Origin of the sequence: Serratia sp. YC16 (genome assembly GCF_009707615.1) — a bacterium.
Classification (GTDB): domain Bacteria; phylum Pseudomonadota; class Gammaproteobacteria; order Enterobacterales; family Enterobacteriaceae; genus Serratia; species Serratia surfactantfaciens.
The window spans coordinates 1-57671 of sequence record NZ_WLYN01000007.1 but is presented as its reverse complement, the minus strand read 5'-3'; the positions used below and the strand labels follow the sequence as shown (position 1 = coordinate 57671).

At 61.0% G+C, this 57671-nt stretch carries 52 protein-coding genes (1 of these 52 running past the window's edge); 11 read left to right on the top strand and 41 right to left on the bottom strand.

All coding sequences use genetic code 11. From position 1 onward, the window contains the following. The 6 genes from hscB to trmJ form a co-directional block, all read right to left on the bottom strand. Positions 1-212, bottom strand: partial view of a co-chaperone HscB gene (gene hscB, locus GKN89_RS18490; protein ID WP_063919894.1) — the 5' end (the start) only. 310 nt of this gene lie to the left of the window's left edge; 212 of the gene's 522 nt are visible here — the first part of the coding sequence; the start codon lies at positions 210-212; its stop codon lies beyond the left edge, outside the window. A 62-nt stretch (positions 213-274) separates the two neighbouring features. Beyond that, a complete protein-coding gene (iscA, locus tag GKN89_RS18485; protein WP_004941410.1) occupies positions 275-598 on the bottom strand; it encodes an iron-sulfur cluster assembly protein IscA in 324 nt (107 codons plus the stop codon). A gap of 54 nt (positions 599-652) precedes the next feature. Further along, entirely contained in the window at positions 653-1039 is a 387-nt protein-coding gene (iscU, locus tag GKN89_RS18480; protein ID WP_004941408.1) for a Fe-S cluster assembly scaffold IscU, read from the bottom strand. Between the two features lie 24 nt (positions 1040-1063). Next, complete coding sequence (gene iscS, locus GKN89_RS18475; protein ID WP_042785213.1) at positions 1064-2278, bottom strand: cysteine desulfurase; 1215 nt, start codon at positions 2276-2278, stop codon at positions 1064-1066. A gap of 54 nt (positions 2279-2332) precedes the next feature. Then, positions 2333-2827 (bottom strand): Fe-S cluster assembly transcriptional regulator IscR, encoded by a 495-nt coding sequence (iscR, locus tag GKN89_RS18470; RefSeq protein WP_025159551.1) that lies wholly within the window; start codon positions 2825-2827, stop codon positions 2333-2335. A gap of 193 nt (positions 2828-3020) precedes the next feature. Next, positions 3021-3755, bottom strand: coding sequence for a tRNA (cytosine(32)/uridine(32)-2'-O)-methyltransferase TrmJ (gene trmJ / locus GKN89_RS18465; protein WP_019452346.1), 735 nt, complete (start codon positions 3753-3755; stop codon positions 3021-3023). A 119-nt stretch (positions 3756-3874) separates the two neighbouring features. Here trmJ and suhB point away from each other — a divergent pair, with 119 nt between their 5' ends. Then, positions 3875-4678, top strand: a complete 804-nt coding sequence (gene suhB / locus GKN89_RS18460; protein WP_004941400.1) for an inositol-1-monophosphatase — start codon at positions 3875-3877, stop codon at positions 4676-4678. A 56-nt stretch (positions 4679-4734) separates the two neighbouring features. Here the strand turns inward: suhB and GKN89_RS18455 are convergent, their stop codons facing one another. Next, positions 4735-5757, bottom strand: a complete 1023-nt coding sequence (locus tag GKN89_RS18455; protein WP_154747519.1) for a nickel/cobalt transporter — start codon at positions 5755-5757, stop codon at positions 4735-4737. After that, positions 5748-6383, bottom strand: coding sequence for a DUF1007 family protein (locus GKN89_RS18450; protein ID WP_063919896.1), 636 nt, complete (start codon positions 6381-6383; stop codon positions 5748-5750). The genes GKN89_RS18455 and GKN89_RS18450 overlap by 10 nt, the downstream gene beginning before the upstream one ends. Before the next feature lie 181 nt (positions 6384-6564). Between GKN89_RS18450 and csiE the strand changes: the two genes are divergently transcribed. After that, a complete protein-coding gene (gene csiE / locus GKN89_RS18445) occupies positions 6565-7830 on the top strand; it encodes a stationary phase inducible protein CsiE (RefSeq protein ID WP_154747518.1) in 1266 nt (421 codons plus the stop codon). 6 nt (positions 7831-7836) lie between these two features. Here the strand turns inward: csiE and GKN89_RS18440 are convergent, their stop codons facing one another. Together GKN89_RS18440 and glyA are read right to left on the bottom strand one after the other, a co-directional pair. Then, a complete protein-coding gene (locus tag GKN89_RS18440; protein WP_019452342.1) occupies positions 7837-8982 on the bottom strand; it encodes a 3-phenylpropionate MFS transporter in 1146 nt (381 codons plus the stop codon). Positions 8983-9138: 156 nt separating this feature from the next. Then, the gene (gene glyA, locus GKN89_RS18435) at positions 9139-10392 is read right to left on the bottom strand and encodes a serine hydroxymethyltransferase (protein WP_004941389.1); all 1254 of its coding nucleotides are present in this window, start codon (positions 10390-10392) and stop codon (positions 9139-9141) included. A gap of 357 nt (positions 10393-10749) precedes the next feature. On the opposite strand from glyA, the gene hmpA reads away from it, so the two are divergent. After that, positions 10750-11940, top strand: a complete 1191-nt coding sequence (gene hmpA, locus GKN89_RS18430; RefSeq protein ID WP_154747517.1) for an NO-inducible flavohemoprotein — start codon at positions 10750-10752, stop codon at positions 11938-11940. A 37-nt stretch (positions 11941-11977) separates the two neighbouring features. Here the strand turns inward: hmpA and GKN89_RS18425 are convergent, their stop codons facing one another. The 15 genes from GKN89_RS18425 to purL form a co-directional block, all read right to left on the bottom strand. After that, positions 11978-13162 carry a cytochrome c gene (locus GKN89_RS18425; protein ID WP_154747516.1) on the bottom strand — a complete coding sequence of 395 codons (1185 nt, stop codon included), beginning with the start codon at positions 13160-13162 and terminating at the stop codon, positions 11978-11980. Then, the gene (locus GKN89_RS18420; protein ID WP_154747515.1) at positions 13159-15069 is read right to left on the bottom strand and encodes an FAD/NAD(P)-binding protein; all 1911 of its coding nucleotides are present in this window, start codon (positions 15067-15069) and stop codon (positions 13159-13161) included. Before GKN89_RS18420 ends, GKN89_RS18425 begins: the two co-directional genes overlap by 4 nt. An 85-nt stretch (positions 15070-15154) precedes the next feature. After that, positions 15155-16579, bottom strand: coding sequence for an aminobutyraldehyde dehydrogenase (patD, locus tag GKN89_RS18415; protein ID WP_015378788.1), 1425 nt, complete (start codon positions 16577-16579; stop codon positions 15155-15157). Between the two features lie 35 nt (positions 16580-16614). Continuing rightward, a complete protein-coding gene (locus GKN89_RS18410; RefSeq protein WP_154747514.1) occupies positions 16615-17421 on the bottom strand; it encodes an ABC transporter permease in 807 nt (268 codons plus the stop codon). Beyond that, on the bottom strand, positions 17411-18355 hold the full coding sequence (locus tag GKN89_RS18405; RefSeq protein ID WP_019452337.1) for an ABC transporter permease: 945 nt from the start codon (positions 18353-18355) through the stop codon (positions 17411-17413). Before GKN89_RS18405 ends, GKN89_RS18410 begins: the two co-directional genes overlap by 11 nt. A 1-nt stretch (position 18356) precedes the next feature. Then, the gene (locus GKN89_RS18400) at positions 18357-19385 is read right to left on the bottom strand and encodes an ABC transporter ATP-binding protein (RefSeq protein WP_019452336.1); all 1029 of its coding nucleotides are present in this window, start codon (positions 19383-19385) and stop codon (positions 18357-18359) included. A 53-nt stretch (positions 19386-19438) separates the two neighbouring features. Next, positions 19439-20593 (bottom strand): putative ABC transporter substrate-binding protein YdcS, encoded by a 1155-nt coding sequence (ydcS, locus tag GKN89_RS18395; RefSeq protein ID WP_019452335.1) that lies wholly within the window; start codon positions 20591-20593, stop codon positions 19439-19441. Positions 20594-20665: 72 nt separating this feature from the next. Beyond that, positions 20666-22129 (bottom strand): gamma-aminobutyraldehyde dehydrogenase, encoded by a 1464-nt coding sequence (locus GKN89_RS18390; protein ID WP_154747513.1) that lies wholly within the window; start codon positions 22127-22129, stop codon positions 20666-20668. 115 nt (positions 22130-22244) lie between these two features. Next, positions 22245-23168, bottom strand: a complete 924-nt coding sequence (locus GKN89_RS18385; protein ID WP_019452333.1) for a LysR substrate-binding domain-containing protein — start codon at positions 23166-23168, stop codon at positions 22245-22247. 216 nt (positions 23169-23384) lie between these two features. Next, positions 23385-23723 (bottom strand): nitrogen regulatory protein P-II, encoded by a 339-nt coding sequence (gene glnB / locus GKN89_RS18380; protein WP_004847623.1) that lies wholly within the window; start codon positions 23721-23723, stop codon positions 23385-23387. 11 nt (positions 23724-23734) lie between these two features. Continuing rightward, a complete protein-coding gene (locus GKN89_RS18375) occupies positions 23735-25357 on the bottom strand; it encodes an NAD+ synthase (RefSeq protein ID WP_019452332.1) in 1623 nt (540 codons plus the stop codon). Between the two features lie 130 nt (positions 25358-25487). After that, positions 25488-26825, bottom strand: a complete 1338-nt coding sequence (gene glrR, locus GKN89_RS18370; protein ID WP_019452331.1) for a two-component system response regulator GlrR — start codon at positions 26823-26825, stop codon at positions 25488-25490. Further along, on the bottom strand, positions 26822-27694 hold the full coding sequence (qseG, locus tag GKN89_RS18365) for a two-component system QseEF-associated lipoprotein QseG (protein WP_019452330.1): 873 nt from the start codon (positions 27692-27694) through the stop codon (positions 26822-26824). Before qseG ends, glrR begins: the two co-directional genes overlap by 4 nt. 3 nt (positions 27695-27697) lie before the next feature. Further along, the gene (locus GKN89_RS18360; RefSeq protein ID WP_154747512.1) at positions 27698-29134 is read right to left on the bottom strand and encodes a HAMP domain-containing sensor histidine kinase; all 1437 of its coding nucleotides are present in this window, start codon (positions 29132-29134) and stop codon (positions 27698-27700) included. 887 nt (positions 29135-30021) lie between these two features. Further along, positions 30022-33912, bottom strand: a complete 3891-nt coding sequence (gene purL / locus GKN89_RS18355) for a phosphoribosylformylglycinamidine synthase (protein ID WP_154747511.1) — start codon at positions 33910-33912, stop codon at positions 30022-30024. 277 nt (positions 33913-34189) lie between these two features. Between purL and mltF the strand changes: the two genes are divergently transcribed. Further along, complete coding sequence (mltF, locus tag GKN89_RS18350; RefSeq protein ID WP_019452327.1) at positions 34190-35650, top strand: membrane-bound lytic murein transglycosylase MltF; 1461 nt, start codon at positions 34190-34192, stop codon at positions 35648-35650. On the opposite strand, the gene tadA is transcribed toward mltF, so the two are convergent. Next, positions 35651-36157 carry a tRNA adenosine(34) deaminase TadA gene (tadA, locus tag GKN89_RS18345; protein WP_019452326.1) on the bottom strand — a complete coding sequence of 169 codons (507 nt, stop codon included), beginning with the start codon at positions 36155-36157 and terminating at the stop codon, positions 35651-35653. Positions 36158-36274: 117 nt separating this feature from the next. Here tadA and GKN89_RS18340 point away from each other — a divergent pair, with 117 nt between their 5' ends. Next, positions 36275-37327: a DUF2157 domain-containing protein gene (locus GKN89_RS18340; RefSeq protein WP_019452325.1), complete on the top strand. Its 1053-nt coding sequence runs from the start codon at positions 36275-36277 to the stop codon at positions 37325-37327. A 48-nt stretch (positions 37328-37375) separates the two neighbouring features. On the opposite strand, the gene yfhb is transcribed toward GKN89_RS18340, so the two are convergent. Genes yfhb through murQ form a run of 3 tightly spaced genes read right to left on the bottom strand, consistent with a single transcriptional unit; the run spans position 37376 to position 40315 of the window. After that, a complete protein-coding gene (yfhb, locus tag GKN89_RS18335; protein WP_154747510.1) occupies positions 37376-38032 on the bottom strand; it encodes a phosphatidylglycerophosphatase C in 657 nt (218 codons plus the stop codon). A gap of 3 nt (positions 38033-38035) precedes the next feature. Beyond that, positions 38036-39403 carry a PTS transporter subunit EIIC gene (locus tag GKN89_RS18330; RefSeq protein WP_063919903.1) on the bottom strand — a complete coding sequence of 456 codons (1368 nt, stop codon included), beginning with the start codon at positions 39401-39403 and terminating at the stop codon, positions 38036-38038. Between the two features lie 18 nt (positions 39404-39421). Further along, a complete protein-coding gene (murQ, locus tag GKN89_RS18325) occupies positions 39422-40315 on the bottom strand; it encodes an N-acetylmuramic acid 6-phosphate etherase (RefSeq protein ID WP_154747509.1) in 894 nt (297 codons plus the stop codon). Positions 40316-40482: 167 nt separating this feature from the next. On the opposite strand from murQ, the gene GKN89_RS18320 reads away from it, so the two are divergent. From GKN89_RS18320 to GKN89_RS18310, 3 genes are all read left to right on the top strand, one after another. Continuing rightward, a complete protein-coding gene (locus GKN89_RS18320; RefSeq protein WP_063919905.1) occupies positions 40483-41331 on the top strand; it encodes a MurR/RpiR family transcriptional regulator in 849 nt (282 codons plus the stop codon). Between the two features lie 143 nt (positions 41332-41474). Beyond that, positions 41475-43019 (top strand): phosphoethanolamine transferase, encoded by a 1545-nt coding sequence (locus GKN89_RS18315; RefSeq protein WP_195934021.1) that lies wholly within the window; start codon positions 41475-41477, stop codon positions 43017-43019. A 91-nt stretch (positions 43020-43110) separates the two neighbouring features. Continuing rightward, complete coding sequence (locus tag GKN89_RS18310) at positions 43111-43371, top strand: YfhL family 4Fe-4S dicluster ferredoxin (protein ID WP_063919906.1); 261 nt, start codon at positions 43111-43113, stop codon at positions 43369-43371. 46 nt (positions 43372-43417) lie between these two features. Here the strand turns inward: GKN89_RS18310 and acpS are convergent, their stop codons facing one another. The 7 genes from acpS to lepA form a co-directional block, all read right to left on the bottom strand. Next, positions 43418-43798 carry a holo-ACP synthase gene (gene acpS / locus GKN89_RS18305; protein ID WP_019452319.1) on the bottom strand — a complete coding sequence of 127 codons (381 nt, stop codon included), beginning with the start codon at positions 43796-43798 and terminating at the stop codon, positions 43418-43420. Next, positions 43798-44529 (bottom strand): pyridoxine 5'-phosphate synthase, encoded by a 732-nt coding sequence (gene pdxJ, locus GKN89_RS18300; protein WP_154747508.1) that lies wholly within the window; start codon positions 44527-44529, stop codon positions 43798-43800. The genes acpS and pdxJ overlap by 1 nt, the downstream gene beginning before the upstream one ends. 71 nt (positions 44530-44600) lie before the next feature. Then, entirely contained in the window at positions 44601-45332 is a 732-nt protein-coding gene (gene recO, locus GKN89_RS18295; RefSeq protein WP_019452317.1) for a DNA repair protein RecO, read from the bottom strand. 6 nt (positions 45333-45338) lie between these two features. Further along, positions 45339-46247, bottom strand: a complete 909-nt coding sequence (era, locus tag GKN89_RS18290) for a GTPase Era (RefSeq protein ID WP_004929162.1) — start codon at positions 46245-46247, stop codon at positions 45339-45341. Continuing rightward, positions 46244-46924 (bottom strand): ribonuclease III, encoded by a 681-nt coding sequence (rnc, locus tag GKN89_RS18285; protein WP_004929158.1) that lies wholly within the window; start codon positions 46922-46924, stop codon positions 46244-46246. The genes era and rnc overlap by 4 nt, the downstream gene beginning before the upstream one ends. A 236-nt stretch (positions 46925-47160) precedes the next feature. Beyond that, positions 47161-48138, bottom strand: a complete 978-nt coding sequence (lepB, locus tag GKN89_RS18280) for a signal peptidase I (RefSeq protein WP_063919908.1) — start codon at positions 48136-48138, stop codon at positions 47161-47163. 32 nt (positions 48139-48170) lie between these two features. Continuing rightward, a complete protein-coding gene (gene lepA, locus GKN89_RS18275; RefSeq protein WP_019452315.1) occupies positions 48171-49970 on the bottom strand; it encodes a translation elongation factor 4 in 1800 nt (599 codons plus the stop codon). Positions 49971-50489: 519 nt separating this feature from the next. Here lepA and GKN89_RS18270 point away from each other — a divergent pair. Next, the gene (locus GKN89_RS18270; protein WP_154747507.1) at positions 50490-51326 is read left to right on the top strand and encodes a hypothetical protein; all 837 of its coding nucleotides are present in this window, start codon (positions 50490-50492) and stop codon (positions 51324-51326) included. Here GKN89_RS18270 and rseC read toward each other — a convergent pair. From rseC to rpoE, 4 genes are read right to left on the bottom strand one after another with little or no spacing between them, the layout of a single operon-like run. Then, positions 51323-51799 (bottom strand): SoxR-reducing system protein RseC, encoded by a 477-nt coding sequence (gene rseC, locus GKN89_RS18265; RefSeq protein WP_019452313.1) that lies wholly within the window; start codon positions 51797-51799, stop codon positions 51323-51325. The genes GKN89_RS18270 and rseC overlap by 4 nt on opposite strands. Continuing rightward, positions 51799-52755 carry a sigma-E factor regulatory protein RseB gene (rseB, locus tag GKN89_RS18260; protein WP_019452312.1) on the bottom strand — a complete coding sequence of 319 codons (957 nt, stop codon included), beginning with the start codon at positions 52753-52755 and terminating at the stop codon, positions 51799-51801. Before rseB ends, rseC begins: the two co-directional genes overlap by 1 nt. Further along, on the bottom strand, positions 52755-53408 hold the full coding sequence (gene rseA / locus GKN89_RS18255; protein WP_019452311.1) for an anti-sigma-E factor RseA: 654 nt from the start codon (positions 53406-53408) through the stop codon (positions 52755-52757). The genes rseB and rseA overlap by 1 nt, the downstream gene beginning before the upstream one ends. Positions 53409-53438: 30 nt before the next feature. Beyond that, positions 53439-54014, bottom strand: coding sequence for an RNA polymerase sigma factor RpoE (rpoE, locus tag GKN89_RS18250; RefSeq protein ID WP_004929136.1), 576 nt, complete (start codon positions 54012-54014; stop codon positions 53439-53441). A 214-nt stretch (positions 54015-54228) separates the two neighbouring features. Between rpoE and nadB the strand changes: the two genes are divergently transcribed. Beyond that, complete coding sequence (gene nadB, locus GKN89_RS18245) at positions 54229-55830, top strand: L-aspartate oxidase (RefSeq protein WP_019452310.1); 1602 nt, start codon at positions 54229-54231, stop codon at positions 55828-55830. Positions 55831-55868: 38 nt separating this feature from the next. On the opposite strand, the gene GKN89_RS18240 is transcribed toward nadB, so the two are convergent. Beyond that, positions 55869-56648 carry a tRNA1(Val) (adenine(37)-N6)-methyltransferase gene (locus GKN89_RS18240; RefSeq protein WP_154747506.1) on the bottom strand — a complete coding sequence of 260 codons (780 nt, stop codon included), beginning with the start codon at positions 56646-56648 and terminating at the stop codon, positions 55869-55871. Positions 56649-56747: 99 nt separating this feature from the next. On the opposite strand from GKN89_RS18240, the gene srmB reads away from it, so the two are divergent. Beyond that, positions 56748-57671: ATP-dependent RNA helicase SrmB (srmB, locus tag GKN89_RS18235; RefSeq protein WP_154747505.1), on the top strand; the 924-nt coding region annotated here is incomplete at its 3' end.

Below are 57671 nucleotides of genomic sequence, written 5' to 3'. Positions count from 1 at the left end.
ATATACTCCGCGCGTTTTAACGGGTGCTTCAGCGCCTGGTAGGCTTCGTTGATGGTCGCCGCCTGCTGCAACGCCATCAGGCGTTCGCGCTCCGGCTGGTTGGCGAAACGATCGGGGTGGAATTGGCGCTGCAGATCCTGGAAGCGGGACGCAAGCAGGCTGCCGTCCACGGTATAGCGAACTGGCAGCCCGAATAAAGTAAAGTAATCCATAGCGTGCTCTGGGCGTTAGCGGATGAAGTTCCCCCGCCGAGGCGGGGGAGCACGATGGACTGTCAGACGTTGAAACTCTCGCCGCAGCCGCATTCGCTTGAGACGTTCGGGTTGTTGAACTTGAAGCCTTCGTTCAGGCCTTCCTTAACGAAATCAAGCTCGGTGCCGTCAAGGTAGACCAGGCTCTTGCCGTCGATGATCACCTTGATGCCTTTGTCTTCAAACACGATGTCGTCATCGTTGGCTTCGTCAACAAATTCCAGCACGTACGCCATCCCGGAGCAGCCGGAAGTTCGCACTCCCAGACGCAGGCCGAGACCTTTGCCGCGGTTCGTCAAAAACGCCTGAACACGCTGCGCAGCGCTGTCGCTCATGGTAATAGACATCACAACCTCACACTTCACATCAAAGCCCGGCGCGGCCGGGCCGACTCAGACAAATTACTTGGCGCTATGCTTGCTCTTATAGTCGGCAATCGCTGCTTTGATGGCGTCTTCAGCCAGGATCGAGCAGTGAATTTTGACCGGCGGCAATTCCAGCTCTTCGGCGATCTGGGTGTTTTTGATCGCTTCAGCCTGATCCAACGACTTGCCTTTCATCCATTCGGTCACCAGCGAGCTGGAGGCGATGGCGGAACCGCAGCCGTAAGTTTTAAAGCGCGCGTCTTCGATGATGCCTTCATCGTTAACCTTGATCTGCAGCTTCATGACGTCGCCGCAAGCCGGCGCCCCTACCATGCCGCTGCCGACGGTAGGATCTTCGTTGTCGAAAGAACCCACGTTGCGCGGGTTTTCATAATGATCGATTACTTTTTCGCTGTAAGCCATGACCTTGCTCCTGAAACCTGAGAATTAATGATGCGCCCATTCGATGCTGTTGATATCCACGCCCTGCTTGAACATCTCCCACAGCGGGGACAGATCGCGCAGACGGCCGATGGATTTACGCACCAGTTGAATGGTGTAGTCGATCTCTTCTTCCGTGGTGAAACGCCCCAGGGAGAAACGGATCGAGCTGTGCGCCAATTCATCGCTCATGCCCAGCGCGCGCAGCACGTAGGACGGCTCGAGGCTGGCGGAGGTACAGGCTGAACCGGAAGAAACGGCCAGGTCTTTCAGCGCCATGATCAGCGACTCGCCTTCAACATAGTTGAAGCTGACGTTCAGGATGTTCGGTGCGCCGTGCTCCAGATCGCCGTTCAGATACACTTCTTCCATATCTTTCACGCCGTTCCACAGACGATCGCGCAGGGTGCGCAGACGTGCCATCTCTTCGGTCATCTCTTCTTTGGCGATGCGGTAAGCTTCGCCCATGCCGACGATCTGGTGAACAGGCAGGGTGCCGGAACGCATGCCGCGCTCGTGACCACCGCCGTGCACCTGCGCTTCGATGCGGATACGCGGCTTGCGGCGCACGTACAGCGCGCCGATGCCTTTCGGGCCATAGATTTTGTGGCCGGAGAACGACATCAGGTCGACTTTCAGCTTGCTCAGATCGATAGGCAGTTTGCCCACGCTCTGGGTAGCGTCAACGTGGTAGATGATACCGCGCACGCGGCACATTTCGCCGATCGCTTCGATGTCCTGCACCACGCCGATCTCGTTGTTGACGTGCATGATGGAGACCAGGATGGTGTCATCGCGCATCGCCGCTTCGAGATCCTGCAGGCTGATGATGCCGTTGCTCTGCGGCGCCAGGTAGGTCACTTCGAACCCTTCGCGCTCCAGCTGACGGCAGGTGTCCAGCACGGCTTTGTGTTCGGTTTTGCTGGTGATGATGTGCTTGCCTTTTTTCTGGTAGAAATTGGCAGCGCCTTTGATCGCCAGGTTGTCGGATTCGGTCGCCCCGGAGGTGAAGACGATTTCGCGCGGGTCTGCGCCCACCAGTTCGGCGATTTGGTTACGGGCGATGTCTACCGCCTCTTCCGCCTGCCAACCGAAACGGTGGGAACGGGAAGCCGGGTTGCCGAAAGTGCCGTCCAGGGTCAAAAACTGCATCATCTTCTCAGCAACGCGCGGGTCGACCGGCGTCGTTGCTGAGTAATCCAGATAAATCGGTAATTTCATTGCTCTTGTGCTCCGTACATCACTTCCAAAAACTAAAATAATTTCGCCAGCTGCTTATGCGCGCAGATTAACGTTGATAGTTTCTTGCGGACGACCGTTGGCCGTGCGGCGCGTATCGTTGTTTTGACGATCTGCCACCATCAGCACTTCCTGGTTGTTGACCAGTTCAGCCAGCGTAATGTTGTTCAGGAACCCGCTGATGCGCTCGCTCAGATCGCGCCACAGGGCGTGGGTCAAGCAGCGATCGCCGCCCTGGCAGCCTTCTTTGCCCTGGCAACGGGTTGCATCTACCGATTCATCGACAGCAGTGATGACAGCGCCAACGGCGATCTCACCCGCGTCTTTACCCAGCAGATAACCACCGCCCGGACCGCGCACGCTGGCCACCAGGCCATTCTTGCGCAGACGGGAGAATAATTGTTCCAGATAAGAGAGCGAAATACCCTGGCGTTCGGAAATGTCCGCCAGTGGCACCGGCCCTTCCTGGGAATGCAGCGCTACGTCGAGCATAGCGGTTACGGCATAACGGCCTTTGGATGTCAGTCTCATAGCTCAATGGTTACCTGTTGGTCAAATATGGCCGAAAGTCTGACATTCCTGAGTAAATCAGTCAACTATTTAACCTAGTAATTAACTCAAGTATTAGCACGTTTTGTACTTAGCAAGAACAAAGGTATATAAAATACATGTTATAACCTTTGGATAACTAATACTATTGTCGCCCACCGTTACGCCGCATCAATTAATTACCTTGATGTTTGTCCTGTTTCTCGATCGACGTCAGCATGCCGCGCAGGATATTTAGCTCCTGCCCTTCCGGGCGCGCGCGGGTGAACAGCCGACGCAGGCGGTTCATCACCTGGCCCGGATGGGACGGGCGAATAAAGCCGGTGCGCTGCAGCGTCTGCTCCAGGTGCTGATAGAAGCGCTCGAGGTCATCCACCAGCGGATACGGCGTCTCTTCCAGCTGCGGCGCGCCCGCCTGTTGGCGATCGAGGTAAGCCACGCGCACTTCGTACGCCAGGATCTGCACCGCCATCGCCAGGTTCAGCGAGCTGTAGTCCGGGTTGGCCGGAATGGCGACGTGGTAGTGGCACTTCTGCAATTCATCGTTGGTCAGCCCGACGCGTTCACGGCCGAACACCAGCGCCACCGGCGCGTGCTCGCCTTCGTGCACCGAACGCACGCCGCATTCACGCGGCTCCAGCATCGGCCACGGCAAGGTGCGGGAGCGCGCGCTGGTACCCACCACCAGGCTGCAGCCGGCGATGGCGTCATCGAGGGTATCGACGATAGTGGCGTTGCCGATCACGTCGCTGGCACCGGCGGCCAGGGCGATGGCCTGAGAATCGGGTTTGATCAGCGGATTAACCAGATAAAGGTTGGTTAAACCCATGGTTTTCATGGCTCTGGCGGTCGAGCCCATGTTGCCGGTATGTGAAGTCTCTACCAGAACAATGCGGATATTGTGCAGCATACAAACTCTGAGCGTGGCGGAAAATCGCAGCATCTTAACACAGCCGTAGGCAATTTGCCGAACAGCTGCTATACTTCGCGCCGTTTCCTGTTCTTTAACATCCTAGTTGGAAGATACCCATGCATCCGATGCTGACTATCGCCGTGCGCGCTGCGCGCAAGGCCGGTAACCTGATTGCCAAAAACTACGAAACCCCTGACGCTGTAGAAGCGAGCCAGAAAGGGACCAACGACTTCGTCACCAACGTCGATCGCGATGCAGAGCATCTGATCATCGACGTCATCCGCAAGTCTTATCCGCAACACAGCATCGTGAGCGAAGAGCGCGGCGAACTGATCGGCGAAGATCGCGATGTGCAATGGGTGATCGATCCACTGGATGGCACTGCAAACTTCATCAAACGCTTCCCTCATTTCTCCGTTTCCATCGCCGTACGCATCAAAGGCCGTACTGAAGTGGCCGTGGTTTACGATCCGATGCGCAACGAACTGTTCACCGCCACTCGCGGCCAGGGCGCACAGCTCAACGGTTACCGCCTGCGCGGCACCAACGCCAAAGATCTGGATGGCACCATCCTGGCGACCGGCTTCCCGTTCAAAGTCAAACAGCACGCTACGCCTTACATCAACATCGTCGGCAAACTGTTCACCCAGTGTGCGGACTTCCGCCGCACCGGTTCCGCCGCGCTGGATCTGGCCTATGTGGCCGCCGGCCGCGTAGACGGTTTCTTCGAAATCGGCCTGAAGCCGTGGGACTTCGCTGCGGGCGAGCTGCTGGTGCGTGAAGCCGGCGGCCTGGTGACCGACTTCGTCGGCGGCCACAACCACTTCAGCTCCGGCAACGTGGTAGCGGGCAACCCGCGCGTGGTGAAAGCCATGTTGGCCACCATGCGTGAAGAACTGAGCGAAGCGCTGAAGCGTTAATCGCCAGAAGCGAATCGAAAAAAAGCGCTGCCGATGCAGCGCTTTTTTTATGCCCGTTAGCGAGAGAAGGGGCGGATGCCGCCGCCGAATTCCGGCTGCGCGCTGACGTACAGCAGCAGCCCAGCGGCCAGCAGGATCAGGCCACCGGCCAGCGCCAGCGAGCCCCAGGCTACCGCGCTCCAGGCGGCGGGCGCGCGCGAACGGCTGAGGCGCACCGCCAGCCGGCGGCTGTAATGCACCAGCAGCGCCAGCATGGAAATGGTCAAGGATGTGCCGAATGCCATCGCCAGCGCGGAAAGCACGCCCCAGCCGAACACGCCGATCACCTTGGAGAACAGCAGTACCAAAATCGCCCCCGAGCAGGGGCGCATGCCCATCGCCAGCACGATGGCGGTTCGGGTGCGCCAGTCGCTCCCCGCCTGTAGCTCGCTGTCGCTCGGCAGATGCCGGTGCCCGCAGCCGCAGTCGGCGCTGTGCACATGATCCGCCGCCAGCGGCGTCAGGCTGTTGATGCGCAGCGCCGGCGCCGGGCGCATCGCTTTGATCGCCGCAAACAGACGTTTCAGCGCGCGCCAACTCAGCAGCGCGCCAAGCAGCATCACCAGAATAAAACTGCCCTTCTCCAGCCAAAAGCTGCTTTGGTGCAGCTGGCGCGAAGAGAGCTGCAACACCACCAACATCAACGTCACCAGCGCGATCGCCACCAGCCCCTGCACCAGTGACGCGGCGAAGGTCAGCTTCAGGCTGCTTTTCAGCCGCGCCGGGTGGGTGGCCAGATAGGTGGCGATCACCACTTTACCGTGGCCGGGCCCAAGCGCATGCAAAACGCCATAACCGAGGCTGAACAGCATCAGCGCCAGCCCGGCCTGCTGCGGCGCGGCCTTCACCTGCTGCAACAGCCCCGCCATCTGTTGATGCAGCGCTTTTTGCCATACCACGCTCTGCATCAGCAGCTGCGGCCAGTAGTGCCACGCCAGCAGCGCGGCGGCCATCAGCGCCAGCGTGAACGGCAGCAGCGGCCACAGGCCAAAGGCCCAGTGGCGTCGGCTTGTCGTCGGCGGAGAGAAATTTAGCGACATTGCAGCGTCACCCGCTGGGCAAACTGTTGCCCCAGCGCCAGGTCTTCGCCGGGCGAGTCGTTCTTGTCGAGCGACAGCGCATAGGCCTGCAGCGACGCATTCGGCTTCGGCGTCATCAGCTTGTAACTGCACTGCTGCGCCATCTCCGGCGGCAGATGCAGCGCATTTTGGTCTTTATAGGTCATATCCACGAAATAAGTCGGATCGTAAGTAGAAAGTTGAAACGGCTTGCCCGCCAACGGCTGCGGCTCGGCCAACGGCATCACGAACTCCAACACCGCCTGGTTGCCCTGGCGCGACAGGTGATATTCGCTGGGCAAGTTCAGGTATTTCACCGGCTTGCCGTCACGATAAAGATCGGTGAAATAGTGCTGCCCCAGCACGTTGGCCATCACTTCCGCCGCCAGCTTTTTCCACACTTCCGAATCGCTCTTGGCGTTTTTCGCATCGTAGAGCAGATCCGCCGAGGTGATTTCATCCATCACCCACACCATTTTCAGGCCGACCAGCCGCTGGTCTTTGGCGACGAAGGTGGTGTTCATGTCGATAAAGCTGTGCGGATGAGCGGCCGCTCCAGCGCTGAACACGGCGCCGAGGGCAGCCAAAAGACGACGTAACTTCATCATTATCCTGTCTTACCTGCATTTGTTATAACGTAACACAAATAACTACCGAACGGTCTGCCGCTCCCGGCAATATTTGTGACGAAAGTTGTAAGCCGAAGTAAAAGCCGCGCTGTCATCCTGACGTTACAAAGCCTTTTGCTATGCTTAGGCATAATCGCAACCTTATATGCCGGAAGGTGATATGAGCCTGGACACCTCTCCCGTGCCTGAGCTCTCCGGACAACAACGGCGCTGTCATCTGCTGCTGATGCTGTACACGCCGGAGCCCGAGTTACAGCTGGAGACCTTAAGCCGAATCAATGGCGTCGCCCCCCCGATAACCCGGCAAGATATAGCCGAGGTGGCCAGTGAAATCCAGCGTTTCCACCATCTGGAGATCGCCGTCGATCCCGACCATGGCTACCAACTGCGGGGCAGCGCGCTCGACCAACGCCTGTGCCTGATCCATTGGCTGCGGCGGGCCCTGCGCTGCAGCCCGCAGTTCGTCGAAAGCGACTTCGCCCCGCGCCTGCGGCTGGCGCTGGCGGCCGATGCCGGGTCGGCGTCGCAGCTGGCTCAAGCGATAGACGCCTGCGAGCCGCTGCTCAACCGCCACTTCGACGCGCGCGACCGCCAATTTCTGCAGCATTACCTGCTCTACTGCGCCTGGCAAAACCGCCTGCAGCGCCATCCGCGTTTCGACGCCGTTCAACGCGACTGGCTGCGGCAAAAGCCGGAGCAGCAAGCCGCCGCCTGGCTACATCAGGCCTGCAACCGGCTGTTTAACCAGCCGCCGCACGCGGACGAGCGCGATTTTCTGGCGCTGACCTTCACCATGTTGAAAAATCACAGCTACCACAGCGATGACTCGGCGCAAGAACAGCGGCTGATGGCGGCGATCGACAGCATGGTCGTGCGTTTCCAGCAGCTTTCCGGCATGGCTTTCAGCAGCAAAGCGGAGCTGGTCAGCCAGCTGTTCGCCCACCTGGCGCCGGCGCTGGAGCGCTGCCGTTTCGCCATCGGCATCGACAATATGCTGCTGGAAGAAGTGGTGCGTAAATACCCGCGGCTGATGCGCACCACGCAGGATGCGCTGAAGCCGCTGGAACAGGAGTACGGCGTGCAGTTTTCCAACGAGGAAGCGGGCCTGGTGGCCATCAGCTTCGGTGCCTGGCTGATGCAGGACAACGCACTACAGGAAAAACAGGTGCTGCTGCTGACGCTGGATAACCCGCAGTTGGAAGAGGAAGTGGAATATCAGCTCCGCGAGCTCACGCTACTGCCGCTGAACATCAAGTATCTGCCGCTGGGCGACTACCTGCGCGGCGGAGCGCCGCAGGGCGTCACGCTGGTGATCACCCCTTATGCGGCGGTGCACAGCGCTCCGCACCCGCCGCTGATCTACACCGAGCTGCCGCTGGAAAGCCGGCAGCGCGAGGCCATCCGCGCGCTGCTGGAAGCCCCTTAATCAACATCAACGGCTGACGCTGACCGCCGGTGGCCGGATGAACAAGGCCGGCGCTGCGACCGCCGCCATCACCCAGAATACCCCGCCCTGCCAATGTTCGAACAGGAACCCGGCGATCACCGTCATGACGGCGATACCGCCGCCCATCGCCAACGCCGAATACACCGCCTGCAGCCGGATCACCTCCTGCCCCTGACGCGCAGCGATAAAGCGCATCGCCGCCAGGTGGCACACGGTAAAGGTGCCGCAGTGCAAGATCTGAATCAGCAGCAACCAGCCCAGTTCGGTACTGTAGGCCATCAGGCTCCAGCGCAACACGCCGCAGCAGGCGGAGAGCAACAGCAGGTTGCGCGCATTCCAGCGGCGGAACAGCACGTTGCTGCTGGCGAAAATAATCACCTCCGCCACCACGCCCAGCGACCACAGGTAGCCTATGGTCGAGGCCGAATAACCGGCCTCCTGCCAGTAAATGGAGCCAAAGCTGTAGTAGCCGGCATGCGCCCCCTGCAGCAACGTGACGCACAGCAGGAAGCGCCAGACCGGCCCTTCTTTCAGCAGCGCCCACAGCGAACGCTCGTCCCCGCTGTGCGTGCGCGCTTCACCCTGCGGCATAACGTTCGGCTTCAACAGCATGCCCAGCAGCATCGCCAGCACGCTGAGGATCAGGCTGTAGAGAATGGCGTTATGGCCCCACACCGCCACCAGTTGCCCGGTCAGCGCCGAGCCGATGACGAATGCCAGCGACCCCCACAGCCGCACCCGGCCGTAGTCCATGCGGATTTGCTTCTGCCAGGTAGCGGCCAGGGCGTCGGTCAGCGGCACCAGCGGCGAAAAGAACAGGTTGAAACCGGCGATCACCAGCATCAGCCACCCCCAGCCGTTGCCGAAGCAGAAACCGACCGCGAAGGCCAACGTCAACAGGGCCAACAGGCGCAGGGCGGAGACCAGATGAGAGGGATCTTTAACGCGGGGAGCAATCAGCAAGCTACCGAGGAAGCGGGCCACCAGACCGGCGCCGAGTAAAATGCCGATGGTTTCGGGCGCGATGCCCTCGCCTTTCAGCCACACGCCCCAGAACGGTAAGAAGATGCCATAGGAAAAGAAGTAGGTGAAATAACTGAGAGCGAGCCAACGCGTTGATTGCAGAACCATGATCCCTCCGGTGTGAGGGCGATACTTTGACAGAGCTCACACCGCCCGGCAATCTTCATTCCACTTCAATGCATTAGAGTGCCAAACAGTTCACAGTTTGCCGCAAGCGGCCATAAAAAAACCCGCCGCAGCGGGTTTTGTCAGGCGAAAGCGGGATTAGGCGTAAACCGGCAGGCGGGCGCAGATATCCAGCACTTTCTTCTTGGTGCGTTCGATGGTGGCTTCATCGTTGATGTTGTCCAGCACATCGCAGATCCAACCGGCCAGCTCGCGCACGTCGGCTTCTTTGAAGCCGCGACGAGTCACGGCCGGGGTGCCGATACGCACGCCGGAGGTGACGAACGGGCTCTTCGGATCGTTCGGCACGCTGTTTTTGTTGACGGTGATGTTGGCGCGGCCCAGGGCGGCGTCAGCTTCTTTACCGGTCAGGTTTTTGTCGACCAGATCCAGCAGGAACAGGTGGTTATGGGTGCCGCCGGAGACCACTTTGTAGCCGCGCTGCAGGAACACTTCCACCATCGCCTTGGCGTTGACCGCCACTTGCTGCTGGTAAACCTTGAACTCAGGCTCCATCGCTTCTTTCAGCGCCACCGCCTTGCCGGCGATCACGTGCATCAGCGGGCCGCCCTGGCCGCCAGGGAACACGGCAGAGTTCAGCTTCTTGTACAGCTCTTCGTCGCCGCCCTTCGCCAGGATCAGACCGCCGCGCGGACCCGCCAGGGTTTTGTGGGTGGTGGTAGTGACGATGTGCGCGTGCGGCACCGGGTTCGGGTACACGCCGGCGGCGATCAGACCCGCTACGTGCGCCATGTCGACGAACAGGTAAGCGCCGATGCTGTCGGCGATTTCGCGCATTTTGGCCCAGTCAACCACGCCGGAGTAAGCGGAGAAGCCGCCGATGATCATTTTCGGCTTGTGGGTCTGCGCCTGTTTGGCCAGATCGTCATAGTCGATTTGACCTTTGTCGTCGATGCCGTAAGGCACCACGTTATACAGCTTGCCGGACAGGTTGACCGGGGAACCGTGGGTCAGGTGACCGCCGTGCGCCAGGTTCATGCCCAGAATGGTGTCGCCCGGCTGCAGCAGCGCGGTGTACACGGCGAAGTTAGCCTGGGAGCCTGAGTGCGGCTGCACGTTGGCGTAATCGGCGCCGAACAATTCTTTGGCGCGATCGATAGCCAGCTGTTCAACGATATCCACGTATTCGCAGCCGCCGTAGTAACGCTTGCCCGGATAGCCTTCAGCGTATTTGTTGGTCAGCTGGGAACCCTGAGCCTGCATCACGCGCGGGCTGGTGTAGTTCTCAGACGCGATCAGCTCGATGTGCTCTTCCTGACGCACCACTTCCTGCTCCATGGCGCGCCACAGTTCAGCATCGTAATCGGCAATGTTCATTTCACGCTTTAACATCCGGCATCTCCTGACTTAAATCAGCTAACTAAAAAATCACCAAATAACTACCCGTTTGGGTTCTGGGCCACAGTGTAAACCGTTTCCCCCCACCGAAGATAGGTCTTGACAGAGGTTTTTACGCAAACGATTGGCATAAGGCAGCGCAAGGCTTTGATCCGCGAAATGTCCCCGTTTATCAACGGACATTTCCTCATGCGAACAATGCGCTTTTTTCATGTTCTGTGAACACGATCGACGCCTGAAGAACACCGCAACGAAAACAAGGGCATTTACAAGAGACGCGGAACCCAATAAGATGCATTTAAAATACATCATTAAAATTCTCGTCAAGAGCCCAACCCAAGGAGCGCTCCCATGCTGGATAGCCAAACCATCGCCACCGTGAAATCCACCATTCCCCTGCTGGCTGCAACCGGGCCGAAGCTGACCGCCCACTTTTACGATCGCATGTTCGCGCACAACCCGGAATTGAAAGACATTTTCAACATGAGCAATCAGCGCAACGGCGATCAGCGTCAGGCGCTGTTCGACGCCATCTGCGCCTATGCCGCCAACATCGAGAACCTGGCGGCGCTGCTGCCGGCGGTGGAGCGCATCGCGCAGAAGCACACCAGCTTCAATATTCAGCCGGAGCAGTACAACATCGTCGGCGGCCACCTGCTGGCAACGCTGGACGAGATGTTCAGCCCGGGTCAGGAAGTGCTGGACGCCTGGGGCAAAGCCTACGGCGTGCTGGCCAACGTGTTTATTCAGCGTGAAGAGCAGATTTATCAGCAGAGCGAAACCGATAACGGCGGCTGGCGCGATCTGCGCGCATTCCGCATCCTGAAGAAACAGCCGCAGAGCGACGTGATCTGCAGCTTCGTGCTGGCGCCGGTGGACGGCGGCCGGGTGGCGGACTTCAAACCGGGGCAGTATCTGGCGGTCTACATCAAGCACGACAGCCTGGAGCATCAGGAAATTCGCCAGTACTCGCTGACCACCTCGCCGAACGGCGAGTTCTACCGCATCGCGGTAAAGCGTGAAGATCAGGGTAAAGTGTCCAACTACCTGCATCAGCAGGCGCAGGAAGGCGACGTGATCTACATCGCCCCGCCGCACGGCGACTTCTTCCTCGACGTGGCGCCGACTACGCCGGTGGCGCTGATCTCCGCCGGCGTCGGCCAAACCCCGATGCTCGGCATGCTCAACACCCTGCACGACAACCAGCATCAGGCGCAGGTCCACTGGCTGCACGCGGCGGAAAACGGCGACGTGCACGCCTTTGCCGATGAAGTGGCGGATATTGCCGGGCGCATGCCGAATCTGAACCGCCATGTGTGGTACCGCGAGCCGAGCGCCGATGACGTGGAAGGCCGCGATTACCACAGCCGCGGATTGATGAATTTGAGCGCGCTGCGGGGCAGCCTGGCCGATCCGCAGATGCACTATTACTTCTGCGGCCCGGTAGCCTTCATGCAGTTCGTGGGCAAACAGCTGCTGGAGATGGGCGTAGAGGTCGAACGCATCCACTACGAATGCTTCGGCCCGCATAAGGTGCTGTAATGCTTGCGGAGCGCGGCCGTCAGACCGCGCTCCCCCTTCATTTCGCCTGCAGTTTGCGCGCGTCCTGCACCTGCTGTACCGTCACCGGCGCCGCCTGGTTGCCCCAGCTTCCCCGCAGATAGCTCATCAGATCGGCCGCTTGCCGATCGTTCAACGCCCAGCCGTAAGCCGGCATGTCGAACGCCATCGCCTGTTGCGTGGTCGGCGTATGCGCCCCTTCCAGCACCACCCGCAGCGCGGTCAGCGGATTGTCCGCCGTCACCGTGGCGTTGCCCGCCAGCGCCGGAATGGCGAAGTCGGTGCCCTCGCCCTGGTTGCCGTGGCAGGTCGAGCAGTACATCGCATAGGTCGCCTTGCCGCCCGGATTATCCGCCTGTGCAGCAGATGAGGCAGGTTTGGCGGCGCTTTCCGGCGCCAGGCTGCGCAGGTACACCGCGATGGCGTTCAGATCGCCGTCGCTGAGGTACTGCGTACTGTGGGTCACCACCTCGCTCATCGGCCCGGCGACCGCCGCATGGCGGCTGCGGCCGGTTTTCAGCAGCGCCGTCACCTCTTCCGGCGGCATGCCGCGCAGATTGGAAGCGTACCAGCCGTCGAGTTCGGCGCCGCTCAGGAACACCGTTTCCTTGCCATCCAGCCCCTTCTCCTGCATCGCCCAGCCGCGCGGCGTGTGGCAGCTGCCGCAGTGGCCGGCACCCTGCACCAAGTAGGCGCCGCGGTTCCACTCGGCGCTCTGCTGCGGATCCGCCTGATACGGCTGGTCGTCGTGGAACAGCTGGTTCCACACCGCCAGCGGCCAGCGCATCGACAGCGGCCAGCTGATGTCGCTGGCGCGGTTGGCGACGTTCTGCGCCGGCACCTCGTTCATCAGATAGTCATACAGCGCACGCATGTCTTCCGCGCTCATTTTGGCGTACGAGGTGTACGGCATCGCCGGGTAGAGCCGGTGACCGTCTTTGGCCACCCCCTGGCGCATGGCGCGATCGAATTCCTCGAACGAATAGGCGCCGATGCCGTGCAGCTTGTCCGGCGTGATGTTGGTGGCGTAGATGGCCCCGAGCGGCGTCGGGAATTTCATGCCGCCCGCCAATTCAGCGCCGCCCGGCGCGGTGTGGCAGGCGGTACAATCACCGGCTTTGGCGACGTATTCCCCGGCCGACATCGCCTGGGCCGAACCGCCGGCCGCCAGCAGGCTCAACAGGTACAGCGAACGCAGACTCATGCTCCCTCCTTGGCGGCAACCTTGCCGTAGGCCAGTTCGTTAACCGCGCGCCACGCCTGATCGATCGCCGAGTTGGCGTACGGGCTCCAGTCAGCATCGGAGTTGGCGATAACGATCTTGCCGATCGGCTGCCGCGCCGTTTCGATGATTTTCTTGGCTTCTTCTTCGTCGTCAAACAGCCCGTTGAGGAAGTAGGAGTAACCGTGCGACCAGCGGTTGACGGTGATCGCCTGAATATCGCGCTGATGATCGAAACCGGCCTCGCCCAGCATGCCCTGCAGCTGTTCGCGGATCATCTGCTCGTGTACCTCAAACGGCGTGCCCAGCAGCAGCGCGCGCCCTTTGCGCGACTGCTCACGCGGGCTGAGGCCGCTGCCCGGCAGCGTCGGTACATACACCATATGCAGGCCGATTGGCCGATCCGGATCGCGCGGATGCTGATAGCCGCCCATGCTCACCGGATAATCCAGCTTCACGCGGCTGTACGGTGCAGCCGGCGAGTAGATCTCGTGCACGCCCAGCTTGATGAACGGCTGCCAGTTGCGGATCACCACCTTGCTGTACACCAGCGGCGACTTGACGTTCTGCTTCAACGCCTCCTGCTGCTCGTGCGACATCTCCGGCACCAGATACGGGATCATCATGTTGTAGCCGGCCATCACCACCTGGCCCGCGCGCACCTTGGTCATCTTCTCGCCGGTCATATAGGTGACTTCCACCTTGTCGCCGACGTTGGCCGCGTGCAGCCCGGTGCTGTTCAAACGCAGCTTCACCGGCGACTCCGGCCGATCGAGCTGGCTGTAGTCGAATTTGGCCAGCACCACGTCGTCCATGTCCTTGCCGGCCGGCGCCACCGCCGGGATCAGCTTGCGCACCATCAGGCGCGCCAGCGTGGCGTTGCCGTCCGGGAAATGGAACACATAAGGATCGTCGAGATCCGCCTGCGACTCTTCGTCCAGCGGCGGCAGATTCATGCCGCCGAGGCCCGGCAGATCGCAGATGCGCGCATCGCTGCACGAGGTGCCGTCGATGCCCACCGCCTGGAAATCGTTGGTGGTCTGCTGGAAGTAGCGGATCGCCAGCTCGCTCAGCCCAACCTTCTCACGCAGGAACTGGGTGTAGCTGTGGGTGTCGAGCCATTCGACCTTCTGCTCCAGCGTCATCTCCGGCAGATAATCTTTCTCCACCGTATGCAGCGCGATCAGCGCCTGGCGGTCGCTTTCCGGCAGCGGGAAATCGCCGATGAACTCTGCGTAAGGCCGCCCGTTGAGGCGATCGCGCGGAATGTCGTCCGCCACCGTGCGGCCCGGATCGCCGCTCACCACCTTATCGATGCCGAAGTTTTTGCGATCGAAATAAACGCCGCGGCTCAGGTTCAGATCCGGATAGAAATTGGTGTCAAAAGCCTGCTCCAACCGATCGATATCGACGCCGATCTTGCGCAGCAGCCCCATCGCCACCGGGCTGAAGTTGGAACGCGGCGACTGCAGCGATTCGCTGCCGCCGTAGCCGAGCAACATGCCGTCGTCGCTGTTGAATTCGTTGCGCTTGGCGTGGCCGCCGAAGTCGTCATGGTTGTCGATCAGCAGAATGCGCTGCTGCTCGCCCTTCAGCTGCTGCCAGAAACAGGCGGCCGCCAGGCCGCTGATGCCGGCGCCCACCACCACCAGATCGAACTCTTCAACGGCGGGCACGCTGCCGAAGTCAAAGGCTTTTCCGTCGCGCCCCAGTTGATGCGCATGCTCGAACGAGCCCGGATGGTTGCCCCGTAGCCCGGTCAGCGCCGGCGGGTAGTACAGGGTTTGATTGGCGGTTTGCGGTGACGCGCGCAGGATTTGCAGCGGCGTCAACCCGGCGGCGATGGTGATCGCCACCCCGTTGAGAAAATCGCGTCGGGTGATACCCATATAGGCTTCCTTTCAATTTTTATTATCATCGGCCGGCCGGGGCCGGCCCAAAGGCCGCGCTATTGTGCGGATAATTATTGTAAAATCAATGTTTGAACATCACATGACGAATGGCCGTGTAATCCTCCAGCCCGTACATCGACATATCCTTGCCGTAACCGGACAGTTTCTGGCCGCCGTGCGGCATCTCGCTCACCAGCATGAAGTGGGTGTTCACCCAGGTGCAGCCGTATTGCAGGCGGGCACTTAAGCGATGCGCGCGGCCCACGTCGCGGGTCCACACGGACGAGGCCAATCCGTAGTTGGATTCGTTCGCCCAAGCCAGCACCTGCTCTTCGTCGTCGAACGGCGTCACCGTCACCACCGGGCCGAACACTTCGCGCTGCACGATCTCATCTTCCTGGCGCGCGCCAGCCAGCAGCGTCGGCTGGAAATAGTAGCCCGGCCCCTTCACCTTCTCGCCGCCGGTCACTACCTGTACGTGCGGCAACGCTTTGGCTCGCTCGACGAAACCGGCGACCCGTTCCAGATGCTGGGCGGTAATCAACGGCCCCAGTTCGGTGCTCTCATCGTCCGGCGCGCCGATCTTCAGGCTGGCCACCGCCTCGCCCAGCCGCTTCACCAGCTCGGGATAAATGCTTTTCTGCGCGTAGATGCGGCAGGCGGCGGTGCAATCCTGGCCGGCGTTGTAAAAACCAAAGCCGCGAATGCCGTCCACCACCTGTTGCAAATCGGCGTCGTCGAACACCAGCACCGGCGCCTTGCCGCCCAGCTCCATATGGGTGCGTTTAATGCCGGCGGCGGTGTGGGCGATGATGTGCTCGCCGGTGGCGATCGACCCGGTCAGCGACACCATGCGCACCTTGTCATGCCCGGTCAGCCGATCGCCGACGCTGGCGCCGCGGCCGAACAGCACGTTGAGCACGCCCGGCGGGAACAACCCGGCGGCCAGTTCGGCCAGTTTGAAGGTGGTCAGCGGCGTCTGCTCCGAAGGCTTGATCACCACGCAGTTGCCCGCCGCCAACGCTGGCGCCAGTTTCCAGGCCGCCATCATCAGCGGGTAGTTCCACGGCGCGATCGAGGCCACCACGCCGAGCGGATCGCGGCGGATCATCGAGGTGTGCCCGGCCAGATACTCGCCGGCCGCCATGCCGGTCAGGCAGCGGCTGGCACCGGCGAAGAAGCGAAACACGTCGGCCACCGCCGGCAGCTCGTCGTTCAGCACGCAGTGATAAGGCTTGCCGCAGTTGAGCGACTCCAGCCTGGCGAAGGTCTCGGCATGCTCGTCGATCAGATCCGCCAGCTTGAGCAGATGCTCGGCGCGCTCTTTCGGCGTGGTTTGCCCCCAGGCGGCGAACGCGGCGTCTGCCGCCAGCACCGCGCGATCGACCTGCTCCGGGCTGGCCTCCGCCACCTGCGCGATCACTTCGCCGGTCGCCGGGTTATACACCGGCTGGGTCGCGCCCTGGCCATTCACCAGTTGGCCGTCAATCAACAGTTGGCTTTGCATAGGGTTATCCTTTTATCAGAGGTCGGGTAAGGAAATTATTTGCCGCTGCCGGCGACGCTTTCCCCACCTTTGGTCAGGTAGTAAGCGCCGAGGATCGGCAGCATGGTCAACAGCATCACCGACAGCGCCACCACGTTGGTGATCGGCACGTCGCGCGGGCGACCGAGCTGGTTCAACAGCCACAGCGGCAGCGTGCGCTCGTGGCCGGCGGTAAAGGTGGTCACGATGATTTCATCGAACGACAGCGCGAATGCCAGCATGCCGCCGGCCAGCAGCGCCGAGCCGAGGTTCGGCAGGATCACATAGCGGAAGGTTTGCCACCCGTCGGCGCCGAGGTCCATCGAAGCCTCGATCAGGCTGTATGAGGTGCGGCGGAACCGGGCGATGACGTTGTTGAACACGATCACCACGCAGAAAGTCGCATGGCCGACGACGATGGTCAGGATGCCCGGCTCGATGTTCAGCGCCTTGAACGCCGCCAGCAGCGCCAGGCCGGTGACAATCCCCGGCAGCGCGATCGGCAGCAGCAGCAGCAGCGAAATGCTGTCCTTGCCGAAGAAATCGCGCCGATAGAGCGCCGCCGCAGCCAGGGTGCCGAGCACCAGCGCGACGGCGGTCGCCAGGCAGGCGATCTGCGCCGACAGCAGCACCGCATCGATGATGTCCTGCCGTCCGGCGGCGACGTTAAACCAATGCAGCGTGAAGCCCTTCGGCGGGAAGCTGAAGGCTGCGTCCTCGGTGTTGAAGGCGTAGATGGCGATGATCGCCAACGGGAAATGCAGGAAGACAAGTCCGCCCCAGGCGGCCAGCTTCAGCCCTAAGGGCGCGCGTTCAGAGTGCATCGAAGGCCCCCAGACGTTTGACGATGGAAAGGTAGATGGCGATCAGGACGATCGGCACCAGCGTAAAGGCCGCGGCCATCGGCATATTGCCGATCGCGCCCTGCTGGGCGTACACCATGCTGCCGATGAAATAGCCCGGCGGCCCCACCAGCTGCGGCACGATAAAGTCGCCCAGCGTCAGCGAGAAGGTGAAGATCGACCCGGCGGCGATGCCCGGTACCGCCAGCGGCAAAATGACGTGACGGAAGGTCTGTGCCGGCCGGGCGCCCAAATCCGCCGAGGCATGCAGCAGCGAGGGCGGCAGGCGCTCCAGCGCCGCCTGGATCGGCAGGATCATGAACGGCAGCCAGATATAGACGAACACCAGAAAACGCCCCAGGCCCGAGGTCGACAGCGTGTTGCCGCCGACGCCGGGCACCGTCAGCAGCGAAGCCAACAGCGGCTCCAGCCCCAGGTGCTGCAGGAACCACTGCGCCACGCCGTCTTTCGCCAACAGCAGAGTCCAGGCATAGGCTTTGACGATATAGCTGGCCCACATCGGCATCATCACCGCGATGTAAAAGAACGCTTTGACGCGGCCGCTGGTGTAGCGCGCCATGTAATAGGCGATCGGGAACGCCAGTGCCGCGCTGGCCAGCGACACCAGCACCGCCATGGTCAGCGTGCGCAGGATGATGTCGTAGTTGGCCGGGTTGAACAGCGCCGCCAGGTTGGCGAAAGTCAGATCCGGCGTCACCGCCATGGTGAAATCGTCGAAGGTGTAAAAACCCTGCCACAGCAGCGTCAGCAGCGAACCGAGGTACACCGCGCCAAACCACAGCAGCGGCGGCACCAGCAACAGCAGCAGGTACAACGTCGGCCGGCGATAAAGCCAGGTCGACAGCGCGCGCACGCTACCGCCGCGCGCCGAGGGGGAATCGATGCTCATGTCCATCTCACCTCTCCTCCAGCAGCGGCACCATCGCCGCGCGCGGCCAGCAGGCGACAATCGGCTGGCCGATCTGCCGCTGTTGCCCTGCGGCGATCCACTGCGGATTGGCCTGGCTGACCAGCAGCTTTTCGCCGCCGTTCAGCGCGATCTCATACCGCGTGGCCGCGCCCTGGTAATGGATTTCCTGCAGCGTGCCCTGCACCTGGATCTCGTCCTGCGCCGCGCCGCCTTGCTCCAGCAGGCGGATATGTTCCGGCCGGATCGAGAAGGTCCGGCTTTCGCCGAGCAGACGCTGCGCCAGCTCGCTGCGCACCACGTTAGAGGTGCCGACGAACTCGGCAACGAACGGCGTCTTCGGCCGCATGTAAAGCTCGCGCGGCGTATCCACCTGTTCGATGCGGCCGTTATTGAACACCGCCACCCGATCGGACATCGACAGCGCTTCGCTTTGATCGTGGGTGACGAAGATAAAGGTGATGCCCAGCTGGCGCTGCAGCTTCTTCAGCTCGCCCTGCATCTGCTCGCGCAGCTTGAGATCCAGCGCGCCGAGCGGTTCGTCCAGCAGCAGCACCCGCGGCCGATTGACCAGCGCGCGCGCCAACGCCACGCGCTGCCGCTGGCCGCCCGACAGGTGCGCCGGCTTGCGTTCGGCGACGAAACCGAGCGCCACGCTCTCCAGCGCCTCTTGCGCCCGCGCCAGCCGCTCGCGTTTGGCGACGCCCTTCACCATCAGGCCGTAGGCGACGTTTTCCAGCACCGACATGTGCGGGAACAGCGCATAATCCTGAAACACGGTGTTCACGTCGCGCTGGTACGGCGGCAGGTTGGCAGCTTCCTGGCCGTGGATACGAATCGAGCCGGAAGTGAGCTGTTCAAAGCCGGCGATCAGGCGCAGGCAGGTGGTTTTGCCCGAACCGGACGGCCCGAGCATGGAGAAAAATTCCCCGTCCTGAATGTCGATGGATACCCGATCCACGGCGCGAACATCGCCGAAAGTCCGCGAAACATCGATGAATTGCACGGCAATGGTCATTTTCTGTGCTCCATACTGATGTAAATCGGGCGCAGCGGGCTGCGCCCCGCGGCTTAGCGGCCGCCCATGATGGCGATGTAATCCTGGGTCCAGCGGCTGTACGGCACGAACTTGCCGCCCTGCGCCTGCGGCGTTTTCCAGAAGGCGATTTTGTCGAACTGGTTAAAGCCGTTGGTTTCGCAGCCCTTCTCACCCAGCAGCGCGCTGGCCTTGCAGCCCGCCGGCGAAGCCGGCACCGAACCGAACCAGGCCGCCACGTCGCCCTGCACCTTCGGCTCCAGAGACCAGTTCATCCACTGGTAGGCGCAACTCGGGTGTTTGGCGTCGGCATGCAGCATGGTGGTGTCCGCCCAGCCGGTCACGCCCTCTTTCGGGAACACGGTGGCGATCGGCTGCCCTTCGCCCTTCAGGGCGTTGGCCTGATACGGCCAGGCGCTGGAGGCCACCACGCCTTCGTTTTTAAAGTCGCTCATCTGCACCGAGGTATCGTGCCAGTAGCGGTGGATCAGCGCGTGCTGGCTACGCAGCAGTTTCAGCGCCGCCTGGTACTGCTCTTCGTTGAGCTGGTAAGGATCGCTGATGCCGAGCTGCGGCTGGGTGGCCTTCAGGAACAGCGCCGCGTCGGCGATGTAGATCGGGCCGTCGTAAGCCTGCACCCGCCCCTGGTTGCTCTTGCCGTCCGGCAGGTTCTGCTGCTGGAAGATCACCGCCCAGCTGTCCGGCGGCGTCGGGAAGGTTTTGGTGTTGTACATCAGCAGGTTCGGCCCCCACTGGTACGGCGTGCCGTAGGTTTTGCCGTCCACGGTGTACCAGGCGCCGTTCAGCAAGCGCGGATCGATGTTCTTCCAGTTCGGGATCAGCGCGGTGTTGATCGGCTGCACCCGCTTGCCGAAGATCAGACGCAGCGAGGCGTCGCCGGAGGCGGTCACCAGATCGTAGCCACCCTTGGCCATCAGGCTGACCATTTCATCGGAGGTGGCGGCGGTCTTCACGTTCACCGCGCAGCCGGTTTGCTTTTCAAACTGGGTGACCCAGTCGTAGTTTTTATCCGACTGGCCGCGTTCGATGTAGCCGGGCCAGGCGATGATATCCAGCCGGCCTTCGCCTTTGCCCAGCGACTGCGGCAGATCGGCCGCCTGGGCCAGGCCGCACAGCACGGTGAGGCAGAGCGCGGAGACGGTGGTGGTGACTGCGGTAGTTTTTCCCATCGTAATTACCCCTGTGTTGCTTATCGGTGTGCGGCAGGGAACGGCTGCCGCCTGATTTTCTTGATATAACCGTTAGAAGCTGGCTTTGAACTTCGCCATAACGTGCCTGACAACGCTGTAATCCTGCAGCGAATCGCTGGACAGATCCTTGCCGTAGCCGGAGCGTTTCAGGCCGCCGTGCGGCATCTCGCTCGCCAAGGTGAAATGGGTATTGATCCAGGTGCTGCCGTACTGCAGATGGGCGGCGATGTGCAGCGCCCGGTCGATATTTTGCGTCCACACCGACGAAGCCAGCCCGTATTCCGAGTCGTTGGCCCACTCGACCGCCTGCTCCAGGTGCTCGAAGCGCGTGACGCTGACCACCGGGCCGAACACCTCGCGCTGCACGATTTCGTCGCTTTGCAGGCAGCCCGCCAGCAGGGTCGGCTGGTAGTAGAACCCCGGCCCGGAGTGGGCCGCGGCGCCGGTGATCAATTCGATATGCGGTTGGCTGAGCGCCCGCTCGACAAAGCTGGCGACGCGATCGCGCTGGCGGCTACTTATCAACGGGCCGATCTCGTTGTCCTGATCGCGCTTGCGGGCGAAGCGCAGGCTGGCGACCGCCTCGCCCAGCGCGTCCACCAGTTTGGGATAGATGCCGGCCTGCGCGTAGATGCGGCAGGCGGCGGTGCAGTCCTGGCCGGCGTTGTAATAGCCGTAGGTGCGAATGCCGTTGACCACTTCGTCGAGATCGGCGTCGTCGCAGACGATCACCGGCGCCTTGCCCCCCAGTTCCAGGTGGGTGCGCTTGACGCTTTTGGCCGCCGCCTGAAGAATTTTTTGCCCGGTGACGATATCGCCGGTGACCGACACCAGCCGCACCTGCGGGTGCCCAACCAGTTGGCTGCCGACCCCTTCACCGCCGCCGTAGACAATGTTCAGCACGCCCGGCGGCAGGATCTCCTGCAGCGCCGGCACCAGCGCCAGAATGGTCAGCGGCGTATGTTCGGAGGGTTTAAACACCACGGTATTGCCCGCCGCCAACGCCGGCGCGATCTTCCACGCCGCCATCATCAGCGGATAGTTCCAGGGGGCGATCGAGGCCACCACGCCGAGCGGATCGCGGCGGATCATCGAGGTGTGGCCCGGCACATACTCGCCGGCCAGCTGCCCTTGCTGCGTGCGGACCGCGCCGGCGAAGAAGCGGAACACGTCGACCGCCGCCGGCAGATCGTCATTGAGCGCCTGATGCAGCGGCTTGCCGCAGTTGAGGGCTTCCAGCTGCGCCAGCTGCGGCGCCTGCCGCTCGATGGCGTCGGCGATGCGCAGCAATAAGGCGGCGCGCTGGCCTGGCGTGGTGCGCGACCAGTGGCCGAACGCCTGCTGCGCGGCTTTCACCGCGCTGCCGACCTGCGCCGCAGAGGCTTCGGTCAGGGCGATCAGCGTCTCGCCGTTGGCCGGATTGACAATGCACTCCTGCTGGCCTTCGCCGTCGACAAGCTGACCGTTAATGAACTGCTGACAGGACAAACCTGAGAGAACCTGCACATCTGCCATCGCCTGACGCCCCTAAGTGACAAAAACGTTAACCAAATGTGAATAAGTTAGTTTTAATCAGCCTAAGCGAGCCTCTGGCGGGCAACAAATTCTAAATACTGAACGCCGCGTTCGATTAAATCGAATGCTTAAGCCCAGCGGCGTGTTTGCTGCCGTTCTCGCGCGCAATGGTCAGGAACGGCGTCACCAGCTCCGGCCGCGCGCTGCCGCGCCGCCACGCCAGCCCGATATCCAGCGGCTCCAGCAGATCGTCCAGCTTGCGCGCCTCGATCATGTTGCCCTCGAGCGACCAGGCGCGGTACGCCATGTCCGGCAGGATAGACACCCCCATCCCCGCCGCCACCAGGCTGCGCACCGCCTCGGTCGAGGCGGTTTTCATGGCGATCTCCGGCTTCAACCCGGCGCGCGACCAGATGCGCCGTGCATGCACGTCCATTTCATCAGCGTTGAGCTGGATCAGCGGCTGTTTGGCCACGTCCGCCAGGCTGATGCTCTCGTGATCCAGCAGCGGGTGCAGCGGCGGCAGCCACAGGCGATACGGCGAGTGCATCAGCACCTCGGTCTGCAGCGCATCGCGGTCTTCGATGTTCGACAGGATCAGCACGCCGATGTCGATCTCGCCGCTGACCAGCAGATGCTCGATATACGGGCGCTCGTCTTCAACCACCTGCACGGTGACGTTGGGATAGGCCGATTTAAAGCGCGTGAGCAGTTCCACCAGGAAGTAACCGGCCACCAGGCTGGTGACGCCGACGGTCAGCTTGCCGGTCAGGCTCTCGGTGCCGATCTGCAGGCTGCGCTTGGCGTTGTCCACCGTCGCCAGGATCAGATACGACTGGCGCAAGAACTGGTGCCCCTGATGGGTCAGCGTCATGCCCTTGGCGTGGCGATCGAACAGCCGCACGCCGATCTCGGTTTCCAGCTGCTGGATCGCCAACGTCAGTGAAGACTGGGAGACAAACACCGCCTGGGCGCCGGCGGAGATCGACCCGGTTTCCGCCACGGCGATAAAGTGGCGGATTTGGCGTAACGTCATCATGGGGGTGATTCCTCAAGCAAAAACATTGCGTTGAGTGTAGACACCGGCCGTGAAGCGATCGGGAAAAGTATCAAAAACGCGATAGCGTTCGCTTTTTTAGAATACCAACAGGCAAAAATGGGGGAAACAATGAGGCGAAGAAGTGCGATGTGCGGGGAACAGAAATGACAAGGGCGCAGCATGCTGCGCCCTGATGGCCGAGGACCCTTGCGAGGATCAGATCGCTTCTTCGTCCTGCTCGCCGGTACGGATGCGCACCACGCGCGCCACGTCGAAGACGAAGATTTTGCCGTCGCCGATCTTGCCGGTCTGCGCGGTTTGCATGATGGTTTCCACGCAGGTGTCGACGATGTCGTCGGCAACCACGATCTCGATCTTCACCTTAGGCAGAAAATCGACCATGTATTCGGCGCCGCGGTACAGCTCGGTGTGGCCCTTTTGGCGGCCGAAGCCTTTGACTTCGGTGACCGTCATGCCGGTGATGCCCACTTCGGCCAGCGCTTCGCGGACGTCATCCAGTTTGAACGGCTTGATAATCGCGTCGATCTTTTTCATCTTCTTTCCTTTTACCAATTTTTGCGGCCAAAACCGGATGTGATGGGGTAGCGGCGGTCTTTGCCGAAGTTACGGGCGGTGATGCGCGGCCCGACGGCGGCCTGACGCCGCTTGTATTCGTTGATGTCCACCAGGCGGATCACCTTGCGCACGATCGCTTCGTCGAACCCTTCGGCCACCAGATCGGCGACCGACTTGTCGCGCTCGACGTAACCTTCCAGGATCGCATCCAGGATATCGTACGGCGGCAGGCTGTCCTGATCGACCTGATCCGGCGCCAGCTCGGCGGACGGCGGACGATCGATCACCCGCTGCGGGATCACGTAGGAGACGGTGTTACGGTATTCGGACAGCTTGAACACCAGCGTTTTCGGCACGTCTTTCAGCACGTCGAAACCGCCGGCCATATCGCCGTACAGCGTGGCGTAACCCACCGCCATTTCGCTCTTGTTGCCGGTGGTCAGCACGATGCTGCGGCGTTTGTTGGACAGCGCCATCAGCACCACCCCACGGCAACGCGCCTGCAGGTTTTCTTCGGTGGTGTCGCGCTCGGTGCCGGCGAACATCGGCGACAGCTGGCCCATAAAGGCATCGAACATCGGCTCGATGGAGACGATATCGAACTCCACGCCAAGGATTTCCGCCTCTTCTTTGGCGTCGGCGATGCTGATATCCGCGGTATAGCGGAACGGCATCATCAGCGCCTGCACCTTGTCTTTGCCCAGCGCATCCACGGCGATCGCCAGCGTCAGCGCCGAGTCGATGCCGCCGGACAGGCCCAGCACCGCGCCTTTAAAGCCGTTTTTGGTCACGTAGTCGCGCACCGCCAGCACCAGCGCCTGGTACACCTGCGCCAGCTGCGGCAGCTCAGCGGCCGGATCGGCCATCGGCACCACGGCCAGATCGTTGAATTCCAGGCGGGTCACCTGCTCGTCGAAGGCCGCCAGACGGTGAGTCATGGTGCCGGCGGCGTCGAAGACCTTGGAGCAGCCGTCGAAGATCAGCTCATCCTGGCCGCCGACCTGGTTGAGGTACACCAGCGGCAGCTGAGTGCGCTGGCAGTGGCCGGCCATCAGCGTTTTGCGGATATACGGCTTTTCGCGGTTATACGGCGAGGCGTTGATCGACAGGATAATCTCCGCACCGGCCGCCTTGGCGGCGTCGATCGGCTCAGGGAACCACAGATCTTCGCAGATCAGCAGCCCCAGACGGTAGCCTTTCAGCTCCACCACGCAGGTGTCGTTGCCGGCGTGGAAATAGCGCTTCTCATCGAACACGCCGTAGTTCGGCAACTGCTGCTTGAAGTAGCGGGTCAGCAGGCGGCCCTCGGCGAACAGCGACAGCGCGTTGTACAGCTTGTCGCCTTCGCGCCACGGGTGGCCGACCAGGATCGCCGTCTCGGCGGAGGCCTGCTGCAGGCGCAGCAGCTGCGCATCGCAGCGCTGGTAGAAGTCATTGCGATACAGCAGATCTTCCGGCGGATAACCGGACAGCGCCAGTTCGGTGAACATGACCAGATCGGCTCCCGCCTTCTGCTGCTCCTGCACGATTTGCAACATGCGTTCGGTGTTGCCTTCAATGTCGCCGACCAGCAGGTTCAACTGGGCCAGGGCGATGGAAAGTGATCTGCTCATTTGTGTACGATCCCGCTTAATACGTTCCATGGTGCTCTACGCCGGGACATGCCGCGGCAAAGAGAACGGAGTGTAAATCATTCCGCCGGATTTGTTGAGAACCTGCATGGCAGGCACCGGCGGAACACTGTCATTCTTTAAAATCGTTGGCGTCCAGCTCGTGGCGCGACAGCAATTTGTAAAACTCGGTGCGGTTGCGGCCCGCCATGCGCGCGGCCTGTGTCACGTTGCCCTTGGTGATCTGCAGCAGCTTGCGCAGATAGTGCAACTCGAACTGATTGCGCGCTTCGGCAAAGGTCGGCAGCGCGGTGTTTTCCCCTTCCAGCGCCTGTTCCACCAGCGCTTCACTGATCACCGGCGCCGAGGTCAGCGCCACGCACTGTTCGATAACGTTGACCAGTTGACGCACATTGCCCGGCCAGCTGGCGGTCATCAGCCGTTTCATGGCGTCGGTCGAGAAACTGCGCACGAACGGCTTGTGCCGCTGAGCCGCTTCGCGCAACAGGTGGTTGGCCAGCAGCGGAATGTCTTCGGCCCGCTCGTTGAGCGCCGGGATCTTCAGGTTCACCACGTTGAGGCGGTAGTAAAGGTCTTCGCGGAACTCGTTCTTCGCCATCGCCTTTTGCAGATCGCGGTGGGTGGCGGAGATGATGCGCACGTCGATGTCCAGATCGCGGTTGCTGCCCAGCGGCCGCACCTTGCGCTCCTGCAGCACGCGCAGCAGCTTCACCTGCAGCGACAGCGGCATATCGCCGATCTCGTCGAGGAACAGCGTGCCGCCCGCCGCCGCCTGGAACAGCCCTTCACGGCTGCTGACCGCGCCGGTGAAGGCGCCCTTGGCGTGGCCGAACAGTTCGGATTCCAGCAGCTGCTCCGGCAACGCGCCGCAGTTGATGGCGATGAATGCCTTACCGGCGCGCGGGCTGGCGCGGTGGATCGCCTGCGCCAACACCTCTTTGCCGGTGCCGCTCTGGCCGTTGATCAGTACGCTGACGTCGGACTGCGCCACCATATTCACCTGCTCCAGCAGGCGCAGCATCAACGGGCTGCGGGTGACGATGTCTTCGCGCCAGGCGTCGTCACCGGCTGGTGCCGACAGCGACAGCGCTTCATCGATAGCCTTGTACAGCGCATCGCGATCCACCGGCTTGGTGAGGAAGCTGAACACCCCCTGCTGAGTCGCGGCCACCGCATCGGGAATCGAGCCGTGCGCGGTGAGTATGATCACCGGCATGCCCGGCTGATGTTTCTGGATCTCAGCGAACAGCGCCATGCCATCCATCTCGTCCATGCGCAGATCGCTGATCACCAGATCGATCTGCTCGCGCGCCAACAGGCGCAGCGCTTCCTGGCCGCTTTCGGCGGTGGTGACGTGAAAACCTTCGCTGGTCAGGCGCATGCCCAACAGCTTCAGCAGGCTGGGATCGTCGTCAACCAATAACAGGTTGGCCGGTTTGCGTGCGGTCATTGCGCGTGGGACTCCTTATTGGCGGGGTGCGGCGTATAGGTGTCTTCCGGTTCAACCGGCAGCGCGGTGCCCTTTTCCGGTTCGTCCTGCGACTCGGCGCCTTTGGCGGCCGCGCCATTTTTACCGGTGGCCTCGCCCTTTTGCGAGCCTGCACCATTTTCCGGGATTTCGCCTTGCAGCTGCTTGCGTGACGAGAGCTGGCGCTCGATGTCGGTCAGGTTTTCCAGCTTACGCGAGGTGTCCTGCAGCTGCGCTTGCAAGCGCGCCTGGTTCTGACGCAGCGAATCGATCTGGCTGTCACTGCTTTCCTGCAGATGCTGATAGCGCGCTTTTTCATCGAACAGCGTGATCTGCAGCATTTGCTGCTGGCGCCACAGCTGCGTCAGCGGACGCAGCGAACCGGGGAATTCCATGCGGTAGCTATTGATCCGATCGATTATCTGGCGGCGTTCACCGGAGGTCGGCTGTGCGCTTCCCAGCAGGATGCTCTGCTTGAAAACGCCGGACCAGCTGTCGCCAGGCACCGTTTTCGCCAGCGCGCGCGCCTGAGTCGAGCCGATGCGATCGGCGCAATCCATCGCGCGCAGCCAGTAGAGCGAGTTATCCAACGCGTCCTTATCGTCCAATTGCCACAGGGTATCGCAGGCCGCAGTACGGTAATCGATCACCTTGGTATCCGGGATCGCCTCTTGCTGCTGAGGATTCAGGCCGCCGCTGACGGCGCGATCGACACAGCCCGCCAGCAACAGCGGCATAAAGAAAACGGCGCCCAACCAGCTGATCGGGCGTTTGCCGAGCGGCGCTCTGTGCGTGGCACGCGGTGAACGTTCGGTCTGTGAAAGACGAAGGCGTTTAGACCATGTGTACATTATTTATTCATTCTCGGCGGTTAACGGCAGTTCAATGCGGAAGCAGACGTCTGCACCGGCGACCGTCGCCAGTTGCAGCTCACCGCGCATGCGACGGATACAGTCCTGAGCGATGCTCAACCCCAGTCCGCTTCCTTTTACCGCCCCTTTTCGCTGGTGACTACCCTGGAAAAAAGGCTCGAAAATCATGGCTCTTTCAGCCTCGGGGATCGGCGTGCCGGTATTGGCGACGTCGATTTGCACCCGTTGTCCAACCTGACGGCTGTGGATCCAAATGTTACCGGATTCCTTGCCGTAGTGCACCGCATTGGAGTAGAGATTATCCAGCACGCGCATTAATAGCGTAGGCTCTGCCCAGCAGATTTCCGCCTTCAGATCGATATCGGTGGCGATCATTTTCGCCCGTGCCGGCAAACTGTGCGCGGCGACCACCAGATCGACCATGTCGCGCAGCTCGACGTTCTCGTGTTCCGCCGGGCCGTCGGCCAGTTTGCGGTTGTAATCCAGCAGTTGTTCAATCAGCTGTTGCAGATGACGGCTGCTGTTGTCGAGGATCGCCACCACCTCTTTTTGATCGGAGGTCAGCGGCCCCGCCACTTCGTCGGCCAGCAGTTCGGTGCCTTCACGCATGCTGGCCAGCGGCGTTTTCAACTCGTGCGAGATATGGCGCAAGAACTCGTGGCGCTGCGACTCCAGCCACGCCAACCGTTCGCTCAGCCAGATGATGCGCTGCGCCAGCGAACGCAGCTCGCGCGGCCCTTTGAACGACGCGGTGCTGCCCAGCGCGCGCCCTTCCCCCAGACGGTTGATCATCCGCTCCACGGCCTTGACCGGCCCGATGATCATGCGGGTGAACAGCACCACCAGCAGCACGCTGACCAGGAACAGCAGCAGCGCCTGCCAGCCGAAGAACTGACCGCGCTCGGCGATGGCCTGCTGCAGCTGCTGGCCGCGTGAAAACACCACCGCGCGCGTGGCCTGCACCATTTCGGCATTGGATCGCGAGAACGACTCGAGCAGGGCCGAGGCCTCTTGGTCCGGCCCGCTGTTATGGCATTTGATCGCCGCCAGCTGGGTCAGCAACTGACGCAGCGTTTGGTAATAACGTTCGTCCGGCAGGATCGGCGCGTGGGCGTCCAGCATCTGCGAATACTGTTTGCGCTGGTTCTGATACAGCTTCTGCAGCGTAGGATCGACCAGCACGCAGTACTGACGATAGCTGCGCTCCATCTCCAGCGCCACGCTGGTCATCGCCTCGCTGCGCCGCGCGTCCACCAGCGTGGTGCGGTTGATGTCCGCCGCCTGTGCGCTGAGGTGATCCAGGCTTTGATAAGCCTGATAAGCCAACACCAACAGCGGTAGCAGCACCAACAGGAACGCCAGCAACACCAGCTGCCGCAGCGAACGGGGGAATAAACGCCATTTTTTCAACGAAATCATCTCATTCTCTCAGCTCTGTCACGATGCTAACTGACTCGCCGGAAAGAGAAAAGCCCGGCAAGGGAGAATCCTGAACGCGCAAGGAAAAAGCCGCGGGATCGGTGAAGCGTGCGCACAAGCGCAGCGCACCGACGACACGCGGCAGCAATACGATAAACGGGAATAAAAGCGATACTGTTTGGACAACGTCTGTGTTCGCGGGCATAGGCGACGAAACAGGGATAAACGCAGCGTTGAGAATTGACGCCGGGGCAAGAAGTTTGCCCCGCCGCAAGGAAAGTGTGGATGCCCTTGAGTCTCGTCCCCAGGGTGATGTAGCGCAGCGGCTGGCATCGAACAGGACGAATAGCATCCGTAAGTATCCAGGATTGATGAACCCTTCATCACAGTTGGATACAGGCGGTGCCTCACTCCACGTGTCGCCCGATGCTTGATAAAGCCGCTTGCACGGTCTGTTATCGGTTTGGTTGGACGATAGGCACCATTTCTTTGGCATCATTCGGAGGCTTATGAGGTGATTTGCCGTCTAATTACGGCGCCGTCATAAAAAGTTGAATGAGCAACCGCTGAGAATAATGCACGTTGCATGCCAACTTTGCAATAAAAATCATAACGCACTGATTTTAATTAAAAATAAATTTACACCAGCAAATATTCTCACTCATCAGGCACCGATGGGCGATGAAAAAAACGCCGCGCTGTCGCCAAACGCAGACAACTAAAGCCAAACCCAATTAGCATTAATAAAATCAACCAGTTAAATGTCTCCATTTAGCGACAGGAAAAATAGCCCTTGTCGCAAAATGCAGACACTGCCGCCCGGCGGTGAACAGCGGCCATAAAAAAGGGCGCAATTGCTTGCGCCCTCTGTACGGTGGTGGTCGTTTTTAGCCCAGCTGCTTACGGGCATTGCGGAACATGCGCATCCACGGGCTGTCCTCGCCCCACTCTTCCGGGTGCCAGGAGTTGCTGACCGTGCGGAACACGCGTTCCGGGTGCGGCATCATCACCGTAGCGCGCCCGCTGGCGCTGGTCACGGCGGTAATGCCGTTCGGCGAACCGTTCGGGTTGGCCGGGTAAGCCTCCGTTACCTGACCGGCGTTGTTGACGAACCGCAGCGCCACCAGGCCATGGCTTTCCAGCGCCGCCAGATGCGCCGTATCGCGCACTTCAACATGCCCTTCACCGTGGGAAACGGCGATCGGCATACGAGAACCGGTCATGCCCTGCAGGAACAGCGACGGGCTGGCCGCCACCTCCACCAGGCTGAAGCGCGCCTCGAAGCGATCCGACAGGTTGCGCACAAAGCGCGGCCAGTGTTCGGCGCCCGGGATCAGCTCGCGCAGGTTAGACATCATCTGGCAGCCGTTGCATACGCCCAGCGCCAGCGTCTGCGGACGGTGGAAGAACGCTTCGAACTCGTCGCGCACCCGCTCGTTGAACAGGATAGACTTCGCCCAGCCTTCGCCGGCGCCCAGTACGTCGCCGTAAGAGAAGCCGCCGCAGGCCACCAGCGTGTGGAAGTCCTGCAGATCGCGGCGCCCCGCCAGCAGATCGCTCATGTGCACGTCCACCGCGTCAAAGCCGGCACGGTGGAACGCCGCCGCCATCTCAACGTGGGAGTTCACCCCCTGCTCGCGCAGCACCGCCACTTTCGGGCGAGCGCCCTTGGCGATATACGGCGCCGCGATGTCTTCCTCTGGTGCGAAGGTCAGTTTCACGCTCAGGCCGGGATCTTGTTCATCCTGCTTGGCCTGATGTTCCTGATCGGCGCACGCCGGGTTGTCGCGCAGGCGCTGCATCTGCCAAGTGGTTTCCGCCCACCAGGTGCGCAGGGTATTGCGGCTTTCGCTGTACAGCGCCTTGCCGTGTTGCTGAATGACGAAACGATCGCCGGCCTGCGCGCTGCCGATGTGATGCACGTTGTCGGTCAAACCGTGTTGAGCGAACGCCTGCTTCACGTCGTCAAGACGTTCGGCGCTCACCTGAATCACCGCGCCCAGTTCTTCGTTGAACAGCACCGCCAACGCATCGTCGCCGAGGCCGTCCAGGTTAACTTCCACGCCGCAGTGGCCGGCGAAGGCCATCTCCGCCAGCGTCACCAGCAGGCCGCCGTCGGCGCGGTCGTGATAAGCCAGCAGCGCGCGATCGGCCACCAACTGCTGCATGGCGTTGAAGAAGCCCGCCAGCTGCGCGACGTCGCGCACGTCGGCCGGTTTGTCGCCCAGTTGGCGATAAACCTGCGCCAGCGCGGTGGCGCCCAGCGCGTTATGGCCGTTGCCCAAGTCGATCAGCAGCAGCGCGTTGTCGCCCTTATCGGTGCGCAGCTGTGGCGTCACGGTGCCGCGCACGTCTTCCACGCGGGCGAAAGCGGTGATGACCAGCGACAGCGGCGAGGTCATTTCACGCTGTTCGTTGCCTTCCTGCCAACGGGTTTTCATCGACATGGAGTCTTTGCCCACCGGAATGGTGATGCCCAGCGCCGGGCACAGCTCTTCGCCCACCGCTTTCACCGCTTCGTACAGGCCGGCGTCTTCGCCCGGGTGGCCAGCGGCGGCCATCCAGTTGGCGGACAGCTTCACGCGCTTCAGGCTACCGATCTCGGTGGCAGCCAGGTTGGTCAGCGCTTCCCCGACCGCCAGGCGACCGGAGGCGGCGAAGTCCAGCAGCGCCACCGGCGCGCGTTCGCCGATCGACATCGCTTCGCCGTAGTAGCTGTCCAGGCTGGCGGTGGTGACCGCGCAGTCGGCCACCGGGATCTGCCACGGGCCGACCATCTGATCACGCGCCACCATGCCGGTGACGGTGCGGTCGCCGATGGTGATCAGGAAGGTCTTCTCCGCAACGGCCGGCAGATGCAGCACGCGTTTCACCGCATCGGCCAGGGTGATGTTTTCGCGCTGTATCGCCTGGCCACGCGCCTGCAGGCGCGTGACGTCGCGGGTCATCTTCGGCGTCTTGCCGAGCAGCACGTCCAGCGGCATGTCGATCGGTTGATTGTCGAAGTGGCTATCGTTCAGCGTCAGGTGCTGCTCTTCGGTCGCTTCGCCGATCACCGCGTAAGGCGCGCGTTCGCGGCGGCAGATCTCGTCGAACTGCGCCATCTGCGCCGGGGCGATCGCCATCACGTAACGTTCCTGCGATTCGTTGCACCACACTTCCAGCGGGCTCATGCCCGGCTCGTCGTTGAGGATATCGCGCAGTTCGAAACGGCCGCCGCGGCCGCCGTCGCTCACCAGCTCCGGCATGGCGTTGGACAGGCCGCCGGCGCCGACGTCATGAATGAACAGGATCGGGTTCTGGTCGCCCAGCTGCCAGCAGCGGTCGATCACTTCCTGACAGCGGCGTTCCATTTCTGGGTTGTCGCGCTGCACCGAAGCGAAATCCAGATCGGCGTCGGACTGGCCGGACGCCATCGAGGACGCCGCGCCGCCGCCCAGGCCGATATTCATCGCCGGGCCGCCCAGCACCACCAGCTTGGCGCCGACGGTGATTTCCCCTTTCTGCACGTGATCGGCGCGGATGTTGCCGATGCCGCCCGCCAGCATGATCGGTTTGTGGTAGCCGCGCAGCTCAACGCCGTTGTGGCTGTTGACGCGCTCTTCATAGGTACGGAAGTAGCCCAGCAGCGCCGGCCGGCCGAATTCGTTGTTGAACGCCGCGCCGCCCAGCGGGCCTTCGGTCATGATATCCAGCGCGGTGACGATGCGTTCCGGCTTGCCGAAATCTTGCTCCCACGGCTGTTCAAAGCCGGGAATGCGCAGGTTGGACACCGAGAAGCCCACCAGACCGGCCTTCGGCTTGGCGCCCCGGCCGGTAGCGCCCTCGTCGCGGATCTCGCCGCCGGAGCCGGTCGCGGCGCCCGGCCACGGCGAGATCGCCGTCGGGTGGTTGTGGGTTTCCACTTTCATCAGGATGTGCGCTTCTTCCTGATGATAATCGTACGTGCCGTTCTCCGGCGCGGCGAAGAAGCGGCCGACCTGCGAGCCTTCCATCACGGCGGCGTTGTCTTTATACGCCGACAGCACGTAGTCCGGCGTCTGCTCGTAGGTATTCTTGATCATTTTGAACAGCGACTTGGGCTGCTGTTCGCCGTCGATGATCCAGTCGGCGTTGAAAATCTTGTGGCGGCAGTGCTCGGAGTTGGCCTGCGCGAACATATAAAGTTCGATATCCGTCGGGTTGCGCCCCAAACCGGTAAAGGCATTCAGCAGGTAGTCGATCTCATCCTGCGCCAGCGCCAGGCCGAGCCGGACGTTGGCCTGCTCCAGCGCGGCGCGCCCTGCGCCCAGCACGTCGACCGACTGATACGGCGCCGGCTGATGGTGCGCGAACAGCTGTTCGGCCTGTTGCAGCTCGCTGAAGACGGTTTCCATCATGCGATCGTGCAGCAACGCAGCGAGCTGCCGCCACTGGGCTTCCGTCAGTTCAGGCGCCTTGACGTAGAACGCCAGACCGCGCTCCAGCCGCAGCACCTGTTGCAGACCGCAGTTGTGGGCGATGTCGGTGGCTTTGGAAGACCAGGGTGAAATGGTGCCCGGACGCGGCGTAACCAGCAGCAGCCGGCCTTCAGGGGCGTGTTCGGCGAGAGAAGGACCGTACTTGAGCAGACGCTGAAGTTTGGCGTGTTCTTCGGCACTTAACGGTGCGCTGACATCGGCAAAGTGGACGTACTCGGCGTAGATATCACTGACGGGCAGGTGGGCGTCCTGACAGCGGGACAGCAGTTTGGTAATGCGAAAAGCCGATAAAGCGGGCGAACCACGCAGAATTTCCATAATCAAAGTTCTCTCGTCTTCGAAGCGACGGATAAGACGCTTCATTGGGCGCAACAGGGGAAAACGCGCGTCATTATAGAGAATCCTCCGCGCCGACGAAACCGTTTGCGTAGGGATTATTGATAAAAGCGTGCCGCACCGTCGAATTGTCATAACGTGTCAATAAAGTTGCACACTGGCGTTTTGTTGCGCAAAATGCCCCCGCACTGGTGATTTAACCATGAGAAAAGTCGTGGTTGCCGTCGCCGGTGTACCTGTGCCACCATTGGATAACTATTTGAAACGTCTTAAAATAAACTACATCCTCATCGGCGTTGTCACCCTGCTTCTGGCTCTCGCGCTGTGGCCCAACATCACCTGGCGCAGCGGCCAGGGCGGGCAACTCCAGGAGATCATTTCCCGCGGCGAGTTGCGTATCAGCACGCTGAATTCACCGCTGACCTATTTCAACACCAAGCAAGGGCCGGGTGGGCTCGACTACGAACTGGCCAAGCGCTTCGCCAACTACCTCGGGGTGAAGCTGGTGGTGATCCCCCATCAGAACATCAATGACCTGTTCGACGATCTGGACGACGATGACGCCGACCTGCTGGCGGCGGGCCTGATCTACAACCAGGAGCGCCTCAGCCGCGCGCGCACCGGCCCGGCCTACTATTCCGTTTCCCAACAGCTGGTGTACCGGCTGGGCACCGCGCGGCCGAAAAGCTTCGCTGACATTAAAGGCAAGCTGGCGGTCGCCTCCGGTTCCGCGCACGTCAGCACGCTAAAGCAGCTCAAGCAGGATAAATACCCGGACCTCGCCTGGGAGTCCTCCAGCGATCTCACCTCCAAAGAGCTGCTGGAACGGGTTGCCGACGGCAAGCTGGATTACACCCTCGGTGATTCGGTGACCATCGCGCTGCTGCAGCGCATCCATCCGCAGCTGGCGGTGGCGTTCGACGTCACCGACGAAGAACCGGTCACCTGGTACCTCAAACGCGACGGCGACGACAGCCTGTACGCGGCGATGCTGGATTTCTACAGTCAGATGGTGGACGACGGCACCCTGGCACGGCTGGAAGAGAAATACCTCGGCCACGTCGGCAGCTTCGACTATGTGGACACCAAAACCTTCCTGTCGGCCATCGACTCGGTGCTGCCCAACTTCCGCCCGCTGTTCGAGAAGCACGCCAACGAGATCGACTGGAAGCTGCTGGCGGCCATCGCCTATCAGGAATCGCACTGGAATCCGCAGGCCACCTCTCCCACCGGCGTGCGCGGCCTGATGATGCTGACCCGCGCCACCGCCGACGGCCTGGGGGTCAATGACCGCCTCGATCCGGAAGAGAGCATTCAGGGCGGCGCCCTTTACCTGCAGCGGCTGATGGCCAAGGTGCCGGACAGCGTGCCGGAAGACGAACGCATCTGGTTCTCGCTGGCGGCCTACAACATGGGTTGGGGCCATATGCTGGACGCGCGCAAGCTGACCAAGACGCAAAAAGGCAACCCGGACAGCTGGGTCGACGTCAAGCAGCGCCTGCCGATGCTCAGCCAAAAGCGCTACTATCCGCAGCTGACCTATGGCTATGCGCGCGGGCGTGAAGCCTACAACTATGTAGAAAACATCCGCCGCTACCAGGTCAGCCTGGTGGGCTATCTGCAGGAAAAAGAGAGAAAGGCGGCGCAGGCGGCCGCCGAGCAGGAGGCGTTGGGGAAAGGCTATCCGACGGTGATGCCGGAACTGGCGCTCAACTACTGATTATTCCGGTTTATCCGCCGCCCGTTGCGCCAGCCTGAGCGCTTTTTTCTGTTCGCGGCGCAGGCGGAAGAAATTGCTCAGGGTGGCGGCGCATTCGTCCGCCAGCACGCCCGAGACGATCTCCACCTGATGGTTCATGCCCGGATGGCGCAGAATGTCCACCAGCGAACCGGCAGCGCCGGTTTTCTCGTCGGCGGCGCCATACACCAGCCGACGGATGCGGCTGTGCACCATCGCGCCGGCGCACATCACACAGGGCTCCAGCGTAACGTACAGCGTGGCGTTCAGCAGGCGATAATTTTGCAGCACCGCGCCGCCCTGGCGCAGCGCCATGATCTCGGCGTGTGCGGTAGGGTCGTGGCGGCCGATCGGCCGGTTCCAGCCCTCGCCGATGACCTGATTGTCCAGCACCAGCAGCGCACCCACCGGCACCTCGCCCTCTTCCTGCGCGCGCAGGGCCAACCGCAATGCCTGACGCATCCAGTATTCATCGTTATATTCAGTCATCGCATAATTCCTCGTGCGCTTTTGCGGCGGGCATTATACACACTAGCCCCACTTTGTCGTAACCGCGCGACAATGGCTATACTGGCCGAATCAGCAGGTGATTCAGGGACAAGAAACATGAAACTCAGTAAAAAGAACGCCGTCGTGGTGCGCAAGGCGCTGGACGGCTGGGTCGGCGAAGGCGCCTTAACGCCCGAGCAACAACAGCAACTGCTGCAGCATATGGATGTGCAACCTTTCGACTGGCGCCGGCTGGCGCGCTATGCGTTTCTGGCCGCGCTGGCCTCGCTGCTGATCGCCGTCACCAGCCTGTTCGCCGACAGCGAACTGCTGGCATGGCTCAGCGAGCTGTTCCGCTTCGACGCGCCGGTACGCATGGCGATCGCCGGCGTACTGGCGGCGCTGGCCTACGTCTGGGCGCTGCGTCGCCGCCGGCGGCATCCGGAGAAACGCTACGGCAACGAGGCGGCGCTGTTTGTCGCGGTGTTGCTCACCGCCTGCGCCTTATGGCAACTGGGGGTCTGGCTGGATAACGGCAGCGGGCGGGTTTCCGTGCTGCTGCTGTTCGCCGCGCTGCTGTACGGCGCGATCGGCTGGTTCAGCCGCTCCGGACTGGTGTGGTGGTTCGCCCTGCTGTCGCTCGGCAACGCCTTCGGCGCCGAGACCGGCTACCTGTCCGGCTGGGGCGCCTACTGGCTCGGCATGAGCTACCCGATTCGCTTTATCGCCTTTGGCGCGGTACTGATCGCCGCCGCGCTGCTGCTGCGGCCGCTGTTGGCGCAGCGCGGTCTGCAGCGAGTGTCGCTGGCGATGGGGCTGCTGTACCTGTTCATCGCCCTGTGGCTGCTGTCTATCTTCGGCAACTACGGCGATCTCGACAGCTGGTACAGCGCACGCCAGATCGAGCTGTTCCACTGGAGCCTGCTGTTCGGGCTGGCCTCCCTCGCCGCCATCTGGCTGGGGTTGAAACATGACGACGCCATGCTGCGCGGTTTCGGGCTGACCTTCCTCGGCATTAACCTGTATACCCGCCTGTTCGAATTTTTCTGGGACAGCATGCCGAAGACGATTTTCTTCGCGCTGCTCGGGCTGAGCCTGTGGGCGTTGGGACATTATGCGGAGAAGATTTGGCAGCTGGGGCGCAAGCCACACGACGTGAGCGATGACTGATCGCAGTACCGATAACAACAACAAAGGGCGGAATCCTCCGCCCTTGGTTTATTCCAGCTGCTGCAGCTCACCCTGTTTGCTTACCCGCCAGCGGTGCTCGCAAAAGAACAGCAGCGGATTATCCTGCTTGCTGTCGCTGTAACCACTGTACAGCTTCAGCGGCGCACCGAGCCGCTGCTCCAGCTGCACCACTTTCTGCTCCCCCAGGCAACGCAGGGTCAAGACCCAACCGCCGCAGCGGCGCGTGATGCGGCTGCCGATCAACCGCACCCGCGGCAGAAACGCCGAATCGCGATACACCTGCTCCACCAGCCGTTCCGGCGAGCCGGTAATCAGCCACACTTCGGCATCGTGCTCCTCCAGATACTGCCGCAGCCGCATTTGCACCACCGGAAACGCGGTGACCTTCTGGCGAAAGGCCTCGATAAACTGCCGCTCCAGCGCCTTCAGCGTCGCTTCGGAACGCCCGAAAGTGATCGCCCACAGCAGCAGGCTCATCGGCCAGGGCGCAGCGCGCCCCAGCAGCAACAGCGCCAGACCGATCGGCAGCAGCAGCGGCACCACCAGCAGCAGGTTCAGCGGTAGGCGGCGTAGCAGGAAGCGCAAGAAACTGCCGAACATATCCTCCTGATGCAGGGTGCCGTCCAGATCGAAAAACACCACGCGGCGCCCTTCTGCGGCCGGTTGTTGCTGCTTGTCGCTCAAACGCTACTCCTCGGGATCGTCGAACCCCATCATCCAGGTGAAGAGAAAACCAGCGATAATCGTAATCAGCATCCCCGCCAGATACAACATCACCTTACCTGAGACGATGGTCAACGCCAAAGGCAGCCCCGAAATGCCGAAGGTGATGACCGTCGCCACCTTCCAGTAGCTGATCAGCGCGCCGCCGACCGCGCCGCCGAGGCAGGCGCCGATAAACGGCCGGCCCAGCGGCAGCGTCACCCCAAAGATCAGCGGCTCGCCGATGCCGAGAATGCCGACCGGCAACGCCCCTTTGATCACCTTCTTCAGCCGCGCGTTGCGGGTTTTCAACAGTACCGCCAGCGCCGCCCCCACCTGGCCAACGCCGGCCATCGCCAGAATCGGCAGCAGCGGGTTGGAACCGTGCGCCTGCACCAGTTCGACGTGGATCGGCACCAGCCCCTGATGCAGGCCGGAGAGCACCAGCGGCAGGAACAACCCCGAGAGCAGCGCTCCCACCAGCAGCCCGCCCTTGTCGATCGCCAGATTGGCACCGTGGGCGATGGCGTCGGAGATAATGCCGCCGATCGGCTGCAGAATCAGGATCGCCAACGAGGCGGTGACCAGCGTGGTCAGCAATGGGTTAAGGATCAGTTCGACCGACTCCGGCAACAGCGTGCGCAGGCGCTTCTCTACCCAGCACATCAACGCCACCACCAACAATACGGCGATCACCCCGCCGCGCCCCGGCTGCAGCGCCTCGCCAAACAAGGTGATCTGCGCCAGCGCCGGACTGGAAAGAATGCCGGCCATCACGCCGCCCATCGCCTGCGAGCCGCCAAACACCCGCGCAGCGTTAACCCCGACCAGAATGTTCATGATGGCGAACACCGCGCTGCCGAAGATAGCCAGCAGCCCCAGCACGTTCGGATAGTCCACCGCCAGCTGGCCGGCGATGTCGGGCCGTTTCAGCAGGTTGATGATGCCGGTGATCAGCCCCGAGGCGATAAACGCCGGGATCAGCGGAATAAAAACATCGGCCAGCTTTTTCAGCGCACCGCTCATCGGCGCCGCGTACTTTTGCTTGGCCTGCGCTTTTGTACGAGCGGCATCGCCGACGGCGGCAACGGGCTGCGCATCACCGCTCAACAGCCCGCGCATGGCGTCCACCACCTTGGCGGCGGCGCCCGGGCCGACGATAAACTGATGCTGTTCACCCTGCTTGATATAGCCCTTCACGCCCGGCAGCTGCCTGAGGGTGGCCAGATCCAGGCGCTGCTCATCGCTGACCTCGACGCGCACCCGCGTCATGCAGTTTTCCAGTTTGAGGATATTACCCTCGCCCCCCACGCCCGCCAGGATCTGTGTCGCCAATGCCGTTGTCTTGTCCATCGCCGCCCCCACCGTGAATTAACGCGCCAACGCCGCGCGCAGATAACCGTCGTGCTGCTGCAGCCGCTGCTGCGCCTCTTCAGCGCTGACACCGGCCAGAATCATCAGGATCGCCGGTTTGACCTCAAAACCGGTCTGCGTCAGCGCCGCCTCCGCCTGAGCGCGTCCGGCGCCGGTGGCTTCCACCACGATGCGGCAAGCGCGATCCACCAGTTTGACGTTGGTGGCCTTCACGTCCACCATCAGGTTCTGATAGACCTTACCCAGCTTGACCATCGCGCCGGTCGACAGCATGTTGAGCACCAGTTTCTGCGCGGTGCCGGATTTCAGGCGAGTCGAGCCGGTCAGGGCCTCCGGCCCCACCACCGGCGAGATCGCCACCTGCGCTTCATGCGCGATAGGCGAGTCCGGGTTGCAGGAGATGGCCGCCGTCGGGCAGCCCAGCCCGCGGGCATAGCGCAGTGCGCCGATCACATAAGGCGTGCGCCCGGAGGCCGCCAGCCCCACCACCATATCGACGGCGGTCAGATTCAGCGCTCTGAGATCGGCTTCCCCCAGGGCTTCATCGTCTTCCGCCCCTTCCACCGCTTTGAGCAGCGCGCCCGGTCCGCCGGCGATCAGCCCCACCACCACACCGTGCGGCACGCCGAAAGTCGGCGGGCATTCGGAAGCATCCAGCACGCCCAGCCGGCCGCTGGTGCCGGCGCCCAAATAAATCAGCCGTCCGCCAGCCTTTAGCGCCGCCGCCGCCAGGTCAACCGCCTGCGCGATCGCCGGCAGCACCTTTTCGATCGCTTCCGGCACCTTGCGATCCTCCTGGTTAAAACAGCGGACCATGTCCAGCGTCGACATCTCATCCAGCCCCATGGTGGCCGGGTTGCGGGTTTCCGATACCAGTGCGCCTAAATTCATCTGTTCACCTTTGAATTTTTAATTCACAAAATTAAATCAATATTTGAATATTTTATTCAACAAAGCGAGCGCTATTTGCTATTTTAACGGTGAGCTCACAAAAATTTTCACCGCGCGTTTTCGCCCTCTGCATGGCAAAATGGCCGCTGGTTTCCAGGGAAAGAACAATGAGTACCCTTCTGCGCATTCGCCAGATGTATCCGACACTGGCGCAAAACGACCGCAAGCTGGCGGACTTTCTGCTGAATAACGCCGAGCAGGCGCGCCATCTCAGCTCGCAAAAGCTGGCCCAGCTGGCCGGCATCAGCCAATCGAGCGTGGTGAAGTTCGCCCAAAAGCTGGGCTATAAAGGCTTTCCGGCGCTGAAGCTGGCGCTGAGCGAAACGCTGGCCCAACCGCAGGCCGAACCGGTGGTGACCGTTCACAACCACATCCTCAGCAGCGATACGCTGAAAATCGTCGGTGAAAAGCTGCTGGCGGAAAAGCAGGCGGCGCTGCGCGCGACGCTCGACATCAACAGCGAAGAGCGGCTGCACCAGGCGTTGGACATGCTGCGCCAGGCACGCCGGGTGATGCTGATCGGCATCGGCGCTTCCGGGCTGGTAGCCAAGGATTTTTCCTTCAAGCTGCTGAAAATCGGCGTAATGGCGGTAGCCGAAGCGGATATGCACGTCCAGCTAGCGGCGGTGCAGGCGCTGGATAAACGCGATCTGCTGGTGGCGATCTCATTCAGCGGCGAACGGCGTGAAATCAATCTGGCGGCGGAAGAGGCGCGCCAGGCCGGCGCCAGGGTGCTGGCGCTGACGAGCTTCTCACCCAATGGCCTGCAGCAGCGAGCCGATCACTGCCTGTATACCATCGCCGAAGAGCCCCATACCCGCAGCGCGGCCATCTCTTCCAGCACCGCCCAGTTCGCTCTGACCGATCTGCTGTTTATGGCGCTGATCCAGCACGATCTTGATCATGCGCGTGACCGTATCAGGCACAGCGAACAATTAATGAAAAAATTGGTTTGAGGCGTATAATGGCGGCCGATAAAAAGCCGCCAGTTCAATTATTTCCCTTCTCTGCATTCGAAAAATAATGTGCGGGCGGTTATTTAATCAATTATCGAACGATAGTTGAGCTTGCATGGACAGCATTATTTGGCGATATCATTATGAATACACACTCAGTAATTTTAGATAAGTTACGGCATTCCGTCGCTCATCCTCTTCTTCGTGCCAGTTTGTTTTATATCGTTACGGCATTGATATTAATCAAAGCCATGGGATACAGCGGTGGAAAAGGCATTGATATTCTTTTTATTGCACTTATTTTACTATTATTATCTATTCATTCGATTACTCGATACGGCCTGATTATTCCGTTTATTCTGCTGTGTGCGCTGTATGCGCCGGTCGGGGCTATTTACGGCACCCCTTCCGCTACCGTGATGTCAGCCCTGTTGCAAACCAACCTGATAGAAGCGACGGAGTTCTTGCAGACCCTGCCTGCCCGTTGTTATCTGCTGCCTGCCGCCATTCTGGTTATGCTGGCCATTCTCGGCCTATTTATTTGGCGGCAAGCCATTTCAAAACAAACAATACTTCCCTTGCTAGCCCTGCTGGCGATTATCATTATCGCCAGAGCCTTCAATGGCGGCGTGGCGAACCTTAAACTGCCTGACTTCTTTTTATCCATTTACTCGGCTTACCATCAATACCAACAGCAGGTTGATGAATTAAGTGCCGGTGCTTCAGCGCCGAATACCTGGTCAGTAACCGCAGGCGCGGCAACGGACGAAAACTATGTCATTATCGTCGGCGAAAGTATGCGCAGGGATCATATGTCCTTATTTGATTATCCGGTATCCACTACGCCGTTTCTGGATAATGCCAAAGGACGGTTTTACAGCAATTATATTTCCACCGCGCCAAATACCTTCGAATCGCTCCCTCGCACGCTGGCTTTAAGCAACGGCCACAACATTGCCATCGGAGATAATATCATCACCCTGGCAAAAGCCGCCGGCCTCAACACCCATTGGCTGTCCAATCAGGGCATGTTCGGACAATTCGATACGCCGGTGTCAAAAATCGCGATGTTCAGCGATAGCCATTATTTCCTGAAGAAAGGCGACTACCAATCGCGCAACACCAATGATGATGCGCTGCTGCCGATATTTGACCAATTATTGCGGCGCCAGGGGCAAGGCAACCTGTATGTGCTGCATCTGATGGGCTCACACGCCGACTTTTGCGAGCGGCTTAATGATGAACCACCAAGCATCGAGTCGCCGAATCAGGAACTGGCCTGCTACCTCTCCACCTATCGCAAGACCGACCGTTTCATCGAACAGGTTTATCAAAGTCTGAAACAGAACGGTGCGCCGTTTAAACTGTTCTATTTCTCCGATCACGGCCTTTCCCATAAGGATATCGGCGGCGGGCGTTCTTTGCGCCACAGCGGCGATACCCGGCAGAATTACCAGGTGCCGTTACTGGTGCTGACCGATCGTGATCGGCAACATCAGGTTATTGATGCCCCCTTGAGCGCTTTCGATTTTATCGGGCTGTTTGTTCAAGAAGCGGGAATACGAATCGCCTATCCGGAAGTGATGCCCACCCTGCATATGGTGGATGCAGGCAAGCGCTGGGTGTTTGACGGGCAGAGAATGGTTGATTTCGATCAGTTGGCTGACGACCCGCCTGAGTTACCCTAAGCGGTAAGATGACGAAAAAACGCCCGTTGTGCGGTGATTCTATGATAGATTGCGCGCCAGCCCGAGCACACCGATGGAAAAATAACTGAAGATGGCACTGCTGATTACCAAGAAATGCATCAACTGCGACATGTGCGAGCCGGAATGCCCGAACCAGGCGATTTCGATGGGTGATGACATCTACCAGATCGATACCGATCGCTGCACCGAGTGCGTTGGCCATTACGATACGCCGACCTGCCAGCAGGTCTGCCCGATCGACAACACCATCATTACCGATCCGCTGCATCGCGAGACCAACGAGCAGCTGTGGGACAAATTCGTGGTGTTGCACCACGCCGATCGCCTTTAGCCCGCCGCAGAACTGACAAGGGCGCCACAGGGCGCCCTTTCTCTTTTCAGCTTTCGACGATCACCGTCGCGCAGGCATAGCGCCGTTCGTCGGCCAGCGAAACGTGGATCGCGGCGACCCCCATCTCCCCCGCCAGCTCGGCGGCGCGGCCGTGCAAACGAATATTCGGCTTGCCCAACGCATCGTTGAACACTTCGAACTGGTTGAACGCCAGGCCGTTGCGGATGCCGGTGCCGAACGCCTTGGCAGCGGCCTCTTTCACGGCGAAACGCTTGGCCAAAAAGCGGATCGGCTGCTGGTGCTGCTGATACAGCGCCCACTCGGCATCGCTCAGCACCCGGCGCGCCAGACGGTCGCCGCTGCGCTCCACTACCGCTTCGATACGCGCCATCTCAACGATGTCGGTACCCAGCCCGAGCACCGCCATTACCGGCGCGCTTCCCGCATCAGCACTTTCATATCGGCAACCGCGGCCGGCAGCCCGCACATGACCGCCTGGCCGATAATCGCATGGCCGATATTCAGCTCGTGCATTTCCGGCAGCGCGGCGATCGGCTGCACGTTGTGGTAAGTCAGACCGTGGCCGGCATTGACCTTCAGTCCCTTCTCGGCCGCGTAGGCGGCAGCCACCGCGATGCGGTGCAGCTCGGCCTGTACCGCCAGCTCGCCCTGCGCTTCGGCGTAGGCGCCGGTGTGGATTTCGATATAAGGAGCGCCCACCGCCACCGCCGCGTCAATCTGGCGATGATCGGGATCGATGAACAGCGAAACCAGAATGCCCGCCTGCGCCAGGCGCTCGACCGCCACGCTCATTTTGTCCAGCTGGCCAGCGACGTCCAGGCCGCCTTCGGTGGTCACTTCTTCGCGTTTTTCCGGCACCAGGCAGCAGAAATGCGGCTTCAGCTCAACGGCGATGTCCAGCATCTCGTCGGTCACCGCCATCTCCAGATTCATGCGCGTCTGGATGGTCTGGCGCAGCAGGCGCACGTCGCGGTCAGTGATGTGACGGCGGTCTTCGCGCAGATGCACGGTAATGCCGTCGGCCCCCGCCTGTTCGGCAATGAATGCCGCCTGAACCGGATCCGGGTATTGGGTTCCGCGCGCGTTACGTAACGTGGCGATGTGATCGATATTGACGCCCAGCAGCAAATCAGCCATGACAACCTCTAAATACGATTTTCAGTGCCAGCAGTGTACACGCGGGCGCAGGACGGCAAAAGGGGAAAAGGTCAGGCGTCGTCAACCGGCGTATTCGGCTGTTTGCGCACGAACTGGCGGAACAGTTCGCGGCTCTTCAACGGCTTGCCGCCGAGGTAGGGTTTCAGCGCCATGCGGGTGAAACGCTTGGCGGCGCGCAGCGTGTCGGCATCGGGAAACTGACGCTCCGCCAGCGCACGCAGTTCGCGGCCGGTGAAGCTGTAATGATCCACCACCAGGCTGGCGATAAAGCCTTTCTCTTCGCGGTAACGGTAGGTCATGGCGTCATCCACCGGCAGGCCGCTGCCGGCGCAGTGCAGAAAATCGAGGCCGTAGCCGAGGTGATGCAACAAGGCCAGCTCGAACTGGCGCAGCGCCTGCTCCGGCGAACTGTCTTCCGCCGCCAGCGCCTGCAGGCATTGCAGATAGTCGAAGAACAGCACCGAGTAGTTGGCTTCCTGCTCCAGCACCCGCGCCAGCAGTTCGTTCACATACAGGCCGCTGTAGAGCATCATGCCGCTGAGGGGTAAACCGAGAGAGACCGCTTCGGCGTTGCGCAGCGTTTTCACTTCGCCGCGGCCGCCCCAGCGCACTAACAGAGGGGTAAAGGGCTGCAGACAGCCCTTCAGATTGGAGCGGCGGCTGCGCGCGCCTTTCGCCAGCAAGCGCACCCGCCCATGACCTTCGGTAAACAGATCCAGCATCAGACTGGTTTCACTGTACGGCCGCCCATGCAGGACGAAAGCGCGCTCCCAGCCGTCCACGGATCGTTACTTCAGATCGTCAACGTAGCCCAGGCTGCGCAGCGCACGTTCGTCGTCCGCCCAACCGGATTTCACTTTCACCCACAGCTCCAGATGCACTTTGGCGTCGAACATCTGTTCCATGTCCTGGCGCGCTTCGATGCCGATGGTTTTGATCTTGGCGCCCTTGTTGCCGATGACCATTTTCTTCTGGCCTTCGCGCTCGACCAGGATCAGGCCGTGCACATCGTAACCACCGCGATCGTTGGCCACGAATTGTTCGATTTCCACCGTCACCGAATACGGCAGCTCTTCACCCAGGAAACGCATCAGCTTCTCGCGAATGATCTCAGACGCCATAAAGCGCTGGGAGCGATCGGTGATGTAATCTTCCGGGAAGTGGTGTTCCGCTTCCGGCAGCAGTTTGCGCACGATGCCGGCGATGGTGTCGACGTTCATCCCTTTCTCGGCGGAGATAGGCACCACGTCGAGGAAATTCATCTGCTGGCTGAGGAACGCGATGTGCGGCAACAGCTTGGATTTGTCGGTGACGTTATCAACCTTGTTGATCGCCAGCAATACCGGGCAGCGCAGGCTGCGCAGCTTGTTGACCACCATTTCGTCGTCGGCGGTCCAGTTGGTGCCTTCGACCACGAAGATCACCAGTTCGACGTCGCCGATCGAGCTGCTGGCCGCGCGGTTCATCAAACGGTTGATGGCGCGTTTTTCTTCGATGTGCAGCCCAGGGGTATCGACGTAGATCGCCTGATAGGCGCCATCGGTGTCGATGCCCATGATGCGGTGACGGGTCGTCTGCGGCTTACGCGACGTAATGGAAACCTTCTGCCCCAGCAGTTGGTTCAGCAACGTCGATTTGCCCACGTTCGGGCGGCCGACGATGGCGATGAAACCGCAGTGTTGTTTTACTTCGCTCATTCAAGCTCCAGCTTTTTCAGCGCTTGTTCCGCTGCCGCCTGCTCGGCTTTACGGCGGCTCGAGCCGGTGCCCACTACGGGCTCGCTCAAACCACTCACCTGGCAGTGGATGGTAAACTCTTGGTCGTGCGCTTCACCGCGAACCTGCACCACCAAATAAGAAGGCAACGGCAGATGACGCCCCTGCAAAAACTCCTGCAAACGGGTTTTCGGGTCTTTCTGCTTATCACCGGGGCTGATTTCGTCCAATCGGCTGCGATACCAGTCCAAAATCAGTCGTTCAACGGTCTGAATGTCGCTGTCCAGGAACACGCCGCCGATCAATGCCTCCACCGTATCCGCCAGGATTGACTCGCGGCGGAACCCACCACTTTTCAATTCGCCCGGCCCAAGCCGCAGACATTCACCCAGGTCAAACTCGCGCGCCATCTCCGCCAGCGTGTTGCCGCGCACCAGCGTGGCGCGCATGCGGCTCATATCGCCCTCGTCTACGCGAGGAAAGCGGTGATAGAGCGCATTGGCGATGACAAAGCTCAGAATCGAGTCACCCAGAAACTCAAGACGTTCATTGTGTTTACTGCTGGCGCTGCGGTGAGTCAAAGCCTGCAGTAAAAGCTCCTGCTGTTGAAAAGTGTAGCCCAGCTTCCGCTGCAGCCTGTTTATTACGATGGGATTCATGAGTTACCAATAGATCAAGAATGCGTCAAAAACTTGCAGCATACGGAACAGGCCTGCTTCGCTGAAAGCCGATCCAAAGCTGTTTCGTTTGCAGTGGCTCCCAGCAGAGAACCAACTTTTTATCGCTCGAGAAAGTATTCTACAACGAGTGGAAACATAATGCTGTGTTTATATCCCCTTAATCTTTCACGCCGCAGTAGGCTGCGGCGTGAAATTTACGGAAAATAAGTCAGCGATTAATGAATGCCGCCAATCCGACTGAAACGCACGCCGGTCGGCCACTCACCTTCCTGCTTTTCAAAGCTCATCCAGATGGCCGTGGCTTTGCCCACCAGATTCTTCTCCGGCACAAAACCCCAGTAACGGCTGTCCGCGCTGTTGTCGCGGTTGTCGCCCATCATGAAGTAATGCCCGGCAGGCACCACCCACTCCGCCAGCGGTTTACCCGGCTGTTGATAGTAAGCGCCCACCCGATCCTGTGCATCCGGCACAGTCAGGATACGGTGCGTCACGTTGCCCAGGCTCTCCTGACGCTCACGCAGGCGAATGCCGCCCGGCGGCACGTCGTCGTTCAGCGGGATCTGGTAGAAACCGTTGCTGGCCTCGCCCATGCCGCTGCGGCTGAACAACTGCACGAAGTCGCTCGGCTGCGCGTCGGCGTAGGTCACCGCCAGCGCGGTGTCGCAGGACTGCCCGCTGTTGCATGACGGCTGCACCGTGACGCGCTTATTTATCGGATCGTAAGTAATACGATCGCCCGGCAGGCCGATCACGCGCTTGATATAATCCAGTTTTGGATCCAACGGATATTTAAATACCGCGATATCGCCGCGCTTCGGATGACCGGTTTCAATTAGCGTGGTCTGGGTAATCGGATCTTTAATGCCGTAAGCATATTTCTCCACCAGAATGAAATCGCCAATCAACAGCGTCGGCATCATTGAACCGGACGGGATCTGGAACGGTTCGTAAATAAACGAACGCACCACAAACACCAGCAGCAGCACCGGGAAGACCGAAGCGCCGGTCTCTACCCAACCTGGCTGCTTCGCCACTTTCGCCAGCGTTTTATCGTCTACGGCGCCCGCAGTCTGTTCGTTGACCGCCGCGATCTTCGCGCGGCGGGCCGGCGCCCATTTAAAGCGCTCGAAGCACCAGATGATCCCGGTGACCAGGGTGGCCAACGCCAGGATCAGGGCAAACATATTCGCCATGCAAACTCCCTCGTTTCGCGAACTCGTCGCGGTTACTTGCCGTCTTTGCCCACGTGCAGAATGGCCAGGAACGCTTCCTGCGGCAGCTCGACGTTGCCGACCTGCTTCATGCGCTTCTTACCGTCTTTCTGTTTCTGCAGCAGCTTTTTCTTACGGCTGACGTCGCCGCCGTAGCACTTCGCCAACACGTTTTTACGCAATTGCTTCACGGTGGAGCGCGCGATGATGTGCGTGCCGATCGCCGCCTGAATCGCGATATCGAACTGCTGACGCGGGATCAGATCTTTCATCTTCTCCACCAGTTCACGGCCGCGATACTGCGAGTTGTCGCGGTGGGTGATCAGCGCCAGCGCATCCACGCGCTCGTTGTTGATCAGCACGTCCACGCGCACCATGTCGGAAGCCTGGAAGCGCTTGAAGTTGTAATCCAGCGACGCATAACCGCGCGACGTGGACTTCAGGCGGTCGAAGAAGTCGAGCACCACTTCCGCCATCGGGATTTCATAGGTCAGCGCCACCTGGTTGCCGTGGTAGACCATATTGGTCTGCACGCCGCGCTTTTCTACGCACAGGGTGATGACGTTGCCCAGGTATTCCTGCGGCATCAGCATGTGACATTCGGCGATCGGCTCGCGCAGTTCCTGGATGTTGTTCAACGGCGGCAGCTTGGACGGGCTGTCGACGTAGATCACTTCCTTGCCGGTGGTTTCCACTTCGTAGACTACCGTCGGCGCGGTGGTGATCAGATCCAGATCGTATTCACGCTCCAGACGTTCCTGAATGATCTCCATGTGCAACAGACCGAGGAAGCCACAGCGGAAGCCGAAGCCCAACGCGGTGGAGCTTTCTGGCTCGTAGAACAGGGAGGCGTCGTTGAGGCTGAGCTTGCCCAGCGCATCGCGGAAGGATTCATAGTCGTCGGAGCTGATTGGGAACAGACCGGCGTACACCTGCGGCTTCACTTTCTTGAAGCCCGGCAGCGCTTTATCCGCCGGCTGACGCGCCTGCGTCAGGGTATCACCCACCGGCGCGCCGAGGATGTCTTTGATCGCACAGACCAGCCAACCCACTTCGCCACAGTTCAGCACGTCGCGATCGACCTGCTTCGGCGTGAAGATGCCCAGGCGATCGGCGTTGTACACCTGGCCGGTGCTCATGACCTTGATCTTGTCGCCCTTGCGCAGCGTACCGTTCTTGACGCGCACCAGAGACACGACGCCCAGGTAGTTATCGAACCAGGAGTCGATGATCAACGCCTGCAGCGGCGCATCCGGATCGCCCTGCGGCGCAGGAATGTCGCGCACCAGACGCTCCAGCACGTCGGGCACGCCGACGCCGGTTTTGGCCGAGCAGCGCACCGCATCGGTGGCGTCGATGCCGACGATGTCTTCAATTTCCTGCGCGGCGCGATCCGGATCGGCGGCCGGCAGGTCGATTTTGTTCAGCACCGGCACCACTTCCAGATCCATTTCGATCGCGGTGTAGCAGTTGGCCAGCGTCTGGGCTTCTACGCCCTGACCGGCGTCAACCACCAGCAGCGCGCCTTCGCAGGCCGCCAGCGAGCGGGAAACTTCATAGGAGAAGTCGACGTGGCCAGGGGTGTCGATAAAGTTGAGCTGATAGGTCTGCCCATCCAGCGCTTTATAATCCAGCGTAACGCTCTGCGCTTTGATGGTGATGCCGCGCTCGCGCTCCAGATCCATGGAATCGAGCACCTGCGCAGCCATTTCACGGTCGGACAAGCCGCCGCAGATTTGGATAATGCGGTCAGACAGCGTCGACTTACCGTGGTCAATATGGGCAATAATGGAGAAATTTCGTATATGCTTCATTATAAAAGTTTTTCTGCCTTGGTATTTCTGAATTACTCGCCTATAGAAACCCGCATGGACCTAAAGCGACAGTGAATGGGTTAGGCCGTCTTGCACCTGAATCGCTGCATTCTACATGCCACACCACTGAAAACCTAGCGATCGGTGCAGTGAAGGCACTCTATTATGCGCGGCTTAATGTTACAGGGCGCTCCAGGTTGTGAAAACAGATGTTAACACGAGCGATGCCACCCGAACCCAAGGCTGGCACCGCCTCCGCAGCAACCAAACCCCGGTGTTAATACATAACCGGCCGCAACGCAATAAACCCTCTCCGAAATTATAAAAAAAGAATATTTGGATCAACCTCTTAGAATTCAATTTCACCCCTCTGCGTTTAGGAAAAACCCCATATACGCCACTGCCTTCCCTCGGATAGAAAGGGCGTGAACTCCGCGACAAAACATTATTCCGGGCACTACATCGGCAGCCCACCGGGGTTCACCAGCATATCTGCGTACGTTGATTGGAAGGTGCATCATGATCGATAAAGGGCAAATGCTGAGCCGGCACGATTTTTCGAAGGTCAACTGGGGCATTCTGGCGGCGGCGGCGTTGCTGTTTAGCGTGGGAGCGGCACTGTTGGTGCTGCCGCTGCTGAGCAGCATTGATGAGAGCGAAGCCATCACGCTGCTGCAGGCCGGCGCGGGCACGATTTTACTCGGCTGTACGCTGCTGGCGCTGCGGCATTATCTGCGTCCGGCGCTGACCTATCGCCTGTATGAACACGGCGTGCGGGTCTTTGACGGCCATCATCACAAAGAGCGTTTCATCCCGTTTGAGAAAATCGGCGACATCTATCGCTTTCGCGGCGGTAAGGCTTTCGGCGGGTGGCTCGACGTCACGGCGTTTCGCACTGGCGCGGATCAGCCCTGGTGTACGGTCTTCAGCAATGTCGCCCATTCGTGGCGGCTGGCGGACGTGATCGTCGATCAGCAGTTGCAGCAGCGCGGGCCGCTGGCGTTGAATACGCTTTATCAGGGGGAGACGGTGTCGTTTCACACCGTTGAGGGCGACGCGCGCTGGTTGTGGCAACTGCTGCTCGGCAAGCGGCAAGGCACACCGGCGAATACGCTGCGGCTGAGCGCCACCCTGCTGACGACTGAACGGGGCAATGTGCCGATCGAACAGATCCGCGCGCTGGAAAACCATCCGCGGCGCGGCATCCGTTTACTCGACGGCCAGGGAAATGTGCTGTTCGCTATTAACTATGATTCGTTGCTCAGCGCCGATCTGTTCATCGCGCTGCTGGAACATATGATCCACAACCGCATCCCCGCCTATCACACCCCGGCGATGACGCGGCCGTCGGTTTAAATCAGCGGAGAATTTTCCGCCTGCATGCGCATCGCGGTAGGCGGCAAGCCAATCTGCAGCACCACCGGCTGATAATCGGCCTGCTCGCCCAGGCGCCGGGCCAACCGGCGCGCCAGCATAAAGGCCGCCCCGCCACCCAACACGGCACCCACTGCCGCCGAGGCGTCGCTGCCGAAGCCATATTGCAGCAGCGTGCCGCCCAGCATCATGCCCAGCAGCGGCGTCAGGTAAACCAGCATGGCGGAGCGCAGCAGGCTGCCTTCCGCAATGCCGACCTCAACGCGCTGCCCCGGCTCGAGCGGCTGATCGATACGCACCTGCAGCTGATGCTCGGTTTCCGGCACCAGCTCGTTCAACGCGCGCGCGCCGCAGCCGGAACGCGCAGTGCAGCTGCCACAGCCGGCCTTGGGTTCACAGCGCAGCAGCGCTACGCCCTGTTGCCACGAAACCACCGTGGCCCACTCTTTCATCATTACGGCGATACCTTGAAAGAAATGCTGTCGGCGATGCGCTTGGCCGTCGCCGGCGGCAATTCGCCCACAATAGTGATTTCGTTGCCCGCGCGCACTTCGGTCTGAATGGTGCGGCGCCCCTGACGGTAGTACTGCTGCCCGGCTCCGCTGCCCGCCGGGCTGACGTTGACCGAGAAGCTGAACAGGCCGTCGCTGTAGAGCCGGGATTCAACCGGCACGGCGACGTTCGGCAATTTACGGCGATTGCGCGCCACCTCGTCCACCCCGGCCGGCAACCAACCGGTGCTCCAGCTCAGCTGGACCTTTTCCACCGCCGGCAGCGACAACAGCGGCGGCAAATTGGCTTTGAGCAGCCCCTGCATCGCGCCCTGCACATCGGCGCCGACCGCGAAGGAGATCACCCGATATTGCTCCAGCGTTTCGCCATCGCGATCGAGCAAATCCACCCGTAGCGGCAGCTTGGTGTCCTCGTCCATCCAGACGATGTAGCTGTAGCGGGAGCCGTCGCGCGCCACCACGCGCAGCACTTCACACGGCCGATCGGCGATGCGGGTGCTACCCACGGAAATGAAGTCGTAGTACTTGGCCAGGCGATCGAAATCGGCATAGACAATGGCCGGCAGCGCATCGACGATGTGATCGCCGGTGAGCGTGAACGGCTCAAGGCCGGGTTCGAAGTAACTGATCCCGCCGCCGCGCTGCAGCACTTCGCGGCGCGGGCCGTCCATATGCAGCAACTGGCCGAGCGGCACGTTGCCGATCACCGCATGGCGATAGCGCAACGACTCGATTCCCTGCTTGCTGATGCTGATGTAGGCGAGCTCGTAATTGAGAGAACGGCTGGCACTGCTCATCTGTTGCAATAACGCCCCGGACGCAGTCGGCTGCGCCGGGGCGATGCTGGAATAGAGCAGGCTGCCCGTCAATAAACAAACGGAGAACCAGATTTGCTTCATTACTGCTGTTGCATTCCTAAAGACTGAGTTCCGGGAACCTGAATGGCAGCCTGTTGCGGGTTGCTTTGCTCAAGCTGCAGCTGATCCGAATGCAGGCGACGTTGCAGTTCATAGTCCTGCAGCATAGCGTTGATACGCTTACGCTGTTCCTGCACCTGCTGCTGTTGGCCGCTGCCGGTGGAGAAACTGTCGGCCGGGACGCCCAGGCTGACCGGTGAGGCTTGGCCCATGATCGGCAGTGTAGTGAAGGCCGGCGATTCGGACGCGTTCGATGACGCAGCGGGCTGGTTGTAGTGCTGCACGCCGACGATCACCGCCAGCGACACGCAGGCCGCCATGCCGATTTGCGTAATCTGGCTCGCCCAAGGACGCACTTTGTGCCAGAACGGCATTTTCTGCCAGGTGTGCGGCTGCGGTTGAGATTCCTGAACGGCGGAAGGCACCAGCCGGGCAGGTTCTTTCTCAAGTGCAGCGGCGACGCGATCGGCGATATCGAAATGCATCACTTGTCCGATATCACCCCGCAGCGTGTCACGTATCAGGTGATAGCTCTGCCAGCTTTGTTGAAGCGTTCGATCTTGCGACAGAGAACTCAACAGCTCGCTGTCGAACGATTCACCATCCATCAGAGCGGAAAGCTTTTCTTTCTGCATGCCTAAGTACCCTTCCTGTGCCCGCCATTGCTAACGCTGGATCAGCGGTTGAACTTTATTATCGATAGCTTCCCGGGCGCGAAAAATACGCGAACGTACGGTTCCGACCGGGCAATCCATGATGGCAGCTATCTCTTCGTAGCTTAGACCATCCAACTCCCGCAGGGTAATCGCCATGCGAAGATCCTCTGGGAGCGACTCAATGGTACGGAAAACTATCTGTCTCAGCTCTTCTGACAACATTAAGTTCTCAGGGTTCGAAATTTCTTTCAGTGCGCCCGCACTTTCGTAATTTTCCGCATCGTTGGCGTCCACATCACTGGATGGCGGACGGCGCCCCTGAGCAACCAGATAATTCTTTGCCGTGTTCACGGCGATTCGATACAACCAGGTATAAAAAGCGCTGTCGCCACGGAACGATTCCAGTGCGCGATAGGCCTTGATAAACGACTCCTGCACCACATCGGGCACATCGCCCTGCGGCACATAGCGGGAAACGAGACTCGCCACCTTATGCTGATAGCGCACTACCAGTAGGTTAAACGATTTCTGGTCGCCCTTTTGGACCCGCTCAACCAGAACTTGATCCGTTAACTGCTCGCTCATCCGAGGTAAACTCTCCCCAAATCCGTCTCCACGCGTAAAATTGTACTGCCAGCCATACATTATTTTCCTGAGCAAGCACTCGCTTGGAGTTCATATAGAACACGAAGTTCCATATCGCCATTGTTTTTTCTGTTGATGTCACCCTATCCGTGGCTTTTGCCCGGACAGTTAGGCTAACATGAAATTCACTCTTCTTCTGCACACATCATACGTTATGCAACCATCATCTGAACATGTTAGCGATGTACTGATCGTCGGCAGCGGCGCTGCGGGCCTGTCACTGGCGCTGCGCCTGGCGCAGCATTGCAAGGTTACCGTTCTCAGCAAGGGGCCACTCAGCGAGGGGGCCACCTTTTACGCCCAGGGCGGGATCGCCGCGGTGTTCGATGAGACGGACAGCATTGCCTCACACGTTGATGACACTTTGATTGCCGGCGCCGGCCTGTGCGACAAAGAGGCCGTCGAGTTCATCGCCGGCAACGCGCGCCACTGCGTGCAGTGGCTGATCGATCAGGGCGTGCTGTTCGACACCGAGGTCAACGCGCAGGGCGAGGAGCATTATCACCTCACGCGCGAAGGCGGCCATAGCCATCGCCGCATCCTGCACGCCGCGGACGCTACCGGTAAGGAAGTAGAGACCACGCTGGTAGGGAAAGCAAGCGCTCACCCCAATATTTGCGTGATGGAACGCCGCAACGCGGTCGACCTTATCACGTCGAACAAGATCGGCCTGCCGGGTACCCGCCGCGTGGTAGGCGCTTACGTCTGGAACCGCGAGCTGGAGCGGGTGGAAACCTACCGCGCCAAAACGGTGGTGCTGGCGACCGGCGGCGCGGCCAAGGTGTACCAATACACCACCAACCCGGACATCTCCTCCGGCGACGGCATCGCCATGGCCTGGCGCGCCGGCTGCCGGGTCGCCAACCTGGAGTTCAACCAGTTCCACCCGACCTGCCTGTTCCATCCGCAGGCGCGCAACTTCCTGCTGACCGAAGCGCTGCGTGGCGAAGGGGCTTACCTGAAGCGCCCGGACGGCAGCCGCTTTATGCCGGATTTCGACCCGCGCGGCGAACTGGCCCCGCGCGATATCGTCGCCCGCGCCATCGACCATGAAATGAAGCGCCTGGGCGCCGACTGCATGTACCTGGACATCAGCCACAAACCGGCGGAGTTCATCACCCAGCACTTCCCGATGATCCACGAAAAGCTGCTGACGCTGGGCTTCGATCTGACCCGGCAACCGATCCCGATCGTCCCGGCGGCGCACTACACCTGCGGCGGCGTGATGGTCGATCAGCATGGCCGCACCGATCTCGACGGGCTGTACGCCATCGGCGAGGTCAGCTACACCGGCCTGCACGGCGCCAACCGCATGGCGTCGAATTCGCTGCTGGAGTGCCTGGTTTACGGTTGGTCGGCGGCGGAAGACATTCTGCAGCGCCTGCCGTTCATCCAGCAGGCCAAACAGGTGCCGCACTGGGATGAAAGCCGGGTGGACGATGCGGACGAACGGGTGGTGATTCAGCACAACTGGCACGAGCTGCGGCTGTTCATGTGGGATTACGTCGGCATCGTGCGCACCACCAAGCGGCTGGAGCGCGCCCTGCGCCGCATCAACACGCTGCAGGCGGAAATCGACGAGTACTACGCCCACTTCCGCATCTCCAATAACCTGCTGGAGCTGCGCAATCTGGTGCAGGTGGCCGAGCTTATCGTGCGCAGCGCCATGGCGCGCAAAGAGAGCCGCGGCCTGCACTACACGCTGGACTACCCGGATTTGCTGCCGGAAGCGCTGCCGACCATTTTGCAGCCTTAAACTCTGCGACAGGGCGCCTTATCGGCGCCCTTTTCTTTTTAGTAGAACAGGTAGAAGTCGGTGATCAACCGGCGGAAATCGTCGGTATAGCTGCCGTCGGCCTGTTTGATCGCCAGCGCCTGCTCCCGCAGCGGCGTTTCCTTACGCGTCAGCGCCAGCAGCACCCGGTGCAGCGGCGTGTCGGCCCGATCGCTGACGTTCACTTTCGCCGCCGTGTGCCAGCCGCTTTGCTGCGCCAATCGTTCAAATTCGGCGCCGATGTCGTGCGGCAGCACCACGCAGAACGTTCCTTGCTCCACCAGCAGCTGCGCCGCGCAGGCCAACAGCGCTTCGTGCGTCAGGGTTTCGGTGTAACGCGCGTTGTGGCGCGCCTGGTCGCGGCAGGCCACCGCCGGCTCGAAATACGGCGGGTTGCTGACGATCAGATCATACTCAGCGGCATGCTGCTGCGCATAATGGTGAATATCCTGCGCATGCACGCGGATGCGCTGCGGCCACGGCGATTCTGCCGCGTTTTCGCGCGCCTGGCCGGCGGCGGCTTCATCCAGCTCCACCGCGTCGATGGTCACCTCGTCGCCGCTGCGCTGCGCCAGCATCAGCGCGATCAGCCCGCTGCCGCTGCCGATATCCAGCACCCGGCGGGCCTGCCCCAGCGGCACCCAGGCACCGAGCAACACCCCGTCGGTGCCCACTTTCATGGCGCAACGATCGTGGGCGACAAAGAATTGTTTAAAGGTAAAACCCCCGCGGCGCGGGGTAAAATCGGCTTTCGAACGCTTGCTCACACTCACCACCTGGCTATAAAACTGGCGTAGCATAAGGCAATCTGATGGGCGGGAAAAGAGCGGCTTTCCGCTTAAATAGGTGAAGATCGCGGCCAACCCGTCTATAATCGGCGCCCCAAGTAGAGGTAGACCATGACAGCAACCACTTTTTCCGAACTCGAACTCGATGATCGCCTGATCGACGCGCTGCGCGACAAAGGCTACGATCGCCCCACTGCCATTCAGGCCGCTGCGATCCCGCCGGCGATGGACGGGCGCGACGTCTTAGGTTCGGCTCCGACCGGCACCGGCAAAACCGCCGCCTTCCTGCTGCCCGTGTTGCAGCACCTGCTGGACTTTCCACGCAAGAAATCCGGCCCGCCGCGCGTGCTGATCCTGACGCCAACGCGCGAACTGGCGATGCAGGTCGCCGACCAGGCGCGTGAATTGGCTGCTCATACCTCGCTGGATATCGCCACCATCACCGGCGGCGTCGCTTACATGAACCACGCGGAAGTGTTCAGCGAAAACCAGGACGTGGTGGTCGCCACCACCGGCCGTTTGCTGCAATACATTAAAGAAGAGAACTTCGACTGCCGCGCGGTGGAAACTCTGATCCTCGACGAAGCCGACCGCATGCTCGACATGGGCTTCGCGCAGGACATCGAAACCATCTCCGCCGAAACCCGCTGGCGCAATCAAACGCTGCTGTTCTCCGCCACGCTCGAAGGCGAGGCGATCCGCGAATTCGCCGAGCGCATCCTGAAAGAGCCGGTGGAAGTGGAAGCCGACCCGTCGCGCCGCGAACGCAAAAAGATCCTGCAGTGGTACTACCGCGCCGATGACGTGCAGCACAAAACCGCGCTGCTGATCCACCTGCTGAAGCAGCCGGACGTGCAGAAATCGGTGATCTTCGTGCGCAAGCGCGAACGCGTGCACGAGCTGGCCACCTGGCTGCGCGAAGCGGGCATCAATACCTGCTATCTCGAAGGCGAAATGGTGCAGGCCAAACGCAACGAAGCGGTTAAACGCATGATGGATGGCCGGGTTAACGTACTGGTCGCCACCGACGTCGCC

Bases quoted from the DNA above. Each gene is read 5' to 3' on its own strand.
- iscA (WP_004941410.1), bottom strand. From the start codon at position 598: ATGTCTATTACCATGAGCGACAGCGCTGCGCAGCGTGTTCAGGCGTTT.
- iscU (WP_004941408.1), bottom strand. From the start codon at position 1,039: ATGGCTTACAGCGAAAAAGTAATCGATCATTATGAAAACCCGCGCAAC.
- iscS (WP_042785213.1), bottom strand. From the start codon at position 2,278: ATGAAATTACCGATTTATCTGGATTACTCAGCAACGACGCCGGTCGAC.
- iscR (WP_025159551.1), bottom strand. From the start codon at position 2,827: ATGAGACTGACATCCAAAGGCCGTTATGCCGTAACCGCTATGCTCGAC.
- trmJ (WP_019452346.1), bottom strand. From the start codon at position 3,755: ATGCTGCACAATATCCGCATTGTTCTGGTAGAGACTTCACATACCGGC.
- suhB (WP_004941400.1), top strand. From the start codon at position 3,875: ATGCATCCGATGCTGACTATCGCCGTGCGCGCTGCGCGCAAGGCCGGT.
- GKN89_RS18455 (WP_154747519.1), bottom strand. From the start codon at position 5,757: ATGTCGCTAAATTTCTCTCCGCCGACGACAAGCCGACGCCACTGGGCC.
- GKN89_RS18450 (WP_063919896.1), bottom strand. From the start codon at position 6,383: ATGATGAAGTTACGTCGTCTTTTGGCTGCCCTCGGCGCCGTGTTCAGC.
- csiE (WP_154747518.1), top strand. From the start codon at position 6,565: ATGAGCCTGGACACCTCTCCCGTGCCTGAGCTCTCCGGACAACAACGG.
- GKN89_RS18440 (WP_019452342.1), bottom strand. From the start codon at position 8,982: ATGGTTCTGCAATCAACGCGTTGGCTCGCTCTCAGTTATTTCACCTAC.
- glyA (WP_004941389.1), bottom strand. From the start codon at position 10,392: ATGTTAAAGCGTGAAATGAACATTGCCGATTACGATGCTGAACTGTGG.
- hmpA (WP_154747517.1), top strand. From the start codon at position 10,750: ATGCTGGATAGCCAAACCATCGCCACCGTGAAATCCACCATTCCCCTG.
- GKN89_RS18425 (WP_154747516.1), bottom strand. From the start codon at position 13,162: ATGAGTCTGCGTTCGCTGTACCTGTTGAGCCTGCTGGCGGCCGGCGGT.
- GKN89_RS18420 (WP_154747515.1), bottom strand. From the start codon at position 15,069: ATGGGTATCACCCGACGCGATTTTCTCAACGGGGTGGCGATCACCATC.
- patD (WP_015378788.1), bottom strand. From the start codon at position 16,579: ATGCAAAGCCAACTGTTGATTGACGGCCAACTGGTGAATGGCCAGGGC.
- GKN89_RS18410 (WP_154747514.1), bottom strand. From the start codon at position 17,421: ATGCACTCTGAACGCGCGCCCTTAGGGCTGAAGCTGGCCGCCTGGGGC.
- GKN89_RS18405 (WP_019452337.1), bottom strand. From the start codon at position 18,355: ATGGACATGAGCATCGATTCCCCCTCGGCGCGCGGCGGTAGCGTGCGC.
- GKN89_RS18400 (WP_019452336.1), bottom strand. From the start codon at position 19,385: ATGACCATTGCCGTGCAATTCATCGATGTTTCGCGGACTTTCGGCGAT.
- ydcS (WP_019452335.1), bottom strand. From the start codon at position 20,593: ATGGGAAAAACTACCGCAGTCACCACCACCGTCTCCGCGCTCTGCCTC.
- GKN89_RS18390 (WP_154747513.1), bottom strand. From the start codon at position 22,129: ATGGCAGATGTGCAGGTTCTCTCAGGTTTGTCCTGTCAGCAGTTCATT.
- GKN89_RS18385 (WP_019452333.1), bottom strand. From the start codon at position 23,168: ATGATGACGTTACGCCAAATCCGCCACTTTATCGCCGTGGCGGAAACC.
- glnB (WP_004847623.1), bottom strand. From the start codon at position 23,723: ATGAAAAAGATCGACGCGATTATCAAGCCGTTCAAACTGGATGACGTC.
- GKN89_RS18375 (WP_019452332.1), bottom strand. From the start codon at position 25,357: ATGAGCAGATCACTTTCCATCGCCCTGGCCCAGTTGAACCTGCTGGTC.
- glrR (WP_019452331.1), bottom strand. From the start codon at position 26,825: ATGACCGCACGCAAACCGGCCAACCTGTTATTGGTTGACGACGATCCC.
- qseG (WP_019452330.1), bottom strand. From the start codon at position 27,694: ATGTACACATGGTCTAAACGCCTTCGTCTTTCACAGACCGAACGTTCA.
- GKN89_RS18360 (WP_154747512.1), bottom strand. From the start codon at position 29,134: ATGATTTCGTTGAAAAAATGGCGTTTATTCCCCCGTTCGCTGCGGCAG.
- purL (WP_154747511.1), bottom strand. From the start codon at position 33,912: ATGGAAATTCTGCGTGGTTCGCCCGCTTTATCGGCTTTTCGCATTACC.
- tadA (WP_019452326.1), bottom strand. From the start codon at position 36,157: ATGACTGAATATAACGATGAATACTGGATGCGTCAGGCATTGCGGTTG.
- GKN89_RS18340 (WP_019452325.1), top strand. From the start codon at position 36,275: ATGAAACTCAGTAAAAAGAACGCCGTCGTGGTGCGCAAGGCGCTGGAC.
- GKN89_RS18330 (WP_063919903.1), bottom strand. From the start codon at position 39,403: ATGGACAAGACAACGGCATTGGCGACACAGATCCTGGCGGGCGTGGGG.
- murQ (WP_154747509.1), bottom strand. From the start codon at position 40,315: ATGAATTTAGGCGCACTGGTATCGGAAACCCGCAACCCGGCCACCATG.
- GKN89_RS18320 (WP_063919905.1), top strand. From the start codon at position 40,483: ATGAGTACCCTTCTGCGCATTCGCCAGATGTATCCGACACTGGCGCAA.
- GKN89_RS18315 (WP_195934021.1), top strand. From the start codon at position 41,475: ATGAATACACACTCAGTAATTTTAGATAAGTTACGGCATTCCGTCGCT.
- GKN89_RS18310 (WP_063919906.1), top strand. From the start codon at position 43,111: ATGGCACTGCTGATTACCAAGAAATGCATCAACTGCGACATGTGCGAG.
- acpS (WP_019452319.1), bottom strand. From the start codon at position 43,798: ATGGCGGTGCTCGGGCTGGGTACCGACATCGTTGAGATGGCGCGTATC.
- pdxJ (WP_154747508.1), bottom strand. From the start codon at position 44,529: ATGGCTGATTTGCTGCTGGGCGTCAATATCGATCACATCGCCACGTTA.
- era (WP_004929162.1), bottom strand. From the start codon at position 46,247: ATGAGCGAAGTAAAACAACACTGCGGTTTCATCGCCATCGTCGGCCGC.
- rnc (WP_004929158.1), bottom strand. From the start codon at position 46,924: ATGAATCCCATCGTAATAAACAGGCTGCAGCGGAAGCTGGGCTACACT.
- lepB (WP_063919908.1), bottom strand. From the start codon at position 48,138: ATGGCGAATATGTTTGCCCTGATCCTGGCGTTGGCCACCCTGGTCACC.
- lepA (WP_019452315.1), bottom strand. From the start codon at position 49,970: ATGAAGCATATACGAAATTTCTCCATTATTGCCCATATTGACCACGGT.
- GKN89_RS18270 (WP_154747507.1), top strand. From the start codon at position 50,490: ATGATCGATAAAGGGCAAATGCTGAGCCGGCACGATTTTTCGAAGGTC.
- rseC (WP_019452313.1), bottom strand. From the start codon at position 51,799: ATGATGAAAGAGTGGGCCACGGTGGTTTCGTGGCAACAGGGCGTAGCG.
- rseB (WP_019452312.1), bottom strand. From the start codon at position 52,755: ATGAAGCAAATCTGGTTCTCCGTTTGTTTATTGACGGGCAGCCTGCTC.
- rseA (WP_019452311.1), bottom strand. From the start codon at position 53,408: ATGCAGAAAGAAAAGCTTTCCGCTCTGATGGATGGTGAATCGTTCGAC.
- rpoE (WP_004929136.1), bottom strand. From the start codon at position 54,014: ATGAGCGAGCAGTTAACGGATCAAGTTCTGGTTGAGCGGGTCCAAAAG.
- nadB (WP_019452310.1), top strand. From the start codon at position 54,229: ATGCAACCATCATCTGAACATGTTAGCGATGTACTGATCGTCGGCAGC.
- GKN89_RS18240 (WP_154747506.1), bottom strand. From the start codon at position 56,648: ATGCTACGCCAGTTTTATAGCCAGGTGGTGAGTGTGAGCAAGCGTTCG.